Annotated in this window: 48 protein-coding genes (1 of these 48 running past the window's edge); 32 read left to right on the top strand and 16 right to left on the bottom strand. The window is 65.9% G+C overall.

Annotated features, from left to right (window positions below):
* Positions 1–996 carry the 5' portion of a Na/Pi cotransporter family protein gene (locus GM910_RS17535; RefSeq protein ID WP_159589549.1) on the bottom strand. Its footprint begins 675 nt before the window's first position, so the window shows 996 of its 1,671 coding nt (coding positions 1–996); it begins with the start codon at positions 994–996; its stop codon lies off the left edge, out of view.
* Positions 997–1,083: 87 nt separating this feature from the next.
* On the bottom strand, positions 1,084–1,737 hold the full coding sequence (locus tag GM910_RS17530; protein ID WP_159589547.1) for a hypothetical protein: 654 nt from the start codon (positions 1,735–1,737) through the stop codon (positions 1,084–1,086).
* A 152-nt stretch (positions 1,738–1,889) separates the two neighbouring features.
* On the opposite strand from GM910_RS17530, the gene GM910_RS17525 reads away from it, so the two are divergent.
* From GM910_RS17525 to ptsP, 5 genes are read left to right on the top strand one after another with little or no spacing between them, the layout of a single operon-like run.
* Positions 1,890–2,330 (top strand): transcriptional regulator GutM, encoded by a 441-nt coding sequence (locus GM910_RS17525; protein WP_159589545.1) that lies wholly within the window; start codon positions 1,890–1,892, stop codon positions 2,328–2,330.
* Positions 2,331–2,371: 41 nt separating this feature from the next.
* Positions 2,372–3,130 carry a PTS glucitol/sorbitol transporter subunit IIC gene (gene srlA, locus GM910_RS17520; protein WP_159589544.1) on the top strand — a complete coding sequence of 253 codons (759 nt, stop codon included), beginning with the start codon at positions 2,372–2,374 and terminating at the stop codon, positions 3,128–3,130.
* A gap of 17 nt (positions 3,131–3,147) precedes the next feature.
* Positions 3,148–4,173: a PTS glucitol/sorbitol transporter subunit IIB gene (srlE, locus tag GM910_RS17515; RefSeq protein ID WP_159589542.1), complete on the top strand. Its 1,026-nt coding sequence runs from the start codon at positions 3,148–3,150 to the stop codon at positions 4,171–4,173.
* Between the two features lie 23 nt (positions 4,174–4,196).
* Entirely contained in the window at positions 4,197–4,580 is a 384-nt protein-coding gene (locus GM910_RS17510) for a PTS glucitol/sorbitol transporter subunit IIA (RefSeq protein ID WP_159589540.1), read from the top strand.
* A gap of 30 nt (positions 4,581–4,610) precedes the next feature.
* Positions 4,611–6,566 carry a phosphoenolpyruvate--protein phosphotransferase gene (gene ptsP / locus GM910_RS17505; protein WP_159589538.1) on the top strand — a complete coding sequence of 652 codons (1,956 nt, stop codon included), beginning with the start codon at positions 4,611–4,613 and terminating at the stop codon, positions 6,564–6,566.
* 105 nt (positions 6,567–6,671) lie between these two features.
* Here the strand turns inward: ptsP and GM910_RS17500 are convergent, their stop codons facing one another.
* From GM910_RS17500 to GM910_RS17490, 3 genes are read right to left on the bottom strand one after another with little or no spacing between them, the layout of a single operon-like run.
* On the bottom strand, positions 6,672–7,829 hold the full coding sequence (locus tag GM910_RS17500; protein ID WP_159589536.1) for an osmoprotectant NAGGN system M42 family peptidase: 1,158 nt from the start codon (positions 7,827–7,829) through the stop codon (positions 6,672–6,674).
* A 3-nt stretch (positions 7,830–7,832) separates the two neighbouring features.
* Complete coding sequence (gene ngg, locus GM910_RS17495; protein WP_159589534.1) at positions 7,833–9,647, bottom strand: N-acetylglutaminylglutamine synthetase; 1,815 nt, start codon at positions 9,645–9,647, stop codon at positions 7,833–7,835.
* A gap of 4 nt (positions 9,648–9,651) precedes the next feature.
* Positions 9,652–11,427, bottom strand: a complete 1,776-nt coding sequence (locus tag GM910_RS17490) for an N-acetylglutaminylglutamine amidotransferase (protein ID WP_159589532.1) — start codon at positions 11,425–11,427, stop codon at positions 9,652–9,654.
* Positions 11,428–11,518: 91 nt separating this feature from the next.
* Here GM910_RS17490 and GM910_RS17485 point away from each other — a divergent pair, with 91 nt between their 5' ends.
* The gene (locus GM910_RS17485) at positions 11,519–12,043 is read left to right on the top strand and encodes a MarR family winged helix-turn-helix transcriptional regulator (protein ID WP_159589530.1); all 525 of its coding nucleotides are present in this window, start codon (positions 11,519–11,521) and stop codon (positions 12,041–12,043) included.
* 100 nt (positions 12,044–12,143) lie between these two features.
* On the top strand, positions 12,144–12,635 hold the full coding sequence (locus GM910_RS17480; protein WP_159589528.1) for a hypothetical protein: 492 nt from the start codon (positions 12,144–12,146) through the stop codon (positions 12,633–12,635).
* A 258-nt stretch (positions 12,636–12,893) separates the two neighbouring features.
* Here GM910_RS17480 and GM910_RS17475 read toward each other — a convergent pair whose 3' ends face one another.
* Entirely contained in the window at positions 12,894–14,489 is a 1,596-nt protein-coding gene (locus tag GM910_RS17475; protein ID WP_159589526.1) for a cisplatin damage response ATP-dependent DNA ligase, read from the bottom strand.
* A complete protein-coding gene (locus tag GM910_RS17470; protein WP_159589555.1) occupies positions 14,489–15,499 on the bottom strand; it encodes a ligase-associated DNA damage response exonuclease in 1,011 nt (336 codons plus the stop codon). The genes GM910_RS17475 and GM910_RS17470 overlap by 1 nt, the downstream gene beginning before the upstream one ends.
* Before the next feature lie 140 nt (positions 15,500–15,639).
* Here GM910_RS17470 and GM910_RS17465 point away from each other — a divergent pair, with 140 nt between their 5' ends.
* Both GM910_RS17465 and pdeM read left to right on the top strand, forming a co-directional pair.
* Positions 15,640–18,159: a ligase-associated DNA damage response DEXH box helicase gene (locus GM910_RS17465; protein ID WP_159589524.1), complete on the top strand. Its 2,520-nt coding sequence runs from the start codon at positions 15,640–15,642 to the stop codon at positions 18,157–18,159.
* The gene (gene pdeM / locus GM910_RS17460) at positions 18,156–18,869 is read left to right on the top strand and encodes a ligase-associated DNA damage response endonuclease PdeM (protein WP_159589522.1); all 714 of its coding nucleotides are present in this window, start codon (positions 18,156–18,158) and stop codon (positions 18,867–18,869) included. The genes GM910_RS17465 and pdeM overlap by 4 nt, the downstream gene beginning before the upstream one ends.
* Positions 18,870–18,971: 102 nt before the next feature.
* On the opposite strand, the gene GM910_RS17455 is transcribed toward pdeM, so the two are convergent.
* The 3 genes from GM910_RS17455 to GM910_RS17445 form a co-directional block, all read right to left on the bottom strand.
* Entirely contained in the window at positions 18,972–19,754 is a 783-nt protein-coding gene (locus GM910_RS17455; protein WP_159589520.1) for a TIGR02186 family protein, read from the bottom strand.
* A 3-nt stretch (positions 19,755–19,757) separates the two neighbouring features.
* A complete protein-coding gene (locus GM910_RS17450; protein ID WP_159589518.1) occupies positions 19,758–20,678 on the bottom strand; it encodes a sulfite exporter TauE/SafE family protein in 921 nt (306 codons plus the stop codon).
* A gap of 175 nt (positions 20,679–20,853) precedes the next feature.
* Entirely contained in the window at positions 20,854–24,342 is a 3,489-nt protein-coding gene (locus tag GM910_RS17445) for a peptidoglycan-binding protein (protein WP_159589516.1), read from the bottom strand.
* Here GM910_RS17445 and GM910_RS17440 point away from each other — a divergent pair.
* From GM910_RS17440 to GM910_RS17405, 8 genes are all read left to right on the top strand, one after another.
* Positions 24,335–24,598 carry a hypothetical protein gene (locus GM910_RS17440; RefSeq protein WP_159589514.1) on the top strand — a complete coding sequence of 88 codons (264 nt, stop codon included), beginning with the start codon at positions 24,335–24,337 and terminating at the stop codon, positions 24,596–24,598. The two genes, GM910_RS17445 and GM910_RS17440, sit on opposite strands and share 8 nt — an antisense overlap.
* Positions 24,599–24,691: 93 nt before the next feature.
* Positions 24,692–26,488 carry an acyl-CoA dehydrogenase gene (locus GM910_RS17435; protein ID WP_159589512.1) on the top strand — a complete coding sequence of 599 codons (1,797 nt, stop codon included), beginning with the start codon at positions 24,692–24,694 and terminating at the stop codon, positions 26,486–26,488.
* A 74-nt stretch (positions 26,489–26,562) separates the two neighbouring features.
* Entirely contained in the window at positions 26,563–27,735 is a 1,173-nt protein-coding gene (locus GM910_RS17430; protein WP_159589510.1) for an acyl-CoA dehydrogenase family protein, read from the top strand.
* 20 nt (positions 27,736–27,755) lie between these two features.
* Complete coding sequence (locus tag GM910_RS17425) at positions 27,756–28,964, top strand: acetyl-CoA C-acetyltransferase (protein ID WP_159589508.1); 1,209 nt, start codon at positions 27,756–27,758, stop codon at positions 28,962–28,964.
* 20 nt (positions 28,965–28,984) lie between these two features.
* Complete coding sequence (locus tag GM910_RS17420) at positions 28,985–31,207, top strand: 3-hydroxyacyl-CoA dehydrogenase NAD-binding domain-containing protein (RefSeq protein WP_159589506.1); 2,223 nt, start codon at positions 28,985–28,987, stop codon at positions 31,205–31,207.
* Positions 31,208–31,214: 7 nt separating this feature from the next.
* Positions 31,215–31,760, top strand: a complete 546-nt coding sequence (locus GM910_RS17415) for a thioesterase family protein (RefSeq protein ID WP_159589504.1) — start codon at positions 31,215–31,217, stop codon at positions 31,758–31,760.
* 94 nt (positions 31,761–31,854) lie between these two features.
* The gene (locus GM910_RS17410; RefSeq protein WP_159589502.1) at positions 31,855–32,490 is read left to right on the top strand and encodes a 2-hydroxychromene-2-carboxylate isomerase; all 636 of its coding nucleotides are present in this window, start codon (positions 31,855–31,857) and stop codon (positions 32,488–32,490) included.
* 68 nt (positions 32,491–32,558) lie between these two features.
* Positions 32,559–33,188, top strand: coding sequence for a S24 family peptidase (locus GM910_RS17405; protein WP_159589500.1), 630 nt, complete (start codon positions 32,559–32,561; stop codon positions 33,186–33,188).
* 305 nt (positions 33,189–33,493) lie between these two features.
* Here GM910_RS17405 and GM910_RS17400 read toward each other — a convergent pair whose 3' ends face one another.
* Positions 33,494–35,155: a lysine--tRNA ligase gene (locus GM910_RS17400; protein ID WP_159589498.1), complete on the bottom strand. Its 1,662-nt coding sequence runs from the start codon at positions 35,153–35,155 to the stop codon at positions 33,494–33,496.
* A gap of 142 nt (positions 35,156–35,297) precedes the next feature.
* Here GM910_RS17400 and GM910_RS17395 point away from each other — a divergent pair, with 142 nt between their 5' ends.
* Both GM910_RS17395 and GM910_RS17390 read left to right on the top strand, forming a co-directional pair.
* On the top strand, positions 35,298–35,714 hold the full coding sequence (locus tag GM910_RS17395) for a tellurite resistance TerB family protein (RefSeq protein ID WP_159589496.1): 417 nt from the start codon (positions 35,298–35,300) through the stop codon (positions 35,712–35,714).
* Between the two features lie 58 nt (positions 35,715–35,772).
* Positions 35,773–36,597 carry a sterol desaturase family protein gene (locus tag GM910_RS17390; RefSeq protein WP_159589494.1) on the top strand — a complete coding sequence of 275 codons (825 nt, stop codon included), beginning with the start codon at positions 35,773–35,775 and terminating at the stop codon, positions 36,595–36,597.
* Here the strand turns inward: GM910_RS17390 and GM910_RS17385 are convergent.
* Positions 36,591–37,424: an ABC transporter substrate-binding protein gene (locus tag GM910_RS17385; RefSeq protein WP_159589553.1), complete on the bottom strand. Its 834-nt coding sequence runs from the start codon at positions 37,422–37,424 to the stop codon at positions 36,591–36,593. The genes GM910_RS17390 and GM910_RS17385 overlap by 7 nt on opposite strands.
* Before the next feature lie 400 nt (positions 37,425–37,824).
* On the opposite strand from GM910_RS17385, the gene GM910_RS17380 reads away from it, so the two are divergent.
* Positions 37,825–39,810 carry a glycosyltransferase gene (locus GM910_RS17380; RefSeq protein ID WP_159589492.1) on the top strand — a complete coding sequence of 662 codons (1,986 nt, stop codon included), beginning with the start codon at positions 37,825–37,827 and terminating at the stop codon, positions 39,808–39,810.
* Here GM910_RS17380 and ppk2 read toward each other — a convergent pair.
* Positions 39,732–40,631: a polyphosphate kinase 2 gene (gene ppk2 / locus GM910_RS17375; protein WP_159589490.1), complete on the bottom strand. Its 900-nt coding sequence runs from the start codon at positions 40,629–40,631 to the stop codon at positions 39,732–39,734. The two genes, GM910_RS17380 and ppk2, sit on opposite strands and share 79 nt — an antisense overlap.
* Before the next feature lie 187 nt (positions 40,632–40,818).
* Between ppk2 and GM910_RS17370 the strand changes: the two genes are divergently transcribed.
* Positions 40,819–42,087, top strand: a complete 1,269-nt coding sequence (locus tag GM910_RS17370) for an ATP-binding protein (protein ID WP_159589488.1) — start codon at positions 40,819–40,821, stop codon at positions 42,085–42,087.
* Between the two features lie 102 nt (positions 42,088–42,189).
* A complete protein-coding gene (gene phoU / locus GM910_RS17365; RefSeq protein WP_159589486.1) occupies positions 42,190–42,912 on the top strand; it encodes a phosphate signaling complex protein PhoU in 723 nt (240 codons plus the stop codon).
* A gap of 166 nt (positions 42,913–43,078) precedes the next feature.
* On the opposite strand, the gene GM910_RS17360 is transcribed toward phoU, so the two are convergent.
* The gene (locus tag GM910_RS17360; RefSeq protein WP_159589484.1) at positions 43,079–43,594 is read right to left on the bottom strand and encodes a GcrA family cell cycle regulator; all 516 of its coding nucleotides are present in this window, start codon (positions 43,592–43,594) and stop codon (positions 43,079–43,081) included.
* A 383-nt stretch (positions 43,595–43,977) separates the two neighbouring features.
* On the opposite strand from GM910_RS17360, the gene GM910_RS17355 reads away from it, so the two are divergent.
* From GM910_RS17355 to GM910_RS17345, 3 genes are read left to right on the top strand one after another with little or no spacing between them, the layout of a single operon-like run.
* Complete coding sequence (locus GM910_RS17355; protein ID WP_159589482.1) at positions 43,978–45,174, top strand: aspartate aminotransferase family protein; 1,197 nt, start codon at positions 43,978–43,980, stop codon at positions 45,172–45,174.
* A gap of 14 nt (positions 45,175–45,188) precedes the next feature.
* On the top strand, positions 45,189–46,103 hold the full coding sequence (gene argF / locus GM910_RS17350) for an ornithine carbamoyltransferase (RefSeq protein WP_159589480.1): 915 nt from the start codon (positions 45,189–45,191) through the stop codon (positions 46,101–46,103).
* Positions 46,100–47,083, top strand: coding sequence for an Hsp33 family molecular chaperone (locus GM910_RS17345; protein WP_159589478.1), 984 nt, complete (start codon positions 46,100–46,102; stop codon positions 47,081–47,083). The genes argF and GM910_RS17345 overlap by 4 nt, the downstream gene beginning before the upstream one ends.
* A 297-nt stretch (positions 47,084–47,380) precedes the next feature.
* Here the strand turns inward: GM910_RS17345 and GM910_RS17340 are convergent, their stop codons facing one another.
* Positions 47,381–48,415 (bottom strand): sugar-binding transcriptional regulator, encoded by a 1,035-nt coding sequence (locus GM910_RS17340; RefSeq protein WP_425482700.1) that lies wholly within the window; start codon positions 48,413–48,415, stop codon positions 47,381–47,383.
* 115 nt (positions 48,416–48,530) lie between these two features.
* Between GM910_RS17340 and GM910_RS17335 the strand changes: the two genes are divergently transcribed.
* Entirely contained in the window at positions 48,531–49,334 is an 804-nt protein-coding gene (locus tag GM910_RS17335; protein ID WP_159589474.1) for a hypothetical protein, read from the top strand.
* 79 nt (positions 49,335–49,413) lie between these two features.
* Here GM910_RS17335 and GM910_RS17330 read toward each other — a convergent pair whose 3' ends face one another.
* The gene (locus GM910_RS17330; RefSeq protein WP_159589472.1) at positions 49,414–49,890 is read right to left on the bottom strand and encodes an Lrp/AsnC ligand binding domain-containing protein; all 477 of its coding nucleotides are present in this window, start codon (positions 49,888–49,890) and stop codon (positions 49,414–49,416) included.
* Between the two features lie 158 nt (positions 49,891–50,048).
* On the opposite strand from GM910_RS17330, the gene nhaC reads away from it, so the two are divergent.
* From nhaC to GM910_RS17300, 6 genes are all read left to right on the top strand, one after another.
* Complete coding sequence (gene nhaC / locus GM910_RS17325) at positions 50,049–51,557, top strand: Na+/H+ antiporter NhaC (RefSeq protein WP_159589470.1); 1,509 nt, start codon at positions 50,049–50,051, stop codon at positions 51,555–51,557.
* A gap of 224 nt (positions 51,558–51,781) precedes the next feature.
* Complete coding sequence (locus GM910_RS17320) at positions 51,782–52,945, top strand: Gfo/Idh/MocA family protein (protein WP_159589468.1); 1,164 nt, start codon at positions 51,782–51,784, stop codon at positions 52,943–52,945.
* A 10-nt stretch (positions 52,946–52,955) separates the two neighbouring features.
* Positions 52,956–53,840 (top strand): carbohydrate ABC transporter permease, encoded by an 885-nt coding sequence (locus tag GM910_RS17315; RefSeq protein WP_159589466.1) that lies wholly within the window; start codon positions 52,956–52,958, stop codon positions 53,838–53,840.
* Positions 53,837–54,694 carry a carbohydrate ABC transporter permease gene (locus tag GM910_RS17310; RefSeq protein WP_159589464.1) on the top strand — a complete coding sequence of 286 codons (858 nt, stop codon included), beginning with the start codon at positions 53,837–53,839 and terminating at the stop codon, positions 54,692–54,694. Before GM910_RS17315 ends, GM910_RS17310 begins: the two co-directional genes overlap by 4 nt.
* A gap of 131 nt (positions 54,695–54,825) precedes the next feature.
* On the top strand, positions 54,826–56,049 hold the full coding sequence (locus tag GM910_RS17305; protein WP_159589462.1) for an ABC transporter substrate-binding protein: 1,224 nt from the start codon (positions 54,826–54,828) through the stop codon (positions 56,047–56,049).
* Positions 56,050–56,243: 194 nt separating this feature from the next.
* Entirely contained in the window at positions 56,244–57,377 is a 1,134-nt protein-coding gene (locus GM910_RS17300) for an ABC transporter ATP-binding protein (protein WP_159589460.1), read from the top strand.
* The last annotated feature ends 294 nt before the right edge of the window (positions 57,378–57,671 follow it).

The following is a 57,671-nucleotide window of genomic DNA, read 5'->3' as shown; positions in this document are numbered from 1 at the left end:
CGGGTCGAGGGTGCTGACCTCGGTCTCGAAGGGCACTTCGTCGCTGCCATGCGTCGGAGCGCCGCTTCGCAGGAGGATCGCTTCGGCGGCGCGGCGGACGAGCGGCGCCAGCGGAAGGCCGAGTACGACCACCATCAGGTTGAAGGCGATGTGCGCATGGATCGCCTGCGAGGCCGGGCCGCCGCCAAGGAGGGCGGGCGAGGGCGCGAGCATGACGAAGGCAACAACGGCGGTAAGGGCGAACAGGCCGCGCAGCATCAGATTGCCCACCGGCACGGCACGCGCTGCCGCCGGCATCGTCTTCGAAAGCGCCATGGCGATCAGCCCCGCCCCGAGATTGGCCCCGAGCACCAGAACGATCGCCAGTTCGGCGGGCATGACGCCCCGCGCGGCAAGCGCCGCTATCAGCAGCACCGCGGCAACGCTGGAATGGAAGAGCCAGGTCACGATGGCCGCGATCAGGAAGGCTATTCCGGGGTCCTGGGCGAGATAGCCGGTGATGACCGGCAGGATCGTGCTTTCGCGCAGTGGCTCCGACGCCTCGCCGATCATCTGCAGGGACAGGAGGAGGAGCCCCAGCCCTACGAGGATGCGCCCGAACTGGCGCCATGTCCGCCGCTCGGTGGCGAGAAAGATGGTGGTGCCCGCGAACAGGCACACCGGGATCAGCAGACCGAGATCGAAGCTCAGGATCCGCACGACGAAAGCCGAGCCGAGATCGGCGCCGAGCACGGCGGAAAGGCCCGCCGTTCCGCCGACGATACCGGAGCCGACAAACGAGCCGACGAGAAGGCTCACGGCGGTCGAGCTTTGCAGGGCGACGGCCATGCTCGTGCCGGCCATGACGGCGATCAGCGGGTTCTTCAGCGCGCGCCGCAGCTTTTGCCGCAGAATGTCGCCATAGGCGCGGGTAACCCCGGTTCGCACCATCCGTGTTGCCCACAGGAGCAGCGCCACCGCGCCGGCAAGATGCGCGATCACCAGCGTTCCGCTCATCGCGCCTTCCCTTTTCTCATGGCGTGCATATCCGGCTCCTTGCAGCGCGAGGCGGCGGCTCGTGCATTCAGTGAATGCGGTCGGCGATCAATGTGTTCCGGCGATAGCGCCGCTACCCCCGCCGCCGGGGGCATCCCGCATCGCGCCGCGGATGGCGAGGCGGTCTGTCACGGCCGCCGGCATCATCCAGTTCGGCTCCTGGCCGACGATGCGATCGAGGAACGGAATGGCCATGGCCGGCATGTCGGCGACATTCTCCTTGAACGACCACCAGAAGCGGATTTCGTCGACGCATGCCGCAAGAGGCTTTGCCTTCCCGAACTCCTGCTCGTAAATGGTCATGATGCCGGAGATGCAGAAGCTCGTGTAGAGAAAGCCCTCAGGCCAGAAATGCGCGATCTCGGCCGTCTCGGCAAGGTCCTCGGGCACCTCCTTGCGCCCGCTGCCGGCGATATGCCGGGCAGGGTGCTCGCGCAGAAGCTCGCAGAGGACCGCGCCGGCACCGAAGACGATGACGTCGGGGCGGGCAATCCCGGCATACGGCCGCGCGCGCTCCAGCGCTTCCAGCCAGTTGAAGAAGGCGCGCGCCAGCTTCACGTCGTCGATCTCGTAGCGGATGCCGAAGGCGGAACGCACCTGCTCGGCGTTCTTGCGGAAGGCGACGCGGAACCACCGCCATTGCCGCAGCCGATGGCGCAAATCCGGAAGTGATGCCAACGCGTCGTGAAACATGATGCCCATTATGCCCTCCTTGCATCGACGGCGCCAGCGCAGGCACTCTCTTCAGATGCAATTCTCGCTCTTTTTATACATATTGACAACTTAGAAAACAGATGTTCTTGTATCACATGGAGGAATGGCGCCTGCGCGGCGTGCAGCCTGGGGAGGTTTCAATGGCAATCTGGCAATGGGCGATCCTCGCCCTGGCGGCGGTATGGGCCCTGCAGTCCTTCGGTGTGTGGCTGCAGATGCGCCACTACACCGACGTGATGAAGGGCATCTCCAACAAGTATTCCGAAGGCTATGTCGGCGCCGGCAACGCCAAAGGCCGGCTCGGCAAGGGCGTCATCGTTCTCGTCGTCGTGGACGAGGCGCTGCGGGTCGAGCGGTTCCTTGAGATGAGCGGCCGGTCGGTGTTCGCGAAATTCGCGCGGGTACCGGAATATGAGGGGCTCCGTCTCGACGCGCTGCGCGACGCCTCGGGTCCGCTCGGCAAGGCCGACGCCGGCCTCGCCGTGGCGACGGCACGCGCCATCGAGCAGATAGACAAGGCACGGGGAGCGGGCAAGGAGGCCACGCCGGCCGCGTTCAAAACAGCGGAAAATGGGGCTTAGCAAGCGTCGCGGCGGGTGTACCGCGAAAAAAGGGAGGTGACATGACCATTCTATCTATTCTGTCGCAACATGCCGACATGGCCACGGCAGGCCTGTCGCATGCGAGCGGCCTGGTATCGGAAGCCGTCATGCACGGCAAACAGGCCGTCGATCATGGCGGCAGCGACCTGATCGTTCTCGCCCAGGCGGAGGGCGGCATTTCGGTCGAAGAATTCCGCGAGCGGCTGCAGGAAGTCGAGCAGGAGGAGCAGGTCGGCTGGCTGTCCGCCGCCGGGCGCTACTTCATCGGCATCTTCCAGAAAGGCGGCGAGGTCTTCGCCGGCTTCGTGACCGGCATCATCCCCACCCTGGTGGTGCTGATGACCGCCTTCTACGCGCTCACCGAGCTGATCGGCGAGAAGCGCGTTCACGGCGCCGCCCAATGGGCCGGCCGCATTGCACTGACGCGCTACACCGTTCTGCCGGTGATTGCCGTCTTCTTCCTCACCAACCCGATGGCCTACACCTTCGGCACGTTCCTGGAGGAGAAGCACAAGCCGGCCTTCTACGATGCGGCCGTCTCCTACGTGCATCCGCCGCTCGGCCTCTTCCCGCATGTCAATCCGGGAGAATATTTCGTCTGGGGCGGCATCCTGGTCGCGTTGCTTGAGCTTGAGCGCAACGGCGCCGTGCCGACCGGCTATCACATCAACGTCGCTATCTGGTACGCCATCGTCGGCCTCCTCGTCATCCTGCTCAAGGGCATCCTGACCGAGCGCATTACGATGATCATGGCGCGCCGTCAGGGCGTCGAGCTCTAAGGGGCGGGGAGGGGAAAATGGTGAAGATCAAGGAATTCACGGCCGTAAAGGTCTCCAAGGGTGCCGGTGGCTGGGGCGGACCTCTGGTCATCAAGCCGACCATCGAGCGCAGCAAGATCGTCTCGATCACCGGCGGCAAGATCCACCCCGTCGCCCACCGCCTCGCCGAGCTGACGGGCGCCGACGTGGTCGACGGCTTCCGCACGCCGCCGGTGGAAGGCGAGATCGCGGTGGTGGTGGTCGACTGCGGGGGCACGGCGCGCTGTGGCGTCTATCCGCGCAAGCGCATTCCCACCGTCAACGTGATGCCGGTCGGCCAGGCCGGCCCGCTCGCCCAGTTCATCACCGAGGACATCTACGTCTCCGGCGTCACGCCGGGCGACATGGCGCCGGCGGATGCGGGCGAAGCCTCGGTCACGGCGGGTGCCACGGGCGGTACGACGGCCAAGTCCGCGGCCGACTTCTCCACCCCTTCGGCCGCGCCGAAGGTTACTGATGAGGAAAGCGGCGGCATCATCGGGCTCATCAGCTCGATCGGCCGCGTGATGGGGCGCGTCGTCGGCATCTTCTTCAATGCCGGCCGCAGGACCATCGACCAGGTGGTGCGCAACGTCCTGCCCTTCATGGCCTTCGTTACCATGCTGATCGGCCTCATCCTCTATACGGGCATCGGCGATCTTCTCGCCCAGCCCATGGGGCCGCTCGCCAACAACATCGTCGGCCTCTTGATCATCTCGGCCATCTGCGGCCTGCCGTTCCTGTCGCCGGTGCTGGGGCCGGGGGCGGTGATCGCCCAGGTGATCGGCGTTGCCATCATCGGTCCGCAGATCGCCAATGGCACCATCGCCCCGGCCATGGCACTGCCGGCGCTGTTCGCCTACAACACTCAGGTCGGCTGCGACTTCGTGCCGGTTGGCCTGGCGCTCGGCGAGGCCAAGCCGAAGACGATCGAGATCGGCGTGCCGGCTGTGCTGGTCAGCCGCCAGTTCATGGGCCCGGTCTCGGTGCTCATCGCCTGGGTGGCAAGCCTGTTCGTTCTGTAAGTGTAGGGAAGAAGAGGTCCTTCATGACAATCCATTACAAGACCCGATTGACGAGCATCGGGCCCGAAGTGGCGGACCTCGCCCAGGGCGGCGTCCTCATCCTGTTTGCCGATGGCGCGCCGCCCGAGCTTGCCGAAGTCTCGGTTCTGCATGCAGTGGAGGGGCCGGCCGGCCCCCCGCCGGCCGTCGGCTCGACCATCCGCATCGGCGATCTCGCTGCCACCGTGACGGCGGTCGGCGAGACGGCCTGGGCCAAGGTGACCGACATGGGCCATGTGGTCTTCAGCTTCAACGGCGCTTCCAAGGCTGAGCGTCCGGGCGAGATCTGCGTCGGCACGATCGCCGGCGCGGACCTCGCCGCGCGGCTCAAGTCGGGCACCGACATCGTCATAGAGAGCGCCGGCTGAAGCCGGCCAGCCGCCTGTAGGGAACGGACCATGGAGCGCTCGGCAATCGTCAGAGTGAAGGAAGGGCTGCACGCCCGCCCCGCGGCGCGCTTCGTGAAGCTCGCCAGGGCCTTCCAATCGGATGTCGAGATCGCCAAGGGCGGCAAGACCGTCAGCGCCAAGAGCTCCGTCAAGCTGATGCTCCTGACGGTCAAGGAAGGCGACGAGGTGACGCTCAAGGTCCGTGGGCCCGACGAGACCGAGGCCATGGGCATGCTCATGGCCTATCTCGAAAACCCGCAAGCCGGGCTGGGCGAGGAGCCTGAGCAACAACCGCCGTCCACAGCCGCGGCGGACGAAGCACCGCACCGGCCGGGCGGACACAAAGGCGCCGCCGCCAGCGCAGGCGCCGCGCTCGGTGCCGTATTCCCCTATTTCCCGCCGACGCTCGAACCCGTTGACGCGGACATTCTGCCCGCCGAGCGGGAGGCCGAGAAGGCGCGGCTGCGGACGGCGATCGCCGCTGTCACCGGCCGCATGGAATCCATGATTGCGGCTGCCGCCCCCGGATCGGCCGATGCCGAGATCGTCAAGGCGCTGATCGAACTCGCCGGCGACGAGGACCTCATCGCCCGCGCCGAGGAAACCATCGGCCGCGGGCTCGACGCCGTCTCGGCCATGCTCGCGGCGGGCGAGGCCCTTGCGGTGGAGTTCGAACGTCTGGACGATCCCTATATGAAGGCCCGCGCCGAGGACCTTCATGCGGTGACGCGCCAGATCTGCCTGGCGCTGACGGAGAAGGAGGATGTGGATCTTTCCGGAGTGCCGGAAGGGGCGATCCTGGTGGCCGAGGACATCGGCGCCTTCGAGCTGGCGCGCGCGCCGCTCAACCGCATCGCCGGCATTCTGTGCGGGCAGGGCGGCGCCACCTCCCATGTCGCCATCATCGCCCGCAACCACGGCATTCCCGCCGTCCTGGGGCTCGGCTCCGCCATCGAGGCCTTCCGCACCGCGCGGCGGGCCGCCCTCGATGGCGGCCGTGGCCTCGCCTTTGCCGACCCCGACCAAACGCTCGAACGCGATTTCGCCGCCCGCATCGCCCGCCAGGAGGAGGAGAGGCAGGCGCTTACCGCCTATGTCGACCATAAGCCGGTTCTGGCCGATGGCCGTGCGATCACCATCGCCGCCAATCTCGGCTCGCTCTCCGAGATCGACAACGCGCGCGCCGTCGGCGCCATGGGCGTGGGGCTCTTCCGCACCGAGCTCATGTTCATGGCTCACCCGATGCTCCCCTCCGAGGAGGAGCAGTACCAGACCTACGCAGCGCTCGCCGCCGCCTTCGCGCCGCAAGACGTCATCGTGCGCACGCTCGACATCGGCGGCGACAAGCCCGTGGCCGGCATCGATTTCCCTGAAGAGGAGAACCCGTTCCTCGGCTGGCGCGGCATCCGCATGTGCCTCGATCGCCCGGCGGTCTTCAAGCCGCAGCTACGCGCGCTGCTCAGAGCCAACCACGAGGGCAACCTCAAGGTGATGCTGCCCATGGTGTCGACCCTCGACGAGCTGCGCCGCACGCGCACCCTCATCGAAGAATGCGAAGCCGAACTCGAGCGAGAGGGCAAGGCCTTCCGCCGCTTTGCCCTCGGCGTGATGATCGAGACGCCGGCCGCGGTGCTGATCGCGCCGGAGCTTGCGGCCGAATCCGCCTTTTTCTCCATCGGCACGAACGACCTCACCCAGTACATCATGGCCGCCGACCGGCTCAACATGTCGGTGGCCGCGCTCGGAGACGTATCGAGCCCGGCGGTGATGCGGGCAATCGAGTTAACCGCCAAGGCGGGCGTCGAGGCGGGCATCATGGTGGGCATCTGCGGCGAGGCGGCGGCGGATACGACGCTCATCCCGCGGTTTCTGGAGATGGGGATCGGCGAGCTCAGCATGAGCCCCGCCGCCGTGCTGGCGGCCAAGAAAGCGGTCGCGGAGTACACCGCAAGGGCTGAGGTGTAGCGTATGGGTTCTGAGTCCCTTGATCGTACCCCTCCCCACCGCTCCTCTCAAGAGTGAGGGGGGGCCGAAGCCGAACAAAGATCCATATGCGACAGCGCTACAGGCCTATCGCGGCTCGGGCAGCTTGCGCGGGCGGGTGGGTTGCTCGGCGGCTTCGGTAGGCTGTTCGGTGAAGCCCTCGATGTCGGAGACCTCCTCCACGTCGCGTTCGATCTCCAGCGGGCTCATGACGTAGGCCGTCGTCAGCTCGGCCACCGAGCGCAGGGCGTGGATGTGAATGCGCTCGTAGCCGTGCGAGGCGTCTATGCCGAAGGCGATAAGAGCGGTGCGCACGTCGTGCCCGGCCTCCAGCGCGGAAGCGGAGTCGGAGCGATAGTAGCGGAAGATGTCCTTCTGGAAGCGGATATCCTCCTCTCGGCACAGGTCGACCATCTTCTTCGTCAGGTGATAGTCGAAGGGACCGGACTGGTCGGCCATGGCGATGGTGACGCCGAATTCGGACGAGTTCTGCCCCGGCGCCGTGGTGCCGTTGTCGATGGTGACCATGGAGGCGATCTCCGGCGTGACGATGGCCGCCGCGCCCACGCCCACCTCCTCGGAGATGGTGAAGAGCCAGTGGGTGTCGACCGGTGTGCGCGCGTCATGGCGCCGCATCGCCTCGAGCGAGGCGAGCGCGATGGCCACGCCCGCCTTGTCGTCGAGATGGCGCGAGACGATGAAGCCGTTCTCCAGGAACTCCGGCTGCGGGTCGATGGCGACATAGTCGCCGACATCGATGCCGAGCGATGCGGTGTCGTCGCGGCTCCAGGCCAGCGCATCGACGCGCAGCTCAATATGCTCCCAACCGATGGGCAGGTTGTCGACACCCTCGTTGAAGGTGTGGCCGGAGGCCATCAGGGGCAGGATTGAGCCACGGAAGCTGCCTTTCTCCGTGTAGATGGTGGCCCGCGCGCCCTCCGCGAAGCGGGCCGACCAGTGGCCGATAGGCACCAGCTCCAGGCGCCCCGTCTCCTTGATGAGCTTGACCTGGGCGCCCAGCGTGTCGACATGGGTGATGATGGCCCGCGCGCCGCGCCGACGGGCGCCGCGCCAGATGGCGCGGATGCCGCCGCGCCGCGTCAGCTCCGGCTCCAGGCCGAGCCGCTCCAGCTCCTCCGTGACGTGACGGACGATTGTGTCGGTGTATCCGGTGGGGCTGTCGATCGCCAGAAGGGATTTCAGTTGCGCAGTGAGGTAGTCGACGTCGATCTTCAGACGCGTCACGGATCACTCCTTGGAGCCGAGCGCCTGCTTCGCTGACTTGAGGCCCGTACGCGGAAACAGAAGATCGACGAAGCGTTCGGCGGTGGGTTGCGGTTCGTGATTGGCCAAGCCAGGCCGCTCATTCGCTTCGATAAAAACATATTCGGGCAGGTTTGGCGACCGCACCATGAAGTCGATCCCCACGACCGGGATCTCGATGGCGCGCGCGGCCGTGCAGGCCGCGTTCACCAACACGGGATGGACGTGCTCCGTCACATCGTGGATGGAGCCGCCGGTGTGCAGGTTGGCCGTCTTGCGCACCACCACCTCCTCGCCTTCCGACGGCACCGAATCGAGTGCGTAGCCGGCACCGGCGAGGCAGCGCCGCGTTTCGCCATCGACCGGAATCGTGCTCTCGCCGCCGGTGGCGGCGGCACGGCGCCGCGACTGGTGGGCGATCAGCTTCTCGATCGTGCTGCGCCCGTCCCCCACAACGCAGGGCGGACGGCGCACGGCGGCAGCGACCAGCCGATAGTCGATGACGACGAGACGCAGGTCCTCGCCGTCGAAGCAGGATTCCACGAGCACGCTATCGCTGACCTCACCCGCCGCCGCGATGGCCTCCTCCACCTCCTCCAGGGTCTCCAGCCCGACGGCCACGCCGCGGCCCTGTTCGCCGCGCGCCGGCTTGACCACCAAGCGCCCGTGTTTCTTCAGAAAATCCGCGATGGCTTTGCTGCCGCTTGCGGCATCGAGCTGCTCCGGCACGATCAGGCCCGCCCCTTCCACCGTGCGCCGCGTGACCGCCTTGTCGTCGCAGATCGACATGGCGACAGCGGAGGTGAGCTCCGAAAGGCTTTCGCGGCAGTGGATGGAGCGGCCGCCGAAGGACAAGCGGAAGAAGCCGCCGTCGGGATCCGTTATCTCGACGGCGACACCGCGGCGCTGCGCCTCGTCGACGATGATGCGGGCATAGGGATTGAGCTGGTCGTAAGCGGCCGGGGGATGGGTGAACAGCTTCTCGTTGATCGGGTTCTTGCGCTTTACGGCGAAGATGGGAACGCGATGGAAGCCGAGCTTTTCGTAGAGCGCGATGGCCTGCTCGTTGTCGTGCATGACCGACAGGTCCATGAAGCTGGCGCCCCGCGCCTGAAAGTGCTCGGCCAGGCGGCGCACCAGCATCTCGCCGACGCCCGGATGGCGGCTTTGCGGGTCGACGGCCAGGCACCACAGCGACGAACCGTTCTCCGGGTCCTGGAAGACACGGCGATGGTCGACGCCCGTCACCGTGCCGACGATGTCGCCGGTCAACTCGTCCTCGGCGACGAGGTAGGTGATGGCGCGGCTGTCGCGCTTGCTCCAGAAGAAGTCCGGCCTGACCGTCACCATGCCGCGGCTCTGGTAGATGGCGTTGACGGCATCGGCGTCTGCCTCGGAGGACAGCCTGCGGATGAAGAAGCCGCGCGGCTGGCGCTGGCTTGGCCGGTAGGTGGCCAGGTTCAGCCGGTAGGTGTGGGACGGGTCGAGGAAGAGCTCCTGCGGCGCGAGCGCCAGGAGCACGTGCGGATCGCGGATATAAAAGGCGATGTCGCGGCGGGCCGGGCCTTCCTCATGCAAGGCCTCGACGATCGCGGCGTTGGTGCTGAAGGTCTGGGCGAAGAGCAGCCTGCCCCAGCCGAGTTCGAGCGCGACCGATTTTGCCTGCTTGTCCTCCTCGCCCTCGCCATGGCCGGTCGCCGGCTTCATGGTCTCGCTGCGCAGCCGCTTCAGGCGATGGCCGAGCGCCTTGTCGGTGCGTCCCCGGTGGGCGCGCCCAGCCTGCTCGTCATGCTTTGCCATCGGATCAGATCCCGTGGGTCTGTAGCCACAATTCCAAAAGGCCGACCTGCCATAGCGCAGAGCCGCGCAGGGGCGTGATGTGGTCGGCGGGCGCGGCGTAGAGCTTGTCCAGATACTCCTGCCGGAACAGCCCGCGCTCTCGCGCCGGCTGAGAGCTTAACGCATCGCGCACCATATCCAGATAGGGCCCGGCGACATATTTGAGCTGCGGCACTGGGAAATAGCCCTTCGTGCGGTCGATCACCTCGCTGGGGACCACCTGGCGGGCGACGTCCTTCAGGACGCCCTTGCCGCCGCCTTTCAGCTTTTCCTCCGGCGGAATGCGGGCGGCGAGTTCCACGAGCTCGTGATCGAGGAAGGGCACCCGCGCCTCCAGCCCCCAGGCCATGGTCATGTTGTCGACGCGCTTGACCGGGTCGTCGACCAGCATGACGGAGGAATCGAGGCGAAGGGCGGCATCTACCGGCGTATCGGCGCCCGGCCGCGTCAGGTGCCTTGCCACGAGGGCGCGGCTGACGTCTTCCTCCGTCGTCCATTCGGGCGACAGTTGCTCCCTCAGCCGCTCGTGCGAACGGTCGAAGAAGACCTTGGCGTAGTCGCTGACGACGTCGTTGGAGCTCATCAGCGGCGGGTACCAGTGATAGCCGCCGAACACCTCGTCCGCGCCCTGGCCGGACTGCACGACCTTGATGTGCTTCGAGACCTCCTTCGACAGGAGGTAGAAGCCGACATTGTCGTAGGAGACCATGGGCTCCGACATCGCCTGGAAGGTGCCGGGCAGCGCGTCCATGAGGTCGCTCGAGGGGACGAAGATCTTGTGGTGGTTGGTGCCGAAGCGCGCGGCGATCATGTCGGAATAGACGAACTCGTCGCCCTTCTCGCCATGAGCCTCCTCGAAGCCGACGGAGAAGGTCATCAGGCCGGTCTGACCGGCCTCGGCCAGGAGGCCGACGATGAGGCTGGAATCGACGCCGCCGGACAGAAGAACGCCCACCGGCACATCGGCCACCATGCGGCGCTTGACGGCGAGGCGAAGCGCCTCCAGCACGCGGTCGCGCCATTCTTCCCCGCTGAGCGTGGTCAGCGCGGGGTCGCGCTCGTATGGCGGGTCCCAGTAGACGCGGTCGCGCTTCGCCCCGTCGGCCTCGATGACGCGGATGGTGGCGGGCGGCAGTTTCTTGACGCCGTTGAGGATCGTGCGCGGGGGCGGCACGATGGCGTGAAAGGTCATGTAATGATGGAGGGCTACGCGGTCGACGGAGGTATCGACGTCGCCGCCGGCCACCAATGCCGGGAGGGATGAGGCGAAACGCAAGGTGCTCGGCGTCTCGGAGAGATAGAGCGGCTTGATGCCGAAACGGTCGCGCGCCATGACGATGCGGCCGGTGTCGCGCTCGTGCAGAACGAAGGCGAACATGCCGTGGAAGCGCTCGACGCATCCCTCGCCCCAGGCATGCCAGGCCTTGAGGATCACCTCGGTGTCGCCGGTGGAGAAGAAGCGGTAGCCCTTCTCCTCGAGCTCGGCGCGCAGTTCCGGATAATTGTAGATGCACCCGTTGAAGCAGATGGTGAGACCCAGCTCGGGGTCCTCCATGGGCTGCCGGGCCTTCTCCGAAAGATCGATGATCTTCAGCCGGCAATGGCCGAAGGCCGTATTGTCGTGCAGCACCACGCCGGTGCCGTCCGGCCCGCGCGGGGCAAGGCTTTCCATCATCTTCGAAAGGGCGACGGGCGACGGCCGGCTGCCGTCGAATCTCAGCTCTCCGCAAATTCCGCACATGAGAAGCGGGTGTTCCCTCGTTACTTGTTGCGCCAGACAGCATATTAGTTATAGTTCTGATGATTTGATGTCAAATGAATGGCGTCGCCTCATGAACCCATTTTCGCAGAACGCGCAGGCTGCCGGCCGGTTCCCGTCCGAGGAACTGCGCGTCGTCGAGAAATCCATCCGCCGCATCCTGCGGGCAAGCGACCTGCAGTCGAGGGCGCTCATCAAGGCGATCGGCCTGACGGCGCCGCAGCTCGTGATCCTGAAAGCCATCGCCGCGCTTGGCGAGGTGACGACGACGGTGCTTTCCGCTCACGCCGATTTGAGCCCGGCGACCGTCATCACCATCCTCGATAAGCTGGAGGAGCGGGCGATCATCGAGCGCTACCGCTCGTCGCTCGACCGGCGCATCGTGCATACGCGGCTGACAGAGAAGGGCATGGCTCTCGTCGCCAACGCGCCGGAGCCGCTCGGCGGCACTTTCGCCACGCGCTTCGCCGCCCTGGAAGCAGGCAGGCGGCGCGAGATCGTCGATGCCTTGCAGGCGGTGGCCGACATGATGAGCGCCGGGGACGGGAAGAGCGGGCAGGATGTCGCCAAGGCCGCCGACGCCGATTTGTGGGGATGAGGAGGCGCGGAGGAGCCATCCTGGAGCGAAGGCGGTTGCGGGATTGCCGTTTGGACGGTTTACGGTTGCACGCGGGGCACAGCAGCAGGAGAAGTCGCAAATGCATCTTTCCCGTTCTTCCTCGGTCGCCGTCCTGGCGTTCCTCGCCTTTGCCGCGACTTCATGTGCCGACGAGCTTCCGCCTGGTGTCGAGGCGGCCATCGACGGTTATGCCGAGGAGTGCACGGCGCTGGGCGGCACCATGGAGGAAGGCGCCGACCGGCCGCGCATCCTGACCGCGGATCTGGATGGCGACGACCGCGAGGACTATGTGCTCGATCCATCGCAGATGGCGTGCGACGGGGCGGCCACGGCCTTCTGCGGCAATGGCGGCTGCAACATCGACGTGGCCCTTTCCAGCCAGGACTACCAGAACCCGACGCAAATTCTGGGCGGCGTCCCGACATTCGAGCAGGACGGCACGGTGCTGGAGGTGCAGGTGGACAGCACGAACTGCGACACCACACCCGACAAGGGCATCTGCAGCGCCAGCTACATCTACCGCTCCGGGGAGCTTCAGGCGACCTATGAGCTTGAGGAGCCCGCGCGTTAGTGTGTGGTGCGCCGGCTTGGCTCGGCGCCCCTTCGCGCCCCCCTCTGTCCTGCCGGACATCTCCCCCACGAGGGGGGAGATCAGCCGTCGTGACGGCTTTCGTTAATCGCCCACGTTGCAGGAAAGGTGCCGAAGTAAGCGGCCGGCTAATCTCCCCCCGTGTGGGGACCCTTGTGGGGGAGATGTCCGGCAGGACAGAGGGGGGCGCGAAGGGGCGCCTGTCTCTCCAAACTTCCTGATTCCGTCCAAACAAATTGTTCAGCCCGCCGGCAGCATGGCCTCCAGCGTCTCGATGCGGTCGGCCTCGTGGGCGGGTTTGTCCCAGCGGAGCCGGGAGATGCGGGGGAAGCGCATGGCGATGCCGGATTTGTGGCGCGTCGAGCGGTTGAGGCCCTCGAAGGCGATTTCGAGCACCAGGCCGTGGCTTAAGTCGGCGCGTACGGCGCGCACCGGGCCGAAGCGCTCCACCGTGTTGTCGCGCACGTATTTGTCGATCTGGCGGAGTTCCTCGTCGGTGAAGCCGAAATAGGCCTTGCCGACGGGAACGAGCACCGGGTCCTCCGTCGGCCCGGACCAGACGCCGAAGGTGTAGTCGGAATAGAAGCTCGAGCGTTTGCCGTGGCCGCGCTGGGCGTACATCAGCAGCGCATCGACGGTGAAGGGATCGCGTTTCCATTTGAACCATGGGCCCTTCGGGCGGCCGGGCAGGTAGGGCGAATCCTTGCGCTTCAGCATGACGCCTTCGATGACGGGGTGTGGCGGGTTGCAGCGCTTGTCGTCGAGCTCCTGCCAGCTTGCGAAGGGGATTTCCGGCGACAGGTCGAAGCGGTCGTCGGGGAGTTCGGCCAGGAAGGCGGCGAGTTGCGGGCGGCGCTCCGCATAGGGCAGCGTGCGGGCGTCGCGCTGGCCCAGAAGCAGGAGGTCGTAGCAGCGCATGAAGACCGGATAGTCCGCCAGCATGGCGCGCGAGACCGTCTTGCGGTTGAGCCGCTGCTGCAGGTCGGAGAAGGTGCCGGTCTTTAAGCGCGGGTCGCCGACGAGCAGTTCGCCGTCGAGCGCTGCGTCGAAGTCCATTGCCTCGACGAGGTCCGGGAAGGCGCCGGAGATGTCGTCGCCGGTGCGCGAATAGAGGCGGCGGACGCCGCCTTCGGCCACCGCCTGAACGCGGATGCCGTCCCACTTCCACTCGGCGGCATAGGCTTCCGGGTCGAGGGCGGAGAAGTCGGCCTCCGCCGCCGGGTGTGCCAGCATGACGGGGCGGAAGGGCGCTTGTGCCGCATTCTCGGGCTTCGGGCCCTTACCATCGAGCCAGGCGAACAGGTCGGTGTATGGAGCCGTCAGGCCGTGCCACAACTCCTCGATCTCCTGCACTTCCACGCCGCCGAACTCGGCCAGAGCCTGCTTGGTGAGCCGTGCCGAGACGCCGACGCGCAGGCCCCCGGTGGCGAGCTTGATGGCGGCGAAGCGGCCGGAAGGGGAGAGCTGGTCGAGGAGCCTGGCCATCACCGCCGGTGCGTCTGAACGGCTGGCGTGGGAGAGGCGCTCGACGACTTCCGAAAGGGCGGGCGCTTCCGTCCCGCCGTCCGCGGGCCAGATGAGGGAGACGGTCTCGGCAAGGTCGCCCACATAGTCGTAGGAATAGGCGAAGAGCACCGGGTCCACGCGCTCGGTCGTCAGCGTGCGCAGCATGGCGGGCTTGACCGCCGGGAAGTCGAGGCCGCCGGTGAGGGCGGCAAGGCCGTAGCCGCGGTCGGGGTCCGGCACGGTGGCGAAATAATCCGTGAGAAGCAGCAGCTTGCCGTTGCGCGCGGGCGTCAGCACCAGCCGGTCGAGGAGTTCGGCGAAGCGTTCCACTATTCCGCCTCGTCCTCGTAGCCGGCGATGTGCAGGGGCTTTGCGGCGATGCCGTTCAGTTCGCACCAGCGCACCAGCGCCTCCTCGCGGCCGTGGGTCACCCACACCTCGGCCGCGCCCGTCTCGCGGATGGTGTCTGTGAGTTCGCCCCAGTCCGCATGGTCGGAGATGATGAGCGGCAGTTCGATGCCGCGCTGGCGCGCCCGCTGACGGATGCGCATCCAGCCGGAGGCGAAGCAGGAGAGCGGGTCGGCGAAGCGGCGCGACCAGCGGTCGTCGGTCGCCGCGGGCGGGGCGACGACGATGGCGCCCGCCGGCGGGGCGGCGCCATCCTCCTCGACGGTCGCCGGCTGCAGGGGGCCGAGGGATACGCCGACGCTCTCGTAGTAGGCGCAGAGTTTGACCAGCGCGCCGTGGATGAAGACGGTCTCGTTGTAGCCGGCCTTTCGCAGGAGGGCGATGACGCGCTGTGCCTTGCCCAGCGCGTAGGCGCCGACGATGTGGGTGCGCTCGGGGAAGCGGCGCACCGAGGTGAGGAGATGGCCGATCTCCTCTTCCGCGTTCGAGTGGATGAAGACCGGCAGGGCGAAGGTCGCCTCGGTGATGAAGACGTCGCAGGGGACCGGCTCGAAGGCGGCGCAGGTGGGATCAGTGCTGCGCTTGTAATCGCCGGAGGCGACGATGCGCGTGCCGCCGGCCTCTACGGCGATCTGTGCGGAGCCGAGGACGTGGCCGGCCGGGTGGAAGGTGACGCGCACGCCGTCGATGGCAACCGTCTCGCCGAGTGCGGCCTCCTGCGTGGTGCCGGCAAAATCTTCACCGTAGCGCAGGCCCATGATGTCGAGCGTCTCGCGCGTGGCCAGCACCGAGCCGTGGCCGGCGCGCGCGTGGTCGGCGTGGCCGTGGGTGACGAGGGCGCGGTCGACAGGGCGCACCGGGTCTATGAAGAAATCGCCTGGGGGGCAGTAGAGGCCCTCGGGGCGAGAGCGGAGGAGGTCGCGCGGTTGCATCATGGGGTGGAGATTAGGCGATTTGGCGGGGAGTGGAAGGTGTTGGGGGCAGTCTCCTGAAAGGAGCGCGGGGGTAGTGGTCTCTCCGGCTGCGCATCCCGATCTTGGCGGCGCGTCTGTTCTGCATTAGTTCTATCGACTTGGACCAGGAAACCGATCTCACCGCCGGCGCCCGTGCCGCCACCCTGCCCGCGCCGTTCCGGGAATGGTTTGCCGCGCGTGGGTGGACGCCGCGGCGGCATCAGCTCGATCTTTTGGCGCGCACGCGCGAGGGGCGCTCGGTGCTCTTGATCGCACCGACGGGGGCGGGGAAGACGCTGGCGGGCTTCCTGCCTTCGCTCGTCGATCTTGCGGAGCGGGCGCGGCCGAAGCCCGGAGCGCCGCGCCAGGGTATCCACACACTCTATATCTCGCCGCTCAAGGCGCTGGCCGTCGACATCCAGCGCAACCTGACGCAGCCGGTGAGCGAGATGGGGCTCGATATCCGGATGGAGACGCGCACCGGCGATACGCCGGCGCACAAGCGGCAGCGCCAGAAGCATGTGCCGCCGGATGTTCTCCTGACGACGCCGGAGCAGCTCGCGCTGCTGATCGCCTCAGCTGACGCGGGGCGCTTCTTTGCCGGCTTGAAATATGTGGTGCTGGACGAACTCCATTCGCTGGTCACGTCGAAGCGCGGGCATCTGCTTTCGCTGGGGCTGGCGCGGCTGCGCAAGCTCGCGCCAGGGATGGTCGGCATAGGGCTCTCGGCCACGGTGGCTGAGCCGGAGGCGCTGCGCCGCTGGCTGGTGGGCCAGACCCCGCCGGGGGCGATGGCCGACATCGTTACCGTCGCGGGCGGGGCCAAGCCCGAGATCACGATACTGGAAACGGATGAGCACGTGCCGTGGGCTGGCCATTCGGCGCGTTACGCCATTCCCGCCGTCTACGAGGCGATCAGGCGGCACAGGACGACGCTGCTCTTTGTCAATACGCGCAGCCAGGCGGAGCTTCTGTTCCGCGAATTGTGGCACATTAACGCGGACAACCTGCCGATCGCGCTGCATCACGGCTCGCTCGACGTCGCGCAGCGGCGGCGGGTGGAGAAGGCGATGGAGACGAACAGCCTGCGGGCGATCGTCGCCACCTCCACCCTCGACCTCGGCATCGACTGGGGCGATGTGGACCTGGTGGTGCATGTCGGCGCGCCCAAGGGGGCGAGCCGGCTTGCCCAGCGCATCGGCCGCTCCAACCACCGCATGGACGAGCCGAGCCGGGCGATCCTCGTGCCGGCGAACCGCTTCGAGGTGATGGAGTGCCGGGCCGCAATCGAGGCCAATTATCTGGGCGCGCAGGACACGCCGCCGCTGAGCGAAGGCGCGCTCGACGTCCTGGCGCAGCATGTGCTGGGAAGGGCCTGCGCCGAGCCGTTCGAGGAGGCGGAATTCTTTGACGAGGTACGGAGTGCGGCGCCGTATTCCGGCCTGGACGCGGCCACCTTCTCGCGCGTCGTCGAATTCGTCGCCACCGGCGGTTATGCGCTCAAGACCTATGAGCGCTATGCCCGCATCCGCCGCATGAAGGACGGGCGCTGGCGCATATCCCATCCGCGCATCGCGCAGCAGTACCGGCTCAATGTCGGCACCATCGTCGAGGCGCCGATGCTGAACGTGCGGCTGACGCGGCAGCGCGGCGGTGCCATGCGCGGCGGCATGGTGCTCGGCAAGGTGGAAGAGTATTTCCTCGAGACGCTGGCGCCGGGGGATACGTTCCTGTTCTCCGGGCGCACCTTGCGCTTCGAGGGCATCCGCGAGAACGAGTGTTTCGTGACCTCCGCCGCCGGGCAGGACGCCATGGTGCCGTCTTATGCCGGGGGCAAGTTTCCGCTCTCCACCTATCTTGCCGGCGAGGTGCGCGCCATGCTGGGCGATCCCGCGCGCTGGAAGGCGCTGCCCGAACAGGTGGCCGACTGGCTGCGCATCCAGAAGGAGAAATCGGTGCTGCCGCGCAGGCAGGACCTGCTTGTCGAGACCTTTCCGCGTGCCAGCCGCCACTACATGGTGGCCTATCCCTTCGAGGGCAGGCTGGCGCACCAGACGCTGGGCATGCTTTTGACGCGGCGGCTGGAGCGCGCCGGGGCGCGGCCGCTCGGCTTCGTGGCGACGGACTATTCATTGGCGATCTGGGGGCTGGAGGATATGGGCGGCATGATCCGCAAGGGCGCGCTGTCGCTGGCTCAGCTCTTCGACGAGGACATGCTGGGCGACGACCTGGAGGCCTGGCTGGCGGATAGCTGGCTCTTGAAGCGCACTTTCCGCAATTGCGCGGTCATCTCCGGCCTGGTGGAGAAGCGCCATCCCGGGCAGGAGAAGACGGGGCGCCAGGTGACGGTTTCCGCCGACCTTATTTATGACGTCTTGCGCGCCCATGAGCCCGATCACATCCTGCTTCAGGCAACATGGCGGGATGCGGCCACGGGTTTGCTCGACATAGCGCGCCTCGGCGAGATGCTGTCGCGCACCCGTGGCCGAATCATGCATAAAGACCTGGAACGGATTTCGCCGCTGGCCGTGCCCGTGATGCTGGAGATCGGCAAGGAGCCGGTGCCGGGCGGCGCCAGCGAATCGCTGCTTGGGGAAGCGGTAGACAGCCTGATCGAGGAGGCCATGGGCGGCGCATGAACGTTGTGGAGGGGATCGGAGGGGTGCTGCCGGCGGTCGAGATCGTAATCGCCGGCGAGGGTGCTGTCTGCGATCCCTCGGGAGCGCTTTACCTGCCTGCCGACCGCCTGCTCGTCGTCTCCGACCTGCATCTGGAGAAGGGGTCGTCCTACGCCCGGCGCGGCCGCATGCTGCCGCCCTACGATACGGCCGCAACGCTGAAGCGGCTGGCCGCCGTCATCGACCGGCATCGGCCGGCGGCCGTCGTCAGCCTCGGCGACAGTTTCCACGATGCAGATGGCGCCGGCCGCATGCCCGAGGCCTTCCGCGAGCGGCTGCTTCTCCTGATGGCGGGGCGCGAGTGGTACTGGATTTCCGGCAATCACGACCCCCTGCCCCCGGAAGGCCTGCCCGGCCATTGGGTGGAGGAGCTTGGCGTCGGCGGCCTTATCTTCCGCCATGAGCCGTCGCCGGGCGAGGCCGAGGGCGAGATCGCCGGCCATTTGCATCCCGGCGCCCGCATCGTGCGGCGCGGCCGCTCCGTGCGGCGGGCCTGCTTCGCCTGCGACGGCGCGCGCCTCGTCATGCCCGCCTTCGGCAGCCTGACGGGCAGCTTGAACGTGCTCGACCGTGCCTTTGCCGGGCTGTTCCGCCGTGAGGCGCTGACGGCCTATATGCTGGGGGCCGAGCGGGTCTATCCCATTGCCGGCGCCATGCTGCGGCCTACCTAGACCAGTTCATCGTTTCATGGAATCGATGAACTGGTCTAACTCCTTGTTTGTCGCAATTCCGGACGGAAAACCGGTTCCCACTTTTCCTGGGATTGCTCCAGGCTATTCTTTCCTGAACACCAACCGCCCGAGCCAGCCGGTGACAATCGCCACGAAAACAGCGGCGAGGCCGTAGAGAAAGCTTTCCTCGTGCGCGTATTCGAATATGCGCTGCTCCAGCCCGGCTTTGCGGATCGTCAGCGCGGCCGACGTCTCCTCGACGAAGACACCGTTGCGGAACAGGAAGGCGCGCGCCCGGTGGGTGCCGACGGGCACGTTGGGCGCCAGGCGCAGCGTGGCGCGGAACAGCGTTCGCGATAGGAACTGCACCCCGCCCGCATACTCCACGTAGAGCCCCCTCGCCTCCTTGCGGGCGCGCAGCGCGGCGGTGAACTCCGCAAGGGTGCTCGCGTTCTCTTCAGGGTCGAGGGGCTGCAGATGAACGTTCTCCGTGCGCAGCGCCAATCGCCGGTAGTTGGCGGACGTGGTGATGTCCTGCGGCTGCCGGGTCATGGCGACCGAATAGGAGGCCGGCACATCGCGGAAGACCACCGACTGGGTGTTGATCCACATGCCAAGCACCCGCGTCTTCTTGCGCACCACAACCGTGCGCGGCGGCCCTTCCAGCACCACGACAACGTCGTAGCGGCCCTGCCGGCTGATGAGCGGGTCCACGCTCTCCAGAGCGCCGAAGATGGTGAGATTGGCGCCGGCGAAATCGGCTGTGATGGAGACGCGGTCGGTCGAGAGGCCGATCTGGATGCCTTCGTCTACCGGCTCCTGGGCATGCGCCTTGCCGGCGAGGGCAGTGACGAGGAGAAGCAGGAGGGCGCGCGGGAGGAGCATCGGTCAGACCGCCCCTGTCGCCAGCGAATACAAGCTTGCCGGGCGCACGAACAGATCGAAGGCCAGCCGCAGCGCGACGGCCAGCACCAGAACCGCCAGCAGGGCGCGCAACTGCTCGCCGCGCAGCTTCTGGCCGACCCGCGCGCCATACTGGGCGCCGGCCACTCCGCCCACCATGAGCAGGAAGGCGAGGACGACGTCCACCGTCTGGTTGGCCGTCGAGTGCACCACCGTGGTGAAGGCGGCGACGAAGATGATCTGGAACAGGGACGTGCCGATGACGACGTTGGTGGGCACCTTGAGCAGGTAGATGAGCGCCGGCACCATGATGAAGCCGCCGCCCACGCCCATGATCGAGGCGAGGAAGCCGATGATGGCGCCAAGGCCCAGCACCGGAATGACGCTGACAAAGATCTTCGAGGCGCGGAAGCGCATCTTGAGCGGCAGGCGGTGGATCCAGTTGTGCTGGCCGGGGCGGCGGAGCGTGGCAGCCTGGCCGCCCTTGGCGCGGCGGATGGCGCGCACGCTTTCGACCAGCATCAGGCCGCCTACGGCACCGAGAAAGGCCACGTAAAGCAGCGAGACGATGAGGTCGAGCTGCCCAAGGCTGCGCAGGTAGGCGAAGACATAGATGCCGATGGACGACCCGACGACGCCGCCGGTGAGAAGCACTCCGCCGAGCTTCATGTCGAGGGTGCCGCGCTTGAAATGGGCGAGCGCGCCGGAAAAGGAGGAGGCGATCACCTGATTGGCGCCGGTTGCCACGGCGATGGCCGGCGGGATGTTGTAGAAGATCAGGAGCGGCGTGACGAGGAAGCCGCCGCCGACGCCGAACATGCCGGAAAGGAAGCCGACCGCGCCCCCCATGGCGAGCAGGACCACCATGTTGACGGACATTTCCGCGATCGGGAGATAGATGCCCACCCGCGACACCTGGGATTGTTATGCACAAAGTGCGCAACGGGTCTGTTGCGCACGCTCAATGGTTGCCCTCGTTCTTGCGCCCACAATGCGGCGAAGTCAAACACGCGGGAGCGGAAAACTTTGAAAACTTGCAGGAAAATGGCCCGGCGGCGCATTCATGCCGTGGCCGCACCGTTCACTGCGCCTCTTCGTTGCGCGCCAGCAGCGCGCGCACCAGCGCATCGTCGACGGCGCCTGTCACTGCCAGGCCGTTCTCCTTCTGGAAGGCCTTGATCGCAGCCCGCGTCTTGTCGCCCATGACGCCGTCCGCCGGGCCGGCGTCGAAACCGTTCTTGTTGAGGATGACCTGGATGTTGCCGATGGCCTTCCTCATGTCGACACTTTTCGCATCGACGCTGCCGGTGGCAGCCCCGTCCGTGCGCCACTCCTGGGGGATGTCGACGGTGTTGGTCTCGGGGTCGGCTTGCCGGGCCTTCCAGAGCTTTGCCTTGCCCTGGGCCTTGACGAGGTCGGCCGGCGCCATCGCCTTGGCGATCTCGTCGCGCTTGGCGGCGGCATCCTCGTCGCCCGTCCTGGCGACGATGTCGAACCACTTGTAGGCTTCGCTCAGGTCGCGCTCTACGCCTATGCCCTTGGCGGCCAGGATGCCGAGGTTGAACTGGCTGTCGACGACGCCGAGATCGGCAGCTTCCTGGAACCAGCGCGCGGCCGACTGGTTGTCCGTCGCGCCGTCGGCGCCCATGGCGTAGAGGACGCCCAGATTGTGCATGGCGTTGGCGTTGCCCTGTTCGGCGGCGCGCTCGTACCACGTCTTCGCCTTGGCGATGTCGCGCTCGACGCCGGTGCCTTTTTCATAGAGGTTGCCGATGCGGTATTGCGCCGGGGCGAGGCCCAGTTCGGCGGCCTCCTCATACCAGCGGGCGGCCTCCGCCATGTCGGCCTTCACATCCACTCCGTCCGCATAGCGGTTACCGATTTCAAAGAGTGCGGCGGCGTTGCCTTCCGCCGCCGCCTGGCGCAACGACGCCGGCTCGATCTCCTCAGGCACTTTCGGCAGATCGCGCGCGGCCGGCTCGGCAGCCGCCTCGTTGGAGGCGGCTTCCCGCAGCGGCGCGGCCATCGGCAGGCTCGACGGGAGAACGGCATCGAGGCTTGCCGTCCGCGTCTCGCTCTCCGCGACCGGCGTGAGATCGTGCGGGGAGGCAACGGCAGCCGTTGCAATCCCTTCGTCTTCGCCCGCCTCATCGCGCGCGTCGATCACACGCACCGGTGCGGCCGGCTGCTCTGCCGCTTCAGGCTCGGTCGGCTCCGGCTTCACCACGGCCTCCTGGGGCTCGTCGGCCGGTTCGATCGCCTGCGCCAGGCGCACCGGTTCGCCATCCTGCCAGAGCGTCGTCCTGGCGTATTGCAGGCCGCCGGCGAGCACGATGGCCGTGCCGACGACGAGAAGCAGCTGCTTCTTGTGGCGGCCGAGAACTTTGCCGATACCGAGCTTGCCGCCCTTGCCGGCGGTTTCGGCGCGGCTGTCTTTCAGGATTTCCGCCTCAGCGGCCGCGGCCTGGGCGGCGCGACGTGCGGCGGCGATGAAATCTGCCTTCGCCGCATCCGCCGAGGCGGCGTCGCGGGTCCCGTGCTGGTCGCGCACGCGGCGCATGATGGAGTTGAGGTCGGGCGCTCCGGAGCCGGGTTCCAACGGCTCGTTGATCCGCTCCTCGTCGAGGGAGGGCTCGAGCGCGCCCTCCTCGGGATCGTCGTCAAGGACGGGTTCCTCGCGAGTGTTCTCTTCAGCGCGACCGCGCTTGCCGGCGATGGCACGCGAAAGTCCGCCCAGCATCGAGCGCTTCTGCTGTCCCCTTGGAGCGTCCGTCTCCTCGTCGAACAGTGCGGCCTCGGCGGCCGCCGCGGCGGCTTCGGCCGGCGTGCGCCCCGGCTCGGGATAGCGCGGCGCGGCCGCGTCCTCATGGCCTTCCGCTGGGTCGATGGACGGCGCGCGGGCGACGGCAACCTTGCTCGCCTCGATCGAGCCCAGGCGCTCGACGATCTTGAGCAGCGTGTCGTGGATCGCTTCGAAGGTCTTGGTGTTGCGCTCGTCGGACCTGCGCGTCAGCGCTTCCAGCGTCTTCAGGTCTTCCGTCAGACGGTCGTCCAGCGGCTCGGCGCGAGCGGTAGCCAGTGTCTGGACCGCCTGCCCGGCTGCCTGGCGCGCGGCATCGATCATGGCGGCGCGGCTTTCGCCGATCGACTGCTCGATCTTCTCCAGCCGCGGCGCCAGGTCCTCGAATTCGGGAACCTCGCGGCCGGGGCGCTCGAGGTGGGCCGAGAGGCTCGCCACCTGCGCCTCCAGATTGCGGATCACTTCGAGGTCCACACCCACGCCGGCGGAGGCGGAATTCTGCAGCCGGCCGGAGAGATCCTCCAGCCGCGTCTCCAGCGCGCGCAGGGCAGCGCCGTCGCCAGATTCCTCGCGCGCCTCGTCGATGCGGGCGGCGAGATCCGCGAAGCGGCTATCCATGGCCGCCATGAGGCCAGCGTCGTCCGAGCGGTAAACCGTGTCGAGCTTCTCCGAAATCCGGCTGATGGTGCCGGCCAGCCGCTCTACCGTCTGTTCCGGCACGTCGATGCGCCGGGCGACCTCGTCGATGCGATCGGAGAGCGCGTTGAGCCGCTCGGCAACGATGCCGTCCGGGCGGTCTTCGGCCAGCTCGTTGATCTGGTTCGCCAGGGAGGAGATGCGGGCCTCGATGCGCTCCAGCAGCCTTTCGTCGAAGCTCGACGAGTGGGCGAGCGCGGCCGACGCCGTGATGGCGCGCGAGATCTCGTCGAGGCGTTCCTCGATCATGGCGTAAAGGTCGTGCTGGCCGCTGGCGGGCTGCCCGGCGAACTGGTCGAGGGAGCCTGCCAGGGTGCGCAGACACTCCTCCAGCGTGCGCAACGAGAGCGACGCGGGCAGGCCCTCGACCGCCGCCCCGATTTCCTCCAGCCGCGCACCGAGCCTCTCGACGGCCGGGTCGGAGCCTGACGAGAGCCGGCTTTCGATGGTGTCCCAGCGCTTGCCGAGGGACCGTACGGTCTCCTCCCGCGCTAGGTTGTCGAGCGAAGCTTTGACCTCTTCCAGCTCCAGCCGCAGCATCTTCGTGCTCTTGTCGTCGCTGCGCTCGGCCAGAAGGGCAGTCGCCCTGGAAAGTCGCTCGAACTCCGCGTTCAGCTCGGCGGTCATGGGCGATTGCGGCGCGGCGGCCATGATGCCCGCCAGTTCCTCGCGAAGGGCGTTGAACTCGCGCCGCAGGCCGGTGCCGACCGTGGCGCGCATGTCTTCACGCAGCGCCTTCAACTCCTCCGCTATGCCTCCGATGGAGGCGAGCTGGTCTTCCTGACGGCGGGAACTTTCGATCTGGCGCGCGATGCGCTGCAACTCGTCACGGCCTTCGCTTGCGCCATGGGTGCGAGGGTCTACGGGATGGGGCTCGGCGGCAACTTCCGAAAGGCGCTGCATGCGCTGCGTGATGTCGCTTTCATTTTCGGGCCCGCGCTGGCGGGTCTCGGGATTCTGCCCCAGGCGTCTTTCCAGTTGGTCGAGGGTACGGCTGATGTCCTCAAGGGTGGTATCGGACCTGCGCTGCCGCCCCGCATTCAGGTTGTCCAGGTAGGACCGCTTGGTGTTCATCGAAACGCCCGCCTCTTCGCGGCTGATCGGCTCGCCGCACGTGGAACACGATATCGCGGGGATTTCAGTGGACCGCCGTGCCCGGTGGCGATGGCAGGTTCCGCAGAGAGCATCCCCCTCGGTCGGAACCCAAGATCTGTGCGAAGCAGAGCATGATGGCGTTCCGATGCCAGAACATTCACCAATCGTGGTAAACAAGCGGTTAATCTTTGTTACCGAAATATCGATCGCGCAGTGGCGGATGGCCATTGTTTGACGTTTACGCACACGTCAAACTTTGATATGAGGCCCTTCGGTGCCGGCTGGCGGACGTCGCCGCCGGTGTTGAGATGCGTGCTGGAGGAACCTCATGCCAACCTACCGGGCTCCCGTGCAGGACACGGTCTTCGTTATTCGCGACGTTCTTGGCTACCAACGCCACGACAACCTGCCGGGCTTTGCCGATGCCTCGCCCGACGTGCTGGAGGCGATCCTCAGCGAGGGCGCGAAGCTCGCCGAGAACGTCATGCAGCCCTTGAACCGGGTCGGCGACATCGAAGGCTGCGTCCGCCATGAGGACGGCACGGTGACGACGCCGAAAGGCTTTGCCGAGGCGTACCGCCAATATTGCGAGGGCGGCTGGATGGGGCTTTCGGTCCCGGCCGAATATGGCGGGCAGGGACTGCCCTATCTGGTGCATTCGGCCGTCGGCGAATATCTCGTCTCCGCCAACATGGCGCTGATGATGTATCCCGGCCTCACCCAGGGGGCGATTGCCGCCATCCTCGCCCACGGCACGGATGAGCAGAAGCAAAAGTGGCTGCCGAAGATGGTCGAGGGCGCGTGGACCGGCACCATGAACCTGACCGAGCCGCATTGCGGCACGGACCTCGGGCTTCTGCGCACCAAGGCCGTGCCCAACGGCGACGGCAGCTACAAGATCTCCGGCCAGAAGATATTCATCTCCGCCGGCGAGCACGACATGGCGGAGAACATCGTCCACCTGGTGCTCGCCCGCATCGAGGGCGCGCCGGAGGGGGTGAAGGGCATCTCGCTCTTCATCGTGCCCAAGCGGAAGGTGGACGGTGCCGGCAGCAACAGCGAGGAAAACGGCGTTTCCTGCGGCTCCATCGAGGAGAAGATGGGCATCCACGGCAACGCCACCTGTGTCATGAACTACGACGAGGCGGAGGGCCATCTGCTGGGGGCGGAGAACGGCGGGCTCAAAGCCATGTTCACGATGATGAACGAGGCGCGGCTGGGCGTCGGCATGCAGGGCCACGCCGTCGGCGAGGCGGCCTACCAGAACGCAGCAAGCTATGCTCGCGAGCGCCTGCAGGGCCGCTCCCTCTCCGGCGCCAAGGCGACGGACAAAAAGGCCGACCCGATCATCGTCCACCCCGACATCCGGCGCGGCCTGATGACCATGCGCGCCTTCAACGAAGCGGGCCGCGCGCTCATTCTGTGGACGGCGCTCCAGTCGGACATCGCTCACAGGAGCGAAGACGAGAAGGAGCGCCAGGAGGCGGAAGATCACCTGGCGCTGATGACGCCGGTCATCAAGGGCGTCCTGACCGACAAGGGTTTCGAACACGCGGTAGCCGCGCAGCAGGTCTTCGGCGGCCACGGCTATATCGAAGAGCACGGCATGAGCCAGTTCGTGCGCGACGCCCGCATCGCCATGATCTACGAGGGCGCCAACGGCATCCAGGCGCTCGACCTCGTCGGCCGCAAGCTGGCGCAAAACGGCGGCCGCGCCGTGCAGACCTTTTTCAAGACGGTCGGCGAGTTCTGCGAGGAGAACCGCGCCGACGAGAAGATGGCGCCCTACACGAAGGCGCTGAAGAAAGGGCTGAACGACCTGCAGGCGGCCACCATGTGGCTGATGCAGAACGCGACGCAGAAGCCGGAGAACGCGGGCGCCGCCTCTTATGACTACATGCACCTTCTCGGCCTGGTCGCGCTCGGCTACATGTGGGGGCGCATGGTGAAGGTGGCGCAGGACGGCCTTGCCGCGGGCGCAGACGGCAGTGCTGACTTCCTGGAACAGAAGCTGGTCGTCGGGCGCTATTTCATGGAACGGGTCATGCCGGAGACGGCCGCCCACCTCGCCCGCATCTCATCGGGCGCCGACACGATGATGGCGCTGCCGGCGGAGGCGTTTTGAGTTGGCTTTGCGGCGGCTTTCCTGTTCTCTTGGGTTCCATGCCGAAGTAGCGGTGTAGGAGGAGGAGGAACGACATGGCGACCGATCCCGCATCCGTGCTTGGAACCGCAAAGCCCGCCTGGGCGGGCGAGGACGTCGCCATGCTCTACGATATGGCGCGGCGGTTTCTCGCCGAGGAGATCGAGCCGCGCTACGAGGAATTCGAGAAGGCCGAGAGCTTCGACCGCGAGAGCTGGCGGAAGGCCGGCGAACACGGCCTCCTCTGCGCCTCCGTGCCGGAGGAATATGGCGGCGCGGGCGGCACCTATGCCCACGAGAGCGCCATCATCGAGGCGATCAGCCATGTCGGCGTCGACGGCTTCGGCATTGCCCTGCACAACTCCATCGTCGCCCCCTACATCCTCCACTACGGCTCCGAGGAGCAAAAGAGGCGGTGGCTGCCGAGGATGGCGACGGGCGAACTGATCGGCGCCATCGCCATGACCGAGCCGGGCGCCGGCTCCGACCTGCAGGGCGTGAAGACGCGCGCCGAGAAGGACGGCAACCACTACCGCCTCAACGGCTCCAAGACCTTCATCACCAACGGCCAGCTCGCCAATCTCATCGTCGTGGTGACGAAGACCGACCCGGAGAAAGGCGCCAAGGGCACCTCGCTCATCGTCGTCGAGACGGACGAGGTGGAAGGCTTCGAGCGCGGGCGCAATCTCGACAAGATCGGGCTCAAGTCCAACGACACGTCGGAATTGTTCTTCAACGACGTGCGGGTGCCGACGGCGAACCTTCTTGGCTCCGAGGAGGGGCAGGGTTTCGTGCAGCTCATGCAGCAGCTTCCGCAGGAGCGGCTGCAGATCGGCGCGACCGCCGTTGCCATGGCCGAGCGCGCGCTGGCGCTCACCATCGACTATGTGAAGGAGCGCAATGCGTTCGGCCAGAAGGTCATCGATTTCCAGAACACCCAGTTCAAGCTGGCCGAACTGAAGACCGAGGCAACGATCGGCCGTGTCTTCTACAACGACTGCGCGGCGAGGCACATCGACGGCGGGCTCGACCCCGTCACCGCCTCGATGGCGAAGTACTGGCTCTCGGACCTGCAAGGCAAGGTGGTGGATGAGTGCCTGCAGCTCTTCGGCGGCTATGGCTACATGAACGAATATCCGATCGCCCGCATGTACCGCGACGCCCGCGTGCAGCGCATCTACGGGGGCACCAACGAGATCATGAAGCTGCTGATCGCACGCAGCCTTTGAGGTTACCGAAGGAGACAGAAATGGCTGACGCATATGTCTACGATGCCGTGCGCACGCCGCGCGGACGCGGCAAGAAGGATGGCTCGCTGCACGAGGTGCCTGCCGTGCGGCTGGCGGCGAAGACGCTCGAAGCCGTGCGCGACAGGAACGGCGTCGACACCAGCCAGGTGGACGACATCATCTTCGGCTGCGTCGATCCGGTCGGCGAGGCCGGCTCCGTCATCCCGCGCGCTGCCGCCTTCGAGGCGGGTTACGACACGCAGGCGCCGGGCATGCAGATCTCGCGCTTCTGCGCCTCCGGTCTCGACGCCATCAATCTGGGCGCGGCGAAGATCGCCGGCGGCTCGGACGAGATCGTGATCGCCGGCGGCGTGGAATCCATGTCGCGTGTCGGCATGGGCATGTCGGGCGGCGCCTGGTTCATGGACCCTTCGGTGGGCCTGCCGTCCTACTTCATGCCGCAGGGTGTGTCTGCCGACCTCATTGCCACCAAATACGGCTTTACCCGCGACGATGTGGACGCCTATGCGGTGGAAAGCCAGAAGCGGGCGAAGAAGGCCTGGGACAAGGGCTATTTCAAGAACTCGGTCATCCCCATCAAGGACCAGAACGGCCTCACCATCCTCGACCATGACGAGCACATGCGCCCCACGACGGACATGCAGTCGCTGGCCTCGCTCAACCCGTCCTTCGTGATGCCGGGCGAGATGGGCGGCTTCGACGCGGTGGCCGTGCAGCGCTATCCGGAGATCGAAGGCGTCAGCCACGTGCATCACGCGGGCAATTCTTCCGGTATCGTCGACGGGGCGGCGGCGGTGCTTCTGGGATCGAAGAAAGCCGGCAAAACGCTGGCGCTGAAGCCGCGCGCGAAGATCCATAGCTTCACCAATATCGGCTCGGAACCCGCCATCATGCTGACGGGGCCGGTGGATGTGACGGAGAAGCTTCTGAAGAAGGCGAAGATGGAGCTTTCCGACATCGACCTGTTCGAGCTCAACGAGGCCTTCGCCTCGGTCGTTTTGCGCTACATGCAGGCCTTCGACATCGACCATGACAAGCTCAACGTGAACGGCGGCGCCATCGCCATGGGCCATCCGCTGGGTGCGACCGGGGCGATGATCTTCGGCACGGTGCTGGATGAATTGGAGCGGCGGGACCTCAACACCGCGCTCGTCACGCTGTGCATCGGCGCCGGCATGGGCACGGCAACCATCATCGAACGGGTCTGAACGGCGGCGGGAGAAGAATGATGACCGACTACAAGAACTTCACGTTTCAGACCGACGCCGACGGCATTGCGCTCGTCACCTGGAACATGCCGGACCGCTCGATGAACGTCTTCACCGAACAGGTGATGGACGAATTGGAGGCGATCGTCGACCGGGTGGCCGGCGAAGGGGCGATCAAGGGGGCGGTGATCACCTCCGGCAAGGAGACCTTCTCCGGCGGCGCCGACCTCACCATGCTGCAGAAGATGCTGGGGCTGTTCGAAAAGGAGAAGGCGAAGGACCGCGAGAAGGCGGTGAAGCTGCTGTTCGACGGTGCTGGCCGCATGAGCTGGCTGTGGCGGAAGCTAGAGACCAGCGGCAAGCCCTGGGTCTCGGCCATCAACGGCACCTGCATGGGCGGGGCGTTCGAATTGTCGCTCGCCTGCCACGGGCGCGTGGCGGCAGATTCGGACAAGGTGAAGATGGCCTTGCCCGAAGTGAAGGTCGGCATCTTTCCCGGTGCCGGTGGCACCCAGCGCGTGCCGCGGCTGGCGAACCCGCAGGAAGCCCTGCAGATGCTGACGACCGGCCAGACGCTCAGCCCGAAGAAGGCGAAGGCGATGGGCCTGGTGGACGAAGTCGTGGCGCCGCGGAAGCTCGTGGAAGCGGCGAAGAAGATGATCAAGGACGGGCTGAAGCCGGTCCAGCCGTGGGACGAGAAGGGCTTCAAGCTGCCGGGCGGGCCGGTCTATTCGGCCGCCGGCGCCAATCTCTGGCCGCCGGCCATCGCCATCCTGCGCCGCGAGACCTACGGCAACTATCCGGCCGCAACGGCCATCCTGAAATGCGTCTACGAAGGGCTGCTGGTGCCCTTCGACACCGCGCTCACCATCGAGCAGCGCTATTTCACAGAGATCATGCAAAGCCGCGAGGCGGCGGCGATGATCCGCTCGCTCTTCGTCTCGCTGCAGGAGCTCAACAAGGGCGCACGGCGGCCCAGGGATGTGCCTGCCAGGAAATTGCGGAAGGTCGGCGTTCTGGGCGCCGGCTTCATGGGCGCGGGCATCGCCTATGTGACGGCGAAGGCGGGCATCCCGGTGGTGCTGATCGACCGCGACCAGGAATCCGCCGACCGGGGCAAGGCGCATTCGGCGGGTCTGATGGACAAGCTCATTAAAAAGGGCCGCGCGACAGAGGCGGAGAAGGAGAAGCTGCTTTCGCTGATCACCGCCACGCCGGACTATGGCGCGCTCAACGGCGCCAATCTGGTGATCGAGGCCGTGTTCGAGGATTCGGCCATCAAGAAGGAGGCGACCGAGAAGGCGGAAGCCGTGCTGAAATCCTCCGCCGTCTTCGCCTCCAATACCTCGACCATCCCCATCACTTCTCTCGCGAAGAATTCGAAACGGCCGAGGAGCTTCATCGGCATTCACTTCTTCTCGCCCGTCGACCGCATGATGCTGGTGGAGATCATCATGGGCAAGAAGACCGGCGACAAGGCGCTGGCCGTCGCCATGGACTATGTGCGGGCCATCAGGAAGACGCCGATCGTCGTCAACGACACGCGCGGCTTCTACGTCAACCGCTGCGTGCTGCGCTATATGCAGGAAGCCTATTCCATGCTGATCGAGGGTGTGCCGGCGCCGATGATCGAGAACGCGGCGAAGATGGCCGGCATGCCGGTCGGCCCCTTGGCGCTCACCGACGAGACGGCCATCGACCTGGCGCAGAAGATCATGAAGCAGACGATCCGCGACCTCGGCGAAAAGGCCGTCGACCCGCGCCACATGGCGCTGATCGACGCGATGGTCGACAAGCATGGGCGCCACGGCCGCAAGAACGGCAAGGGCTTTTACGACTACCCGGAGAAGCCGGCTAAGAAGCATCTATGGCCGGGGCTGAAGGACCTCTATCCCCAGCAGGCGCCGGAGAAGATCGACGTCGAGGAATTGAAGTCCCGCCTCCTTGCCACCATCGCGCTCGAAGCTGCCCGTGTCATGGAAGAGGGCATCGTGACCGACCCGCGCGAGGCCGATGTCGGCTCCATCCTCGCCTTCGGCTTCGCGCCGTATACGGGCGGCACGCTGTCCTATATCGACGGCATGGGGGCGGACGCGTTCGTCGATCTCGCCAGGAGCCTGCAGAAAAAGTACGGCAAGCAGTTCAAGCCGCCGAGGCTTCTTCTGGAGATGGCGGAGAAGGGCCAGACCTTCTACACCCGCTTTGCGCCCGAGGGCGCAGGCGAGATGAGGAAGGCCGCCTGATCCGCTCATGTATGTCTGGATGCGGCTTCTGAAGGTCGCGGCGACCTACAAGCGCCGCGGCCGCGTAACGGTGGGCGAGGAGAGCCGGCTGGCGTTCCGCTGCCTGCCGAGCGATCTCGACATGAACTTCCACCTCAACAACGCCCGCTACATGATGCTGGCGGATATGGGGCGCATCGACATCTTCCTGCGCGGCGGCCTCGTGGCGGCGGCGAGGGAACGCGGTTGGGGGCCGCTTCTGGGCGGGCTGCAGGTGGCGTATGTGCGCGAAATCCGCCTGTGGCAGCGCTTCGAGCTCGTCTCCAGCATCGAGACCTGGGAGGACACGCAGATCATCGGCCGCCACCGCTTCCTCTTGCAGGACGGCCGCACGGCGGCGATCATCCTCACCACCGGCGGCATCTACGACTTCAAGGGCCGCCGTTTCGTGGGGGCCGGCGAGGTCATGGCCGCGATCGGCAACGACGCGCCGCCGCGCCCGCCCAGCGAGGCGGAGCGGACCTTCATGGCCTCGCATCGGGGGTTGAGGACGTTGGCGAAGAACGGTCGCTGAAGATCGCGCGTATCCTGCATTCCTCACGCGATGTTGATCCGTCGGCGCTGTTCAAAGCGTGAGCGCACGAATAGGACAGGTTTCGGAGGCTTCCATGTCCAAGACCATCGACTATTACATGACGGCGCTGTCGCCGTTCTCCTATCTCGGGCACAAGGCCCTGTGCGCGGTGGCAGAAAAGCATGACGTATCGCTCAGGGTGAAGCCGGTCAGCCTGATGGGCCTTTTCGAGAATTCGGGCGCCGTGCCGCCGGCGAAGCGCCCGGCTGTGCGCCAGCGCTACCGTTTCCTGGAGCTGCAGCGCGTTGCCGATTTCCGCGGCATGCCGCTCAACCCGAAGCCGAGATACTGGCCGGTGGACCCCGCTTTGGCGGACCACACGATCATCGCCCTGGTGGAGACCGGCCACGATCCGCTGGGCTACATGGCACAGGTTTTCGCCGCACTGTGGGTGCATGAGGAGGACATCTCCGACCGCGGGGTGCTCGCCGCCTATCTTCGCTCGGAAGGGTTCGATTCGGAGACCATCCTGCCGGCGGCCGATAGGCCGGAGATGGCCGCCATCCGCGCCCGCAACACGGAAGAGGCCATCGCCGCCGATGCCGTGGGCGTGCCTGCCTATGTGCTGAGCGGCGAGGTCTTCTGGGGGCAGGACCGGATCGAGTATCTGGACCATGCGTTGGCAAGCGGGCGGCCGGCATTTTCCGCGGCTCCGTTTATGGACAAGTAGTCCCTGGGAGATTAGAAAGGCCAGGCAGGTATTTTTTCCTGTTTCGGCTTTCTCGGGAGGAATATAGCGTGCTTTCGCACGAAAAGGTGTGGTCGGCCATTGACGCGCTTGCAGCGCGTTACGCGCTGTCCGCATCCGGGCTTGCCCGCAAGGCAGGGCTCGACTCCACCGCCTTCAACCGTTCCAAGCGCTATTCCGCCGACGGCCGGCCGCGCTGGCCCTCGACAGAATCGCTGGCCAAGGTGATGGACGCCACCGGCGCTTCACTCGACGAGTTCATGGCGCTGGTTGAAGGCGACGGCACGCCGGCGCGCGCCACCGTGCCGCTGATCGGCTTCGCCCAGGCCGGCGCCGGCGGTTTCTTCACCGACGCGGGCTTTCCCGTCGGCGAGGGCTGGGAGCATGTCGACCTGCCCGGCAAGGTGAGCGAGGGTGCCTATGCGCTGGAGGTGCAAGGCGATTCCATGCTGCCGCTCTACCGCGACGGCGACGTTCTCGTGGTCGAGCCGACAGCCCGCGTGCGCCACGGCGATCGGGTGGTCGTCAAGACCCTCGAGGGCGAGGTGATGGCCAAGGTTCTGCAGCGCCAGACGGCGCGCCAGATCGAGCTCCTGTCGCTCAATCCCGATCACCCCAACCGCGTGCTGCCGAGGCGCGATGTGGAGTGGGTTGCCCGGATCGTCTGGGCTAGCCAGTAAGGGCGGGTGAACGGCATCCCGCCATCGTGGTTCGACAAGCTCAGGAGAGGGCTGGCGCTTGCGTCGGCCCTTCAACGTAGGGCTATCGCATGGAGTCTTTAGTTCGGCTTCGCCGAACCCCCACCCTCAATCCCTCCCCTCAAGGGGGAGGGAGGCTTTCGTGCCTGGCATCAAGGTTAGAGCCAATCGCGCGACGCTGACGTCCCCCTCCCCCTTGAGGGGAGGGGTTAGGGGTGGGGGGCCGGTGAAGCCAGCATTCCACCTCGTTTCGACGCTTGGCAGCAAACGCTGGTCCGCTGTCCCTATCAGCCGGCCAGCTCGCCAGTCAGCGCCTTGTCGATCAGCGCGCGGGTTTCCGCGATGCCGTAGAGTGCGGCGAAGGAGCCGAAGCGGGGGCCGCGCTCCTGGCCGAGAAGCACCTGGTAGAGCATCTGGAAGAAGGCGACGGAGACGCCGGGGCCGCCGGTGGGGCTCTTCCGCGTGTGGTCCTGGTAGCGCTCGATGCCGCGCGCCACGTCGAGCGCCGCGTTCTGAATGTCCTCGCCGCTGGCGTCCGCCGGCAGGATGGAAAGCTTCTCGCCAAGCTCGGCGAGAGCTTGCCGCTCCACCTCGTCCGGCGCGCGAAACTTCTTTGCCGGCTTCACGAAGTCGTCGAAGTAGCGGATGGCATAGTCCGTCAGCCGGTCGAGCGCGGGGTGCGTGTCGGCGGTCACACCCGGCGCATAGCGCGAGATGAAGCCCCAGAGCACCTCCTTCTCGTGCGCGTTCGAAGCGCTGACGAGATTGAGCAGCAGCGCGAAGGGCACCGGCAGGTCGATATCCGGCGGGTTGCCGTCGTGAATGTGCCAGACGGGATTGCCGAGCCGGTTCCGCCAGTCCTGCGACCGGTAGGCGGAGAGGAACGAATAGTATTCTTCCACCGCCTTCGGGATGACGTCGAAATAGAGCTTCTTCGCCGTCTTCGGCTTCTGGAACATGTAGAGCGACAGGCTCTCCGTCGGCGCGTAGGCGAGCCACTCGTCGATGGTCAGGCCGTTGCCCTTGGACTTCGAGATCTTCTGGCCCTTCTCGTCCAGGAAAAGCTCGTAGTTGAAACCCTCGGGCGGGGGCGCGTCGAGCGCGCTGCAGATGCGCGCGGCCAGCTTGACGCTGTCGATCAGGTCCTTGCCCGACATCTCGTAGTCGACGCCAAGCGCGGCCCAGCGCATCGCCCAGTCCGGCTTCCATTGCAGCTTGGCTTCACCGCCGGTCACCGGGGTCTCGAAGCGCTCGCCCGTCTCGGGATCGCGCCAGACGATGGTGCCGGCATCGAGCTTGCGTTCCTCGATGGGCACCTGCATCACCACGCCGGTCCCAGGGTGGATGGGCAGGAAAGGCGAATAGGTCTGCGCCCGCTCCTCACGCAGCGATGGCAGCATGATGGCCATCACCTCGTCGTAGCGTTCCAGGAGCTTGAGAAGCGTCGCGTCGAAACGGCCGGAGGTGTAGTAGTCGGTGGAGGAGGCGAATTCGTAGTCGAAGCCGAACTGGTCGAGAAAGGCCCTCAGCCGCGCATTGTTGGCGGCGCCGAAGGAGGGATACTCGTTGGAGAACGGGTCGGGCACGCGCGTCAGCGGCTTGCCGAGGTGAGCACGCAGCATTTCCCGGTTGGGCACGTTGTCCGGCACCTTGCGCAGGCCGTCCATGTCGTCTGAGAAGCACAGGATCTTGGTCTTCACCCGGTCCTCGGTGAGGACGCGAAAGGCGTGGCGCACCATGGAGGTGCGCGCCACCTCGCCGAAGGTGCCGATATGCGGCAGGCCTGACGGCCCGTAGCCGGTCTCGAACAGCACGGTTTCGGGGAAGTCGCGTCCCTCGTAGCGTTTGACGATCCGCCGCGCCTCCTCGAAGGGCCAGGCCTTGCTCTCGGCCGCGGCCTCGCGCACCTCAGGCGTGAGTTCGAGCGCGTTTCGCGTGATGGTCGTCATCTTTGTTGTCCAGTGGTAGGGCTATATCCGCCGCTGGTCTAAGGCTGGCCTCGCGGTGCGTCAATCGCGACACCGATTTTTCGTTGCGATGGCGGGCGACGCTGCATAGGCTCGGAACCTTGGAGAAGGAAAGGGACGCCGAATGAGCCTGCAGCCGTCAGCCCATGAAGCGCTGATCTATCTGATGGTCGTCATGTCGGCGGCCGATCGCGACATGACCGATGCCGAGCTTGGCAGCATCGGCAGCGTCATCCATCGGTTGCCCGTCTTCAAGGGCTTCGACGAGAACCGCATCATCGAGGTCGCCCGCCAGTGCCAGCAGATCCTGCAGGAGGACAACGGGCTGGAGCGGATTCTCACCGCCGTGCGCGACGTCGTGCCGACCAGGCTGCACGACACGGCCTACGCACTGGCCGTGGAAGTGGCCGCGGCCGACGTGCACGTGGAGCCGGAGGAAAAGCGCATGCTACAGATCGTGCGCGGCCGCCTTCACATCGAACCGCTGGTGGCCGCGGCGATCGAACGCGCCGCGCGCGCCCGCCACCGGCCCCTCGTCTGACAGGCCTGCTCAAGCGCATGTGACTGGCCATCGGGCCGCAGGTGCGGAATATGAGCGCATGGAAAATCCGGTGCTTTCCGAGGCCGCTATCCGGCTCTTCGCCTTTGCCGCCATCTTCGTGGCCATGGCAGCCTACGAGCTGTGGTCGCCGCGGCTGGAGCGTAATGAGATGGTCGGCGCATGGAAGACGCGGCGTTGGGTGACCAACCTGTCGCTGCTTCTCATTTCCTCTGCGGTCATGCGCGTCGTTTTCCCGGCCGCCGCCGTGGGCACGGCGCTGTGGGCCGAGGCCAAGGGGTGGGGGCTTTTCCGCTATCTCGGCCTGAACGCGATGCTTGCCGGCGTGCTTTCCTTCGCGCTTCTCGATTTCGCCGTCTGGCTGGAGCATGTGGCAAGCCACAAGATCCCGCTTCTATGGCGCATTCACCGCATGCACCATGCCGACAACGGCTTCGACGTGACCACGGGGCTGCGCTTCCATCCATTCGAGATCCTGATCTCCATGTTGTGGAAGGCGGCGGTGGTGGCGGCGCTGGGCGCGCCGGTGCTGGCGGTGCTCGTCTTCGAGATCGTGCTCAACGGCACGTCGATGTTCAACCACTCCAACATCGACATTCCGCGGCCCGTCGACCGCCTCTTGCGGCTTATTCTCGTCACGCCGGACATGCACCGCGTGCACCATTCGAGCATCCGCCGAGAGACGGACTCGAACTACGGCTTCAACTTTCCGTTCTGGGACCGGCTGTTCCGCACTTATGTGGACCAGCCGCGGCTCGGCCACCGGGACATGGAGATCGGGCTCAGAGAGTATCGCGGCGCCGGCACGGCAAAGTTGCTATGGGCGCTCGTGCTGCCCTTCCTTTCCAACCGGCGTGATCAATAGAAACCCACGGGGAAGTAGCGCAGGTAGAGTTCGGCGAATGTGCCGCGCTCTTCGATCTCCTGCAATGCGTAGTCGAGTGCCGTGGCCAGCGCCGGTTGATCGCGGCGCACCGCGATCGCCAGCCCGTGGCCGAGATATTCCGGCGCCAGGTAGGGCCCGCCCGTAAAGACGCAGCAGCTTTCCGCTTCCGTGCCGGCAAGCCAGAAGCCGAGCCGCATGCCGTCGCCGAAAGCCGCGTCGAGCTTGCCCTCCTTCAGGTCGCCGAGGAGCCATTCCCGGCGCGAATAGGTGACCACCCGCGCCTCGGCGAACAGATCGCGCAGCATCTGTTCGTGCGCCGTGCCGGCCAGGACGCCGACGCGTTTGCCGGCGATCTTTTCATGAACGGGCTCCGCAAGGACGGCATCCTTGTCTGTGACGAAGCGGGCGGGGAACTGCAGGTAGGAGCGCGAGAAGAGGAATTTCTCGCGCGCCTCCCGCGTGATCGCCAGGCCGGCGATCAGCGCCTCGCCCTGGCCGTCGTGCAGCGCCTCTTCCAGTTCGTCGAAGGGCAGGGCCTGGATCTGGCAGCGATCCTCCAACGCAAGCGCTTCGCAGACGGCGCGCGCCAGATCGACGTGGAAGCCGGCAAGGCGGCCGTCGGAATCGAGAAAGTTGAAGGGGAAGAAATCCGTCGTCGTCAGGAAGCGCATGCGCTGAAGGGGCAAGACCTCCGGCTTCGGCAGGCGTTGCTTGGCATCCCATATCTGAGGAATCCGCGTCTCCGTGCCGCCGGGCAGCGCGCTGCCCAGCACCATGACGACGGCCAGAAACGCGACGGCAAGCATGCGCAAGATATCGATCCTCCATCCGATTTGCGCAAGCTATAGCCCAAACGGCCGACCAGAGGAACGCGCCCGCCGCTGCAACCATCGCCTGCATATGCCCTCATATGCGCGGTATTGACGGCTGCGTCGAAATGAAACAGTGTAAAATTGGGACATCAGTTGGAGCTTATTTGGCTCTACTCTGAAATCGGGGGCGAAAATGCAAACGGTACCTTCAAGGGGCCGGCGATGGTGCTGCCGCATCACTGCCGGAAGGGAAGTGCTGTCCGCTAAATCCAGCACGTCCACGCTGCATCTCAGTTTGCGGTTCCTTTTCCAGCGAAATCGAAGCCAGCGACGCTCTGCCTGCTGAGGCTCGGTTCGAGTTCCCGCGCTTTTGCGCGCATGTCGTTGGTGATGCATGTTTGTACCGAATAGCGTTGAGACGGCCGGCCAGGGAGCGCCGGCACTGCAAGGCGGTGCCAAGGGGCCTTCGGGGCTGGCCGAGTGGTGGCCGATCCTCGAGAAGCTGGGCCTTCCCTATAACGAACTTCGCAGCGTCGAGGGTCGCGCCAGCCTGGCTGGCGTTCCGTTTCAGGCGGAGCTCATGGCTTCCGGACTGGTGAGCGAGGCCAAGCTGTTTCGCGCTCTGGCGCGGCATCTCGGGCTCGGCTTCGTTGCCCGTGTCCGGCCCGAAAGCCTGCTCATGCGACAGCGTCATTGTCTGAGCGCCCTGCGCCGCGTCGGCGGCGTGCGCACCGCCGCCGTCATGGACGCCGCCGGCCGGCCAATCCTGTTGGTCGCTCCGGACGGTCTCGATATCGCGGCCATGCTGCATTATCTGGCGCGCTATCCGCGCATCGCGCAGGCGATGCGCATCGTGCCTCCCTCCGCCCTGAGGCAGGCCGTCATGGGCCGGGCGAAGGAGAGCCTGACGCGGATTGCCGTGCACGGTCTCTTCGAGACGCTACCGAATTTTTCCGCGCGTTTCGTCGTCAATGCGTGGCAGGGTGCCGCGCTCGGCGCGCTTGCGGTGGCCTTGGCGGCGAGCTTGCTTCTATGGCCTAGGCAGTTGCTGCTGGTGCTGCATGTCGTGCTGTCGCTTTCCTTCCTGTCCTGTGTCGCCCTGCGGTTGGCGGTCGCCAGCAGCATGCGTTACGCGCCGCCCCAAACCGTCCTCAAGGCCGTCAGGACGGAGGAGATGCCGGTCTATACGGTTCTCGTGGCACTCTACAAGGAAGCGGAGATCGTTCCGGATCTTCTGCTGGCGCTGGGGCGCCTCGTCTGGCCACGCAGCAAGCTGGAGATCAAGCTCGTCTGCGAGAGTGACGACCGCGAGACGCTGGAGGCCCTCCGCGCGCAGGAGCTGCGCTCCTATATCGAGGTGGTCGAAGTGCCGCCTGAGGGCCCGCGCACGAAGCCGAAAGCACTGTCCTACGCCCTGCCGATGACCACGGGCGAGCTTCTCGTCCTCTACGATGCGGAGGACCGGCCGCACCCTTTTCAACTCGTCGAAGCCTGGCAGCGCTTCCGCGAGAGCGGCGAGGAGCTGGCGTGCCTGCAGGCGCCGCTTGTCATCTCGAACCGCCGCGAAAGCTGGATCTCGGCGATGTTCGCCTTCGAATATTCGGCGCTGTTTCACGGCATGCTGCCGTGGCTCGCGCGCCATGGCCTGGTGCTGCCGCTGGGCGGCACCTCGAACCATTTCCGCCGCGCGATCCTGGAGCGCGTCGGCGGATGGGACCCGTGCAACGTCACCGAAGACGCAGATCTCGGCCTGCGCCTGCGGCGGCTCGGCTATGAGACGGACACCATCACCTTCCCCACCTACGAGGATGCGCCCACCGGCTTCCGCGTCTGGCTACCGCAGCGAACACGCTGGCTCAAAGGCTGGGCGCAGACATGGCTGGTGCATATGCGCGACGTCCGGGAGATGGCGCGGGATCTGGGGCCGCATTCCTTCGCGGTGACGCAAGTCCTGTTTCCGGGCATGCTGCTCTCGGCGCTGGGCAACTCCGTCTTCCTTCTGACGATCCTGGGGCTGTCGGCGTACTTCGCCGTCCATGGCGAGATACCCAGTCACTATGGCGCGATCCTCCTGCTCGACCTTTTCAACGTGGTGTTCGGCTACGGCGCCTTTCTGGCGCTCGGCTGGTGGACGCTTCCTGCTTCCGAGCGCCACGATCTTTGGAAACACGTGCTGCGGACGCCCGCCTATTGGACGCTTCTATCGCTCGCCGCCTGGCGCGCGCTCTGGCAACTCTACCGCCGCCCGCACCATTGGGAGAAGACGCCGCACCGGCCGAGGCGACCGGCGGGCGCCAGCGGTCAGCGCAGGAAGGCGGGACCTGCACCGACCACTTTCTTGTCCTCCTCACCGATCGCCTCGACATTGCGGCCAGGGTAGGACAGTGCGGCCAGCATGTGGCGGATCACCCCCAGGCGTGCCCGGCGCTTGTCGTTCGCCAGAACGACCGTCCACGGTGCATAATCGGTATGGGTGCGCTCGATCATGAGATCGCGCATGCGCGTGAAGTCGTCCCATCTCTCCATGGCGGCCAGATCGACCGAAGAGAACTTCCAGTATTTCAGCCGGCTGTGCCGGCGGGCGTGGAACCGCTTGAGCTGGGTCTCGCGGCCGATGTTCAGCCAGAACTTGAAAAGGTGGATGCCGTCATTGACGATCATGCGCTCGAACTTCGGCGCCTCGTCCAAGAACTTTTCGTGCTCTTGCGGCGTGCAGAAGCCCATCACGGGCTCTATGACGCCCCGGTTGTACCAGGAGCGGTCGAAGGTCACGAACTCGCCGGCGGTCGGAAGCTGCGCCGCATAGCGCTGGAAATACCACTGCCCGCGCTCGGTCTCCGTCGGTTTCACCAGCGCCACGTTGCGCGCGGTGCGCGGGCTCAGATATTCGCGCACGCGCTTGATGCTGCCGCCCTTGCCGGCCGCGTCGCGGCCCTCGAACACCGCCACCACCCGCTCACCGCTTTCCCGCAGCCAGTTCTGCACCTTCACCAGTTCGATCTGCAGCGCCTCGAGTTGCTTCTCGTAGGTCTTCTTCTTCAGCTTCTCGTCGTGGGGGTAGCCGCCTCCCGTGAGCGCATGGTCCTCGATCCACCCCGGAAGCTTGGGGTCGTCGATGTCGAACAGGCGCTCGACCCCATCGACGGACAGCATCAGCGACTTGCGGATTTCGGAAGTGTCGTTATCCAGAGCCTTGTTCATAAAAGTCGATCCCTCGCAGCGATAGTAGGTTGATGCTATTGGCGGTGCCCGGCAAGGTCTACCGCATCCTTCGTGCGTTCTTAGGGCACACGAAGGATGCGGTAGGTTAATCCACGCATCGTGCTTTCCGAAAATCGGTTCCGATTTTCGGGCCGATGCACCGGGGCCTGTGGACAGGGATGCACGCATGGAAGATGACGATAACGGCTCGTCACCCGGATGGCTAAAGGCAGTGATAAGGCGCCTTGGCCGCAATTGGCCGGTGCTGGCTGCAGCTTCGGCTGCGTTTCTGGCCCTCGATCTCTATTTAGGCGGCAACGGCCTGGCTGCCGCGGGCGCCGTCGCCTTCGTGTTTGCCGTGGCGATGCTGTTCCCCGGCAGGCGCGGCGAACATGTTGCCATGCAGCGAAGCGAAGGCCTCGCCCCCGATATAGACACGCTGCCGGCCATCCATCTCGCCGCGGCGGTCCAGGACCCGCTCTATATCTTCAACCGTGGCGGCGAGGTCGTCTACGCCAACGCCGCGGCGGCGGCGGCCTTCGGCCCCATCGCGCCCGGCGTTTCGCTGCAGCTCAAGTTCCGCGCACCGGAGATGCACGATTTCATCGCCCGCGTGCTTGCGGGCGGCGATGAGCCTTCGGCGACGGACTATGCCGAGCGCGTGCCGATCGAGCGCGTCTACCGCGTCTCGGCCATGCCCATTGGCGAGGGAACCGGGCTTTTCGTGCTGCTGTTCAAGGATCAGAGCGAGGCGCGCCGCATCGACCGTATGCGCGCCGACTTCATCGCCAATGCCAGCCATGAGCTGCGCACGCCGCTCGCCTCCGTCGCCGGCTTCATCGAGACATTGCGCGGGCCAGCCCGCGACGACCCGAAGGCGCGTGAGAATTTCCTGCAGATCATGCAGAACCAGACCGCCCGCATGGCGCGGCTGATCGACGACCTCCTGTCCCTATCCCGCCTGGAAATAAGGCCCTACGTGACGCCGAGCGAAAAGGTCGACATGCGCCTGCTCTTGAAGGGTGTTGGGGATTCGCTGGCCCACCTTGCGCGCGAATCCGGCGTTACCATCGCCTTCGAGCTGCCGGAGACGCCGCTGGAGGTGGCGGGCGACCGCGACGAATTGGTGCAGGTGTTCGAGAACCTGGTGGAGAACGCCTGCAAATACGGAAGCGCTGGCGGCCGCGTGGTCGTCTCGGCCGAAGATGCCGGGCCCGGCGCGGAGAAGACCGTCACCGTGACCGATTTCGGCCCGGGGATCGCAGAGGAGCACATTCCGCGCATCACCGAGCGCTTCTACCGCGTCGACGTGGAGACGAGCCGTGCCCAGAAGGGCACCGGCCTCGGCCTGTCGATCGTCAAGCACATCCTCACCCGCCACGGCGCGCGCCTGTCGATCAAGTCACGCGTGGGCGAAGGCTCGTCCTTCACGGTTCATTTCCCGCCGGCCCGATAGAGCGGCATTGGCAATCCTCGTGCACAGGCCTATTTCTTTTTCTCGTCATCTGGGTAGCCTACGAAGGACCATAGGTGATTTGCGCCAGCGGAACGGTAACCCATGCAAAGCCAGCACATCATGCGTTCGTTCGACGAGGAACTGCGCCTCCTGACCAACCAGATCGGCGGGATGGGCGGCTATGCCGAACGCATGGTGGAGCAGGCGGTCGCGGCGCTGGTGAGCGGCGATGCCGCGCTTGCCAAGAAAGTGATCGAGGACGACGCCTTCCTCGACGAGAAGGAACGCGAGATCGGCGAGAAGGCCGTCGTCATCATCGCCAAGCGCCAACCGATGGCGGCGGATCTGCGCGAGATCGTCGGTGCCATCCGCATTTCCGGCGATCTGGAGCGCATCGGCGACCTGGGCAAGAACATCGCCAAGCGCGTCGTCGCGGTAACGGAAGCGCGCCAGCCGACGCGGCTCTTCCGTGGCCTGTCGGCCTTATCCGACCTGGCGCTTACCCAGCTCAAGGAGGTGCTCGACGCCTACGCCTCCCACTCCGCCGATAAGATCAGCTTCGTGCGCGACCGCGATGAAGAGATCGACGCCATGTACACCTCGCTTTTCCGCGAGCTTTTGACGTACATGATGGAAGACCCCCGCAACATCACCGCCTGCACCCACCTCGTCTTCTGCGCCAAGAACATCGAGCGCATCGGCGACCACGCCACCAACATCGCCGAGACCGTCTATCACATCGTCACCGGCACCGTGCTGTCGCCCGAGCGGCCGAAGGAAGACAAGAGCCACAAGGTGGTGGCGCCGACGCAGCAGGAAAGTTGACGGACGCCGGCGCTTGTCCGCGACACGCGGAGGCGCCTATCTGACAGCGGACAAAAAAGAGGCGGCTTGCGCCGCCTCAGGATGTCCCCACCCCCGCGGTCGTCCCGCCCTTTGCTTGATCGCAATTCCGGACGGAAAACCGGTTTCCACTTTTCCTGGAATTGCTCTATCGGTTGCGGCGGCGCTCCGAGGCCGGCTGGTAGGCGAGCCTGGAGTGGTAGGTGCAGTAGGGGCTGCTTTCCCCCGCATCATTGCCGCAGAAGCTGAAATCCTCGGAAAGCGGGTCACCGTTCGGCCACTTGCATGTGTGCTCGGTAAGCTGCACCAGCTTGAGATTGCGGGAGATCGGAACCACGACATTCTCGACCGGGCGCAGGTGCTGGTAGGCGACCGCGTCCTCCTCGAACTGCACCTTGAGCGCGGTGGCTCCCACGGAAGCAGTGACCGGGCGGGAGCCGCTGCGCTGCCGCCGCGCACCGCCACCACCGCCGGTAGCCGCGCTCTTCTTCTGCCGCGCCGGGGAAGCGGTGGCGCGACCGCGGCTGGAAAGCTTCAGCCGGTGCACCTTGCCGATGACAGCGTTGCGGCTGACGCCGCCCAGCTGCGCGGCGATCTGGCTCGCGCTCAGGCCCTCGGCCCAAAGCTTCTTCAGCATCTCGACGCGCTCGTCTGTCCAGTTCATCAGGACACGCTCCTGTGCAAGCGTGCGGAATCCGGGTGGGCTTCCGCCCGGCACAAAGCCGGATGGACACCACATCTACTCGGGTATGATGATCGCCGCACGAAATGTAGTCGTTACAGGGGCAAGCTACATTATCGGTTGACTCGGTGACAAGAGTCCGACAGGCGCCGCGAATCTGTTTTCTCGGTTTTCCCCAACTTGAGCGAATCCTCGCCCTGCAGCGATGCCGAGGCTGATCTCGGGAATTGCCGCCGCGCGTTGACTTCGCGCCGGAAAACCCTGATAAAAGCCCGCGTGCCGCCCCCCGGGCGGCATTTTGGTTTCATCGGCCTGCCGGCGGCGTTTCCCATGCCGCCCCCACAGGCCCTCCGGAGAAAGTATTCATGAGCGGTTCGGCGCTTTACGATACGTTTGCTCGACTTCCCCTCGCCTTCGAGCGCGGCGAAGGCTCGTGGCTGATGACCGCCGACGGCACGCGCTATCTCGACTTCGCCGCCGGCATCGCCGTCAATTCGCTGGGGCACGCGCACCCGCATCTGGTGGCGGCGCTCGTCGGCCAGGCGGGCCGCCTCTGGCACATCTCCAATCTCTACGAGATTCCCGGCCAGAGCCGGCTCGGCGAGCGGCTGGCGGAGGCAAGCTTCGCCGACAAGGTGTTCTTCACCAATTCCGGTGCGGAGGCGCTGGAATGCGCCATCAAGACCGCCAGGCGCTACCACTTCGTCAACGGCGAGGAAAACCGCGTCCGCATCATCACCTTCGAAGGCGCCTTCCACGGGCGGACGCTCGCCACCATCGCCGCCGGCGGGCAGAAGAAGTACCTGGAGGGCTTCGGCCCGGCGGTCGAGGGCTTCGACCAGGTGCCGTTCGGCGATACGGAGGCGGTGGAGAAGGCGATCGGGCCGGACACCGCCGCAATCCTCGTCGAGCCGGTGCAGGGCGAGGGCGGCATTCGCCGGCTTTCCCTGCCGGCCATGCGCAAGCTGCGCGAACTGTGCGACAGGCACGGGCTGCTTCTCGTCCTCGACGAGGTGCAGAGCGGTGTCGGCCGTACCGGCAAGTTCCTGGCGCACGAGTGGTCGGGCGTGAACCCGGACATCGCGGCCGTCGCCAAGGGCATCGGCGGCGGCTTTCCCCTGGGTGCCTGCCTCGCCACCGAGGAGGCGGCCAAGGGCATGACGCCCGGCGTGCACGGCACCACCTTCGGCGGCAACCCGCTCGCCATGGCGGTCGGCAATGCGGTGCTCGACATCGTGCTGGAGGAAGGGTTCCTGGAGGACGTGGCGCGCAGGGGCCTGCTCCTGAAGCAGGGGCTTGCCGCCATCGCCGACGAGTTCCCCGAGATCGTCGAGGAAATCCGCGGCGAGGGCCTGATGCTGGGCATACGCTGCAAGGTTCCCAATGCCGTCGTCCAGAAGGCGATGCGGGAGGAGAAGCTTCTGTGCGCGCCGGCCGGCGAAAACGTGCTGCGCCTGCTTCCCCCGCTCAACGTCAGCGACGAGGAAATCCAGGATGCGCTGGCGCGCATCCACGCCGCCATGCAGGCGGTGACGGCCGCCGCCGAGCCGGCTGACGGCTGAGGGAAGGAAGGCCCATGACGAGCCCACGCCACTTCATCGACATTTCCGCCGTCTCCGCCGGCGATCTGCGCCTCATGCTCGACGACGCGCGCACACGCAAGGAGAAGCTTAAGGCGGGCGAGCGCGAAATGCCCTTCGCCGGCAAGGTGCTGGCCATGATCTTCGACAAGCCGTCGACGCGCACGCGCGTTTCCTTCGATGTCGGCATGCGCCAGCTCGGCGGCGAAACCATCATGCTGACGGGCGCGGAAATGCAGCTCGGCCGCAGCGAGACCATCGCCGACACGGCCAAGGTGCTGTCGCGCTATGTCGACGCCATCATGATCCGCACCACCAGCCATGGCCGGCTTATGGAGCTGGCGGAGAATGCCACGGTACCCGTCATCAACGGGCTCACCGACGACACGCATCCCTGCCAGATCATGGCCGATATCATGACCTTCGAGGAGCATCGCGGCAGCGTGAAGGACCGGCTCTTCGCCTGGACCGGCGACGGCAACAACGTGCTGCACTCCATGCTCGAGGCCTCCGCCCGCTTCGGCTTCCGGCTGAACGTCGCCGTGCCCGCGGGCAGCGAGCCGGAACCGCACTATATCGAGTGGGCCAAGGCCAACGGCGGCCGCGTCGCGATCTCCCATTCGCCCGAGGAGGCGGTGCGGGACGCCGATTGCGTGGTCACCGACACCTGGGTCTCCATGGGCCAGGAGCATCGCGCCCGCGGCCACAATGTGTTCCAGCCCTATCAGGTGAACGAAGAGCTCATGCGTCACGCCAAGGACGACGCCCTGTTCATGCACTGCCTGCCGGCGCACCGCGGCGAGGAGGTGACGGACGCCGTCATCGACGGGCCGCACTCGGTGGTCTTCGACGAGGCGGAAAACCGTCTTCATGCTCAGAAAGCGGTTCTTGCCTGGTGCCTCAATCCGTGAGCGAGCAGAACATCAGACTGGGAGAGTTCGGCTTCGCCGGCGACGACCATGTCGTCCCTTTCGACGTGGAGGCGCTGGACGTGCGCGGCCGCGCCGTCCAGGTCGGCCCGATGCTCGACCAGATCCTTGCGCGGCACGACTATCCCGAACCGGTGGCGCGCCTGCTCGCCGAGGTGATCGTGCTCACCGTGCTCCTCGGCAGCTCGCTCAAGTTCGACGGCAAGTTCATCGTCCAGACGCGCACGGACGGCCCGGTCGACATGCTGGTGGCCGATTTTGCCACCCCAGGCTCCGTGCGCGCCTATGCACGCTTCGATCAGGAGCGCCTGGACGAGGCCGTCGCCGAGGGGGAGGCTTCGCCCGAAGCGCTGCTTGGCGTCGGCGTGCTGGCGCTCACCATCGACCAGGGCGAGCATACCCAGCGCTATCAGGGCGTCGTCGAGCTCAACGGCTCCACGCTGGAGGACGTCGCGCGCACCTATTTCCGCCAGTCGGAGCAGATCCCCACCGAGGTGCGGCTCGGCGTCGCCCGCATTGTGGTGCCGGGCGACAGCGGCGCGGAGCGCTGGCGCGCCGGCGGCCTCATCCTGCAGTTCCTGCCGGCGGCGCCCGAGCGCAGCCGCATGGCCGACCTGCCGGGCGGCGACGGCGATGAGGACGGCAACGGCAACGGTCACCCGGAAGACAACGCCTGGCAGGAAGCGCTGGCGCTTTTGGAGACGGTGGAGCCGGACGAACTGCTCGACCCCTCCGTCGGCACGGAGCGCCTGCTTTACCGCCTGTTCCACGAACAGGGCGTTCGCGTCTACGAGGGCGTGGACGTGAAAGACGAATGCTCGTGCTCGCGCGACAAGATCAAAGCCATCCTCGATGGTTTCACGGCCGAAGAGATCGAGGAGAGCACGGAAGACGGCATCATCCGCGTCAACTGCGAGTTCTGCTCGAAGGAGTACGTCTTCGATCCGGAGGATTTCGAGTAAGGCCGGTAACTCCAGATTTCGGTTCCTGTTACAGCAGGCTCCATTTAGGTGGAATCAAAGAACAGAGAAGCCGGCGCTCTTTCGCGCCCCCCTCTGTCCTGCCGGACATCTCCCCCACAAAAGGGGGGAGATCGGCCGTCGCCATTGCTTTCGCCAATCGCCAAGGTTGCAGGTGCCGAAGCAAGCGGCCGGCGCGATCTCCCCCCTCGTGGGGGAGATGTCCGGCAGGACAGAGGGGGGCGCGAAGGGGCGCCGGGCTATCCGGGAAAGTTTACGCCAAGCTAACTGCAGAACGCTCTAACCCGATTCTCCCCCCTCAAGCAGCCGGCGGGCGGAGAACTCGTCGGTGATCAGGACATGCGGCTCGATCACCGCCAGGGCGCCGAACAGCGCCTCGGTCTTGTCGGCGCCGCCCGAGGTGAGGATCCGCCGCTTGCCGTGGCGGAGCTTGTCGAGGCCGACGGACATGACGAGCTCGTTGAGCGGATGGTCGACGATCCGGCCCTGACGGTCGATGAAATGGAAGAGGATGTCGCCCACCGCACCGGCCGCCTTCAGCGAATCCAGTTGCTCCTCCGTCAGAAAGCCCACCTGATGCGTGGTCGTCGTGGCGGCGGCCAGGCCGCCGACGCTCAAGACCACCATATCCAGTGCGCTGGCCATCTCGAAGATATCCTTCAGGCCGCAGCGCTCGATCAGTGCCTGCCGCGTCTCGGCGCTGTCGACCAGCGCCGGCGCCGGGATGAGATAAGCGTTGCCGCGAAAGGCCTGGGCGAATTGCCAGGCGAATTCGGCCGGGTTGAACCGGCGCGCATGGATGATGCCGCCCAGAAGCGAGATGACCTGCAGGTCGTCGAGCTGGCGTCCGGTGAGGAAGGGAAGGCAGTTCAGAAGTGTGCGGCCCCAGCCGACGCCGACCCTCAGGCCGGACTCGACGGCCTCGGAAAGATACCGCCCCGTGGCCGCTCCGATGGCGGGAGTGACGTCGGCCTCGGGGCCGGATGCCGGCGCCACGATGGCGCGCTCCAGGCCGAAGCGTTTTTCCAGGCGGCGCTCCAGCGCGACGATCTCGACCAGTTCGCCCTCGATGGCGATCTTCACCTCGTTGCGCAACCGCGCCTCTGCCAGCATGCGCACGACCGTGACGCGGCCGACGCCCAGCACATCGGCAATGTCGCTCTGGGTCATCTGTTCGATGTAGTACATCCAGGCGGCGCGCAGGCGCGTTCGGTCGGACCGCGACGGCGCGGCAGGTCGCTCGCCGGTCATCTCGGCGGCCGCCGAGTTTCTTGCCTTGCCGCCGCCCCTGCTCTGCCGTCCTGCCAACGAAATCTCCCCTGACGTGTGGCCGGCGGCCAGTTCCTTCTTCGCAACGGCGCCGATCCCCGCTAAATTGTTTTGCGAAATCTGTTTTCGGTATGCCCTTCGATGGATAGCAACAAGAGCCATGGTTGAGAACCCCGACGAAAAAGGGAGCACGCCCCTCGGCGGGCTGGGCGAGGAGTTGGCAAGCGTGGTCAGGGACCGCGTGCGCGACGCCCGCCATGTGGTGCGCAGGCTTGCCGCCGGCGGCGTTTCGAGGGATGTCGCCCTCAGCCGCCAGCCCTTGACGGCCGCCCCACGGGAGTTGCTGCGCGGGGTCGCGCGGCTCTCCGACACCGCCCTTACCCAGGCAGAGACGATCGCCGTCTCCTTCGCCCCGCCGCCCTTGCGGCCGCACCGGAAGGAAAGCGGCCTATTCGACCCGCGGCTTCATTTCGCGCCCGGCGGCATGCAGGGCGCGGCGCTGTTCAAGCGGGATATCTACGGGCTTGCCAAGGGCATCCTTGCCGCGCTCGGCCTTTCCGATCCGCTTATCCACGAGTCGCGCCTTGGAGACGCGCATCACGCGCTGGAGCGGGGCAGCGCCACGCTTGTGGCGGCGGCGCGCAACGGCGACGAGCAGGCAGCCTGCCGGCTTGCCGCCCGCCTGGCCCTGGAGCTGGCTCGGCGCGAGCCGGTCATACTCGCGCTCACCGGCGGCCCGGGCCGCCGGAAGGCCGAGATCGTCGATTTTGGCTATGCGGTCGTCGGCCTGGCGGTTGCCGTGGCGTGGACGAACGCCGAGGCGAGCGCGCAGGCAGAATTGATCGACGGCACCGTAACGGCAGCGCTGGCGCGGCAGGAGGAACTGGAAAACGCGATGGGCGCAAGCGAGGCGGAAGAGCGGTTGACGGAGATTTACGCGAAGCTCGCGCCACATCTGCCGTAGAGCGCGCGGCCTCGGCCTGGAAATAGCCTCCACATGCGGTAGCCCTCGGGAAAGGCCCCGCGGCACGTATCACCGCGCCTCAGGGCTTCGGAACAGGCAGAGTCACGTCGTCCTTCACCGTCTCCATCACCACATATGTATGGGTCTGCAGCACGCCCGGCAGCTCGGATATGGCGGCGCCGAGCACCTTGCGGTAGGCGTCGATGTCGCGCGTCCTCACCTTCAGGAGGTAGTCGTACCCGCCGGCCACCATGTGGCACGACTGGATCTCCGGCACGCGCGCGACCGCTGCGTTGAAGGCCTCCAGCTCGTCCGCCGTGGTGCCTTTGAGCTGCACCTGCACCATGACGATGTGGGCGGCGTTCACCACGGCAGGATTCAGCTTTGCGAAGTAGCCGGATATGACGCCGGAGTTCTCCAGCCGCCTCAGCCGCTCCGCGCACGGCGTCTTTGTCAGGTGAACCCGCCTGGAGAGCTCGACCACCGATATTCTCCCGTCTTTCTGGATCTCCTCCAGGATGCGGAGATCCGTCGAATCCAAGCCACCTGCTGCCATAACATTTTCCTACTATAACGCGAAACTATAGGCATATTGCCTATTTTAAGGCCGAATTTGGAGCCTTAACCTACTTTATTCCTGTTATTCTCCAGGAGAAAGACAAAACGCCATAAGACGTTGATCTTTTGCATTGTCAACAAAATGGGAGACATCCGATGTCCTCGACGGAAAGGGCTCTGCCCAGCCTGCCGCTGGCGCTCACGCCCGTGCTTTTGACGCTCGTTGTGCTGGGTTTGCAGCTTTTCTATTTCGGCGATTTCACCCCGCACGTGCCGCTGGCCATCGGCCTTGCTATCACCGGCCTTGTCGGCCTCAAGCTCGGCTTCAACTGGAGCGACATCGAGAAGGGCGTGTTCCACGTCATCCACGTGTCGCTGCCGTCCGTTTCGGTGCTGATCACCGTCGGCATGATCATCGGGGTGTGGATCGCCAGCGGCACCGTGCCGACGCTGATCTACTACGGCCTGACGATCCTTTCGCCGCAGATATTCCTGGCGGCGGCGATGATCCTGTGCGCGATTGTCTCCGTCTCGCTCGGCACGTCCTGGGGCACCGTCGGCACGGTCGGCCTCGCCCTGATGGGCATCGGCGCCGGCTTCGGCATCCCCATGTACTGGACGGCCGGCGCGGTGGTCTCCGGCGCCTTCTTCGGCGACAAGATCTCGCCCCTCTCCGACACCACCAACCTGGCGCCCGCCGTCACCGGCACCGACCTGTTCTCCCACATCAGGAACATGATGCCGACCACCGTTCCGGCGATGCTGATCGCCTTTGCGATCTACCTCTTCGCCGGCTTCGCCGTCATCGAGACCGGCGACGTCTCGTTCGCCAGGATCGAGAGCATCACCGCCGCGCTGCAGGACAATTTCTATATCTCGCCATGGCTGCTCCTGCCGGCGCTGCTGGTGATCGTCCTTGCCGTCAAGAGGATGCCGCCCATCCCCTCGCTCTTCGCCGGTGTCGTCGCCGGCGGCATCGCGGCAATTGTCGCCCAGGGCGAGGGCCTGCACGCCATCTTCACCTATTCCAACAGCGGCTATTCCATCGACACCGGCATCGCCGAGATCGACAATCTTCTCAACCGCGGCGGCATCCAATCGATGATGTGGACCATCTCGCTCGTCCTCATCGCGCTCGGCTTCGGCGGCGCGCTGGAGCGTACCGGGTGCCTTGAGACCATCATCCGGGCGATCATGACGAAGATACGCAGCTTCGCCGGCATCCAGACGGCGGCGATCGGCACCTCCGTGGCGACCAACCTCGTGGCCGGCGATCCGTACCTCTCCATCGCCCTGCCGGGCCGCATGTACGCCCCCGTCTACCGCGCCATGGGCTATTCCACGCTCAACCTGTCGCGCGCGGTGGAAGAGGGCGGAACGCTCATCTCGCCGCTCATCCCATGGAACGCCGGCGGCGCCTTCGTCATCAGCGCCCTGGCGCTCGGTGTGGCGAGCGGAAACATGGAGAACCTGCTCTATATCCCGCTGGCCTTCGCCTGCTGGCTGTCTCCGGTGCTCGGCATCGTCTACGCCTTCACCGGCATCTTCTCCCCGCGCGCCACCGAAGAGGAGATCGAGCGCTGGAAGGAGAGCGGCGAAGCGATTGCCGACCTCGACGCGGCCTGGGTCGGCGAGGAAGCACCCCGCCCCGCCGTCACCGGCTGACAAGCCCGGCCAACCGTCGTTGCAGAAAGGCCCTATCCCCGACGGGATGGGGCCTTTATTCATGCGGCATGGCATTGCCGCCGCGCCGCGCCACCCGCCGCCTCATTGAAAATGAATTTCACATCCATCCAAAAAGATACGGGGAAACGTTGACGGGCAGGAAAATATATCACAACGTAAGAAAATAAATTACGCCGTCCTCCGCTTCCAGGGGCCTGCCAAATATGAGAGTTGGAATTGTCGGGTTAGGGTTTCGTCTCGGCTATCTGGGGCATGTCTTCAGCGCACTCGACGACGATTTCGAGATAGCGGGCTACGTCGATCCCGCCCCCGCCGGCCTCCCCACCTTGAAGGAACACGGCATCTCCGCCGGCAAAGCCTACGCCACGCCCGAGGACCTCGTGGCGGCCGAAAAGCTCGATCTCCTGATGATCGGCTCGCCCAACCACATGCATCTGGAGCACATCCGTTTCGGCCTTACCACCGGCCTGAAGCTGTTCTGCGAAAAGCCGATCGTCGCCACCATCGAAGAGACCTACGAGCTTGCCGCTCTCCTCGCCCGCTACGGGCACGAGCGGCTGATGGTCGGGCTCGTCCTGCGCTACTCGCCCCATTTCCGGCGCGTCATCGCCGCCCGCGACGAAGGCACCCTCGGCGAGATCGTCTCCATCGAGGCGTCCGAGCACATCGAGCCCGAGCATGGCGCCTTCTTCATGCGCGACTGGCGCCGCTACGAGCAATATGCCGGCAGCTTCATGCTGGAAAAGTGCTGCCACGACCTCGACCTCTACAACGCCGTCGTCGGTGCCCGGCCGCAGCGCGTGGCGAGCTTCGGCGGCCGCAAGAGCTTCGTGCCGAAGAACTCCCCTGCCAACGAAGGCATCAACGACCTCAGCCTCTATCACCGCAAGCCGAGCGGCTGGCTCGGCAGCGACAAGGTGTTCGACAGCGACGCCACGATCATCGATTTCCAGACGGCGATCGTCGAATACGAGGGCGGCGCCTCCATGGCCTTCCACACCAATCTCAACGTCCCGGACCAGTTCCGCCGCTTCTGCATCATCGGCTCGAAGGGCATGGCCGAGGGCGACTTCATCCGCGGCTTCCTCGACATCCACGACGCCCGCACCGGCGAAAAGCTGGTCGCCGAGAAATACGCCGCGCGAACCGCCCTCTCCCAGCACTACGGCGCCGACGAGCAGATGGCGGCCGACATCATCGCCCATGTGAAGACGGGCGCCCCCTTGCCGGTCTCCGCCCTCGATGCGATGGAGGCGGGCATCCTGGCGCTCGCCATGGACGAGGCGCGGCGCACCAAGGCCGTCGTCGACCTTCGTCCCCTCTGGGATCGTTTCGACGAGGCCCTCAGGCCGCCGCGGGCTGCGTGAGGGGGCGATAATGACGATCAGACAAAGCGCCGTGGTCTTCGCCTGGATCCTGCTCATCCCGGCCCTTCTCTACGTGCTCGTGATCGTCGCCTATCCGCTTGCCGACACGATCAATCTCTCCTTCACCAACGCCTCCCTCCGGCAGACCTACGACTGGATCGGCTTCGACAACTACCGCAACATCTTCAAGCGCGGCTTCTCCGAGGTCATCCTCCGCACCCTCGTGTGGACGTTCTTCTCGGTCGGCCTGAAGATGGTCATCGGCACCTTCGGTGCCGTCATGCTCAACGCCGCCGTGCCCGGCCGCACCATGTTCCGCGTGCTCACCATGCCGCCCTGGATCGTGCCTATGGCCATCGGCATCTTCATGTGGGGCTGGATGTACAACGGCCAGTTCGGCATGATCTCCGGCCTCCTGCAGCGCTTCGGCGTGATCGACGGCCCAATGCCTTTCCTCGCCTTCGGCACCTCCGCCTTCTGGGCCACCATCGTCACCGACGTGTGGATCGGCGTGCCCATGGTGACGATCTACCTCCTGGCCGCCATCCAGTCGATCCCGAGGGACCTTTACGAGGCCGCCTGGGCCGACGGGGCAGGGCGCTTCTACCGCTTCCGCCGCATCACCCTGCCGCTCATCGTGCCGGCGCTCATCACCATGTCGATCATCTCGCTGATCTCGACCTTCAATTCCTTCGACATCATCTGGATCCTCACCCAGGGCGGGCCGTCCGGCAAGACGACGACGATGATCATCGACACCTACCGCACGGCCATCGGCTCCTACAAATTCGGCGAGGGGGCCGCCCGCGCGGTGCTGATCTGCATCTTCCTGTCGGTCTTCTGCTTCGCCTATTTCCGCCTCATCAGCCGCTTTTCGGGAGCGACCATGCGATGAAATCGAACGCCATGATCGACCGCTACCGCTGGTACGAGATGGTCGGCATCTATGCCGGCATAGCGCTCTTCCTCGCCTTCGTGCTCGCCCCCTTCGTCGAGGGCTTCCTCGTCTCGCTGAAGCCGCTCACCTACCTGTTCTCCTCGCCGTACAAGTTCTGGCCGCAGAACGCCTCCTTCGATGCCTATTTCACCATGTGGGAGCGCGTGCCGCTCCTCGGCCGCTACATCTTCAATTCCATCCTCATCTCCACCATCGGCACCGTCATCGGCGTCATCCTCATCACGCCGGCGGCCTACGCCTTCGCCCGCTTCGATTTCCGCGGCCGCGGCCCGCTGCTCGGCGCCTTCCTGGCCGTCAACATGTTCTCCGGCGCCGTGCTGCTCATCCCGCTCTACCGGCTGATGCGCAGCTTCGGCCTCCTGAACACGTATTTCGCGATGATCGTGCCCGGCGTTGCCTTCGTCATCCCCACCGGCATCTGGCTCCTGCGCACCTACATGCTGCGCATCCCGCAGGAGTTGGAGGAGGCGGCCCTCGCCGACGGCGCCAGCCGCTTCTACACCTTCCGCCGCGTCATCCTGCCGCTCGCCATGCCCGGCATCTCGGTGGTGGCGATCTACGCCTTCCTGACCATCTACGCGCAGCAGTTCATCTACGCGCTCACCTTCAATTCGAAGACGGAGTACATGCCGCTGCCGGTCGGCCTCTACGCCTTCTTCGGCCGCCAGGATGTCATCTGGAACGAATTGATGGCGGCGAGCTTCCTCGGCGTCCTGCCGGTGTTCGTCGTCTTCATCTATCTGCAGCGCTACCTGGTGGCGGGAATGACCGCCGGCGCCTTGAAAACATGAGAATCGGCGCGCGGGAAAGGCCCGCGCGGCAGACGGGCCGAAGGCGGGAGAGGAGTTGAAAAACCGCCGAAAGCCTCCAGCACTTGGGTAAAACAAGCCAGCACTTGGGTAAAACAAGAAAGGGAACACACATGACCAGGACAACACTGCTCGGCACGGCCACGCTCGCCCTTCTGGGGACGACGACGATGGCCCCCACGGCGATGGCACAGGACGAGACCGCCGTCACCATGATCCAGTGCGGCGACGCGCTCGCCGAGGGCTATGACGGCTTCATCAAGGAGTGGGAGGAGAAAAATCCCGGATACAAGGTCGATGTGGAGATCATCGGCTGGTCGCAGTGCCAGGACAAGATCACGACGCTCGCCGCCGCCGGCACGCCGGTGGGCCTCGCCTATGTCGGCTCGCGCACGCTCAAGCAGTTCGCCGAGAACGACCTGATCGTTCCGGTGCCGATGAGCCAGGAGGAGAAGGACTCCTACTATCCCAACATCGTCTCCACCGTCACCTTCGGCGACACCCAGTGGGGCGTCCCGGTGGCATTCTCCACCAAGTCGCTCTACTGGAACAAGGACCTGTTCGAGGAAGCCGGCCTCGACCCCGAGACCCCGCCGAAGACTTGGGCTGAGCTCTACGACATGGCCGCGACGATCACCGAGAAGACGGACGCCGCCGGCTACGGCCTGTCGGCCAAGACCTTCGACAACACCATGCACCAGTACCTGCATTGGGTTTACACCAACAACGGCAAGGTGATCGACGAGAACGACGAGATCGTCCTCGACAGCCCGCAGAACCTGGAGGCGCTCACCTGGTACGGCAAGATGGTGGATGTCGCCCAGGAAGGCCCGACCGCCTACGAGCAGGACGACCTCACCGCGCTCTTCAATGATTCGAAGGTGGCCATGATCCAGCAGGGTCCGTGGGTGCGCGTGCGTCTCGACGAAGGCCTCAACTGGGATGTCGCGCCGCTGCCGCTCGGCCCTAAGGCCGAAGGCCCCGGCACGCTTCTCATCACCGACAGCCTCGCCGTCTTCAACGGCACCGGCTACGAGGAGCAGGCCATCGACCTTGCCAAGTGGCTCACCAATCCGGAGCACCAGTTCTTCTACGAGAAGACCCACGGCCTGACGCCCCTGCGCCCGGTCGACGGCGTCGAGGAGATGGTCGCGGAAGATCCGACCTGGGGTCCCTTCCTCGACGGCATCTCCAACGGCGGTCCCGAGCCGCTCTTCACCGACTACAAGGCCTTCCAGAACGCCATGATCGACATGGTCCAGTCCGTCGTGACAGGCGACAAGGAGCCCGAGGTGGCCCTGAAGGACGCCGCCGAGGAAATCGACGCCTACAAATAGGCCGATCTCTCCTGAGACCAGTCCCGAGGAAGGGGAAGCCGTTCGCGGCTTCCCCCACCCCTCGGGCATCCCGCCCCTTGGACTTCGGCGCGGGATGGGCGAGTATGAAAGCGAAAGTCGCGCAATCGAGACAACACCGGCCGCTGCCGCGCCCACGGGCCCGTGGCCTTCCCGCCGGTGATAAGTGAGGCGCCTTGGGTCAGCTGAATTTTTCCAACATCCACAAGCGCTTCGGCGCTGCCGAGATCATCAAGGGCATCGATCTGGAGGTCGAAGAGGGCGAGTTCGTCGTCTTCGTCGGGCCGTCCGGTTGCGGCAAGTCCACGCTCCTGCGCATGCTGGCGGGCCTGGAAGAGGTCACCAAAGGCGACATCGTCATCGACGGCGTCAAGGTCAACGAGCTGCCGCCGGTCAAGCGCGGCATTGCCATGGTCTTCCAGTCCTACGCGCTCTACCCGCACATGACGGTGTTCGAGAACATCGCCTTCCCCCTGCGGGTGGAAAGGACGAAGGAGGAAGAACTTAGAGAGAAAGTGCACGCCGCCGCCCGCATCCTGCAGCTCGATCAGCGGCTGGAGCAGAAGCCGGGCCAGCTTTCCGGCGGCCAGCGCCAGCGCGTCGCCATCGGCCGCGCCATCGTGCGCGAGCCCAAGATCTTCCTTTTCGACGAGCCGCTGTCGAACCTCGATGCGGCGCTCCGCGCCGAGATGCGCATCGAGCTCACCAAGCTGCACAAGCGGTTGAAGGCAACGATGATCTACGTCACCCACGACCAGGTCGAGGCCATGACCATGGCCGACCGCATCGTGGTGCTCAACAGCGGCGAGATCGCGCAGAACGGGGCGCCTTTGGAACTCTACCACAAGCCGGAGAACCTGTTCGTCGCCGGTTTCATAGGCAACCCGAAGATGAACTTCCTGCCCGTCACCTGCAAGGGAGCGGGGCCGGACGGCATGAAGGTCGAGTATGACGGCCGCACCATCACCGTGCCCGTCGCCCCGCGCCAGGGCATTGAAGGCAGCCAGCTGACCCTGGGCATCCGCCCGGAGCACATCCACCTCGGCCAGGGCGACCTCGACATCCCCGTCACCCCCACCGTCATCGAGCGCCTCGGTGCAAACACGGTCGTCTATGCCGTGCTTCCGGACAGCGACACCGAAAACTACTGCGCCCTCATCCCCGGCTCCGCCCCGGTGCGCCCCGACGAGACCATGCAGACCAGCGTCTTCGCCAAGGACTGCCACCTGTTCGACGAGGACGGCGTTGCATTCGAGCGCCGGGTGGAAATGACGGAGGTCGACCCGGAACTGCTGGTGGCGACGGGGTGAGCGGCCTGGCGCCGATGACAGCGCCAAACCCAGGAAACGGCGTCGGCGGTGCGCTGTCGGACAAGCCCCGCGCCCCTCTGTCCTGAGCTTTGTCGAAGGGCCGGACATCTCCCCCGCACGAGGGGGAGATCGGCCGTCATGACAACTTTCGCCAATCATCAGCATTGCAGGAATGGCGCCAAAGCAAGCGGCCAGCACAATCTCCCCCCCCACGAGGGCAGGGCTATCGCATATGAGTAAAGAGCTCATGGAAGAAGTCTCTATTCCAGTTTGCGCGGCGCATTTTACTGGCGA

The sequence above is a fragment of the Chelativorans xinjiangensis genome (assembly GCF_009812055.1).
In the GTDB taxonomy this organism is placed as follows: Bacteria; Pseudomonadota; Alphaproteobacteria; order Rhizobiales; family Rhizobiaceae; genus Chelativorans; species Chelativorans xinjiangense.
This window is presented reverse-complemented; position numbering and strand designations above follow the sequence as displayed.

Bases quoted from the DNA above. Each gene is read 5' to 3' on its own strand.
- GM910_RS17530 (WP_159589547.1), bottom strand. From the start codon at position 1,737: ATGGGCATCATGTTTCACGACGCGTTGGCATCACTTCCGGATTTGCGC.
- GM910_RS17525 (WP_159589545.1), top strand. From the start codon at position 1,890: ATGGCAATCTGGCAATGGGCGATCCTCGCCCTGGCGGCGGTATGGGCC.
- srlA (WP_159589544.1), top strand. From the start codon at position 2,372: ATGACCATTCTATCTATTCTGTCGCAACATGCCGACATGGCCACGGCA.
- srlE (WP_159589542.1), top strand. From the start codon at position 3,148: ATGGTGAAGATCAAGGAATTCACGGCCGTAAAGGTCTCCAAGGGTGCC.
- GM910_RS17510 (WP_159589540.1), top strand. From the start codon at position 4,197: ATGACAATCCATTACAAGACCCGATTGACGAGCATCGGGCCCGAAGTG.
- ptsP (WP_159589538.1), top strand. From the start codon at position 4,611: ATGGAGCGCTCGGCAATCGTCAGAGTGAAGGAAGGGCTGCACGCCCGC.
- ngg (WP_159589534.1), bottom strand. From the start codon at position 9,647: ATGGCAAAGCATGACGAGCAGGCTGGGCGCGCCCACCGGGGACGCACC.
- GM910_RS17490 (WP_159589532.1), bottom strand. From the start codon at position 11,427: ATGTGCGGAATTTGCGGAGAGCTGAGATTCGACGGCAGCCGGCCGTCG.
- GM910_RS17485 (WP_159589530.1), top strand. From the start codon at position 11,519: ATGAACCCATTTTCGCAGAACGCGCAGGCTGCCGGCCGGTTCCCGTCC.
- GM910_RS17480 (WP_159589528.1), top strand. From the start codon at position 12,144: ATGCATCTTTCCCGTTCTTCCTCGGTCGCCGTCCTGGCGTTCCTCGCC.
- GM910_RS17470 (WP_159589555.1), bottom strand. From the start codon at position 15,499: ATGCAACCGCGCGACCTCCTCCGCTCTCGCCCCGAGGGCCTCTACTGC.
- pdeM (WP_159589522.1), top strand. From the start codon at position 18,156: ATGAACGTTGTGGAGGGGATCGGAGGGGTGCTGCCGGCGGTCGAGATC.
- GM910_RS17455 (WP_159589520.1), bottom strand. From the start codon at position 19,754: ATGCTCCTCCCGCGCGCCCTCCTGCTTCTCCTCGTCACTGCCCTCGCC.
- GM910_RS17445 (WP_159589516.1), bottom strand. From the start codon at position 24,342: ATGAACACCAAGCGGTCCTACCTGGACAACCTGAATGCGGGGCGGCAG.
- GM910_RS17435 (WP_159589512.1), top strand. From the start codon at position 24,692: ATGCCAACCTACCGGGCTCCCGTGCAGGACACGGTCTTCGTTATTCGC.
- GM910_RS17430 (WP_159589510.1), top strand. From the start codon at position 26,563: ATGGCGACCGATCCCGCATCCGTGCTTGGAACCGCAAAGCCCGCCTGG.
- GM910_RS17425 (WP_159589508.1), top strand. From the start codon at position 27,756: ATGGCTGACGCATATGTCTACGATGCCGTGCGCACGCCGCGCGGACGC.
- GM910_RS17420 (WP_159589506.1), top strand. From the start codon at position 28,985: ATGACCGACTACAAGAACTTCACGTTTCAGACCGACGCCGACGGCATT.
- GM910_RS17415 (WP_159589504.1), top strand. From the start codon at position 31,215: ATGTATGTCTGGATGCGGCTTCTGAAGGTCGCGGCGACCTACAAGCGC.
- GM910_RS17410 (WP_159589502.1), top strand. From the start codon at position 31,855: ATGTCCAAGACCATCGACTATTACATGACGGCGCTGTCGCCGTTCTCC.
- GM910_RS17400 (WP_159589498.1), bottom strand. From the start codon at position 35,155: ATGACGACCATCACGCGAAACGCGCTCGAACTCACGCCTGAGGTGCGC.
- GM910_RS17395 (WP_159589496.1), top strand. From the start codon at position 35,298: ATGAGCCTGCAGCCGTCAGCCCATGAAGCGCTGATCTATCTGATGGTC.
- GM910_RS17390 (WP_159589494.1), top strand. From the start codon at position 35,773: ATGGAAAATCCGGTGCTTTCCGAGGCCGCTATCCGGCTCTTCGCCTTT.
- GM910_RS17385 (WP_159589553.1), bottom strand. From the start codon at position 37,424: ATGCTTGCCGTCGCGTTTCTGGCCGTCGTCATGGTGCTGGGCAGCGCG.
- GM910_RS17380 (WP_159589492.1), top strand. From the start codon at position 37,825: ATGTTTGTACCGAATAGCGTTGAGACGGCCGGCCAGGGAGCGCCGGCA.
- ppk2 (WP_159589490.1), bottom strand. From the start codon at position 40,631: ATGAACAAGGCTCTGGATAACGACACTTCCGAAATCCGCAAGTCGCTG.
- GM910_RS17370 (WP_159589488.1), top strand. From the start codon at position 40,819: ATGGAAGATGACGATAACGGCTCGTCACCCGGATGGCTAAAGGCAGTG.
- phoU (WP_159589486.1), top strand. From the start codon at position 42,190: ATGCAAAGCCAGCACATCATGCGTTCGTTCGACGAGGAACTGCGCCTC.
- GM910_RS17360 (WP_159589484.1), bottom strand. From the start codon at position 43,594: ATGAACTGGACAGACGAGCGCGTCGAGATGCTGAAGAAGCTTTGGGCC.
- GM910_RS17355 (WP_159589482.1), top strand. From the start codon at position 43,978: ATGAGCGGTTCGGCGCTTTACGATACGTTTGCTCGACTTCCCCTCGCC.
- argF (WP_159589480.1), top strand. From the start codon at position 45,189: ATGACGAGCCCACGCCACTTCATCGACATTTCCGCCGTCTCCGCCGGC.
- GM910_RS17335 (WP_159589474.1), top strand. From the start codon at position 48,531: ATGGTTGAGAACCCCGACGAAAAAGGGAGCACGCCCCTCGGCGGGCTG.
- GM910_RS17330 (WP_159589472.1), bottom strand. From the start codon at position 49,890: ATGGCAGCAGGTGGCTTGGATTCGACGGATCTCCGCATCCTGGAGGAG.
- nhaC (WP_159589470.1), top strand. From the start codon at position 50,049: ATGTCCTCGACGGAAAGGGCTCTGCCCAGCCTGCCGCTGGCGCTCACG.
- GM910_RS17320 (WP_159589468.1), top strand. From the start codon at position 51,782: ATGAGAGTTGGAATTGTCGGGTTAGGGTTTCGTCTCGGCTATCTGGGG.
- GM910_RS17315 (WP_159589466.1), top strand. From the start codon at position 52,956: ATGACGATCAGACAAAGCGCCGTGGTCTTCGCCTGGATCCTGCTCATC.
- GM910_RS17310 (WP_159589464.1), top strand. From the start codon at position 53,837: ATGAAATCGAACGCCATGATCGACCGCTACCGCTGGTACGAGATGGTC.
- GM910_RS17305 (WP_159589462.1), top strand. From the start codon at position 54,826: ATGACCAGGACAACACTGCTCGGCACGGCCACGCTCGCCCTTCTGGGG.